Consider the following 57,671-nt stretch of genomic DNA (forward strand, 5'->3'; position numbering starts at 1 on the left):
AAAGCCGATATTGAGTTTAGTTCGCGTAGGAGAGTTTGCGCCGTCGGCAACGACCAGTAAACGACCACATACTTGCTCGCCATTATCAAGCGTTAGAACAACTTGCTCAGGGCATTGTGTTATTTCAGTCACCTGATTTGGGCAAAATAGCGTGACGTTAAGACCTGCGAGTTGCTCATGTAAAAAGCTGCCATAAGGATTGACTTCAACCACATAGCCTAAGGCTTGCTCAGCATAATCTTCAGGCCGGATCCACGCTTTACCAAAGTGGCCTCTATCAGAAACATTGACCTGTGTGATTGGCTCAACGTATTGCCACTGGGGATTAAATAGATTTAGCTTGCCCAAAAATGCAACCGACTGTGCAGCAAGTGCAATACTGCGGTCATCAAAACTCGGGTGCTGATTACCTTTCGGTACGAAGGCTTCAATAACCGCAATGTTTGCCTGCGGAGAGGCTTTTTTCATGGCAATAGCGGCGCTGGCTCCTGCCATACCACCGCCAACCACGACGACATCAAACTGTTGCACGCAATGTGTCCACTAGTTATTCATTAATGCTTCTATTTCTGTGATGGTTTTTGGCACCAACGCGGTTAAATTTTCATAACCGGTGTCTGTAACCAACAAATCATCTTCGATACGAATGCCAATTCCTTTATATTCATCAGGAACTTGCGCATCTTCGTCAAAATACAAACCAGGCTCAATGGTGAGCACCATACCAGGTTCAAATGGACGATCCGCTTCGTCTAACTTATATTCACCAACATCGTGAACATCAAGACCAAGCCAATGACCCAAACCGTGCATATAAAATGCTTTACATGCCTGAGCATCTAACAGCTCGTTTACGTCACCCGCAAGAATACCCAAATCTACAAGTCCCTCAGTCAATACTTTCATCGCGACTTGATTTGCTTTAACTAACGTGCCACCGGGTTTAACCTCGTTAAAGGCGGCATATTGTGCTGCCAATACTAGGTCATATACTTTGCGCTGGGCATCCGAAAACGTACCATTCACAGGAAAAGTACGAGTTATATCTGCCGCATAGCCTTCCAGTTCACAACCTGAGTCGATAAGTACTAAGTCACCGTCTTTTAGTGCATCGCTATTGTCTGTGTAGTGTAAAATCGTCGCATTGATACCGCTACCTACGATGGTGCCATAAGCTGGGTGACGCGCACCGTTCATTGCATAGTGATGGTGAATTTCAGCTTCAAGCTGGTATTCCGTCGCACTAGGCTTTGCAAACTGCATCGCACGTATGTGCGCTTCTGCGCTAATTCTGCCCGCTTCGCGCATCACGGCGATTTCCGCATCTGACTTAAACAAGCGCATTTCATGCACAAGTGGACGGACATCTTTGATTATCTCAGGTGCGCGATAGCCCTTTTTCGGCGCGCCACGTAGTGTGCTGAGTAACTGCCATACTTTGTCGTCAAATGCGCTGTACGTGCCTTGACCGTAGAACAACACCTTGCGGCCATTCACAAGATTGAGTAGTTCATCGTCTAAGTCGCTAAGTGCAAAGGTATGGTCAAGTTCAAGTTGCGACTTAGCTTGCTCATAGCCCATACGACGACCATGCCAAATCTCAGCAACCTTATCTTTATTACGACAGAACAACGTAGACTGACCGTTGCCCTCGCGGTCTTTTGTTAATACTAAAACCGCATCAGGCTCTTTGAAGCCAGTGAGATAAAAAAAGTCACTGTCTTGACGAAACGGAAACTCAGTATCGCGGCTACGGGTTAATTCAACAGCCGCAGGAATAATTGCGACGGCATTATTATCAAGTGCTGCAATAAGGCGCGCACGGCGTGCTACAAACTCGCTGTTTTTAATCATAATTAATGTATCGTTTTTGATGTGCCAACAGACTGCGATTCTTTACCCATTTCGGCAAAGCACAACAGTGTAGAAACTCGAACATACTCAATCACTTCGAGTAATGCTTCTTGATCTTCGTTAGAGTCTTCAAAGCCGGTATCCAGTTTTGTGATCTCGCTAAAGTCGTTGATCACCTCTTTCACGTCTGAAGATAACTTGCCATAGTCTTTTTGCTTTAGACCAAAGCCTAGTAAAAAGCCCGATACCCAAGCTATCAAGGCATTCGCTTGGTCATGCAATGATTCGTCTTCCGGCGGTAAATATAGTTCAAACTGGAACTCACCGTCGTTGAAGTGTTCAGCGACTTGCTTATAAAGGTCGATGCAAAATTCCCGTATTGGCGCTGAGAATTTTTGACCATCATTAAATACATCGCTTAGTAACCCTAAATACTCAGAGTCTTCGATATTCAGGCCACAGGCCAATAGCCCAGATATAGTGCCGTGAACTTCGGCAGGGGCAATAAATAATTCGTGTTTTTCTAATAGCAATTGAGCTTGCTGGTAGTCTTTGAATTCGCTCATGATACTTTCCCAAGCAATTGATACTCCAATGCTACCACCGCAGCCAGCGCAACTCCAACGAATTGTATGATCAACCTCAAAGCTGAACTAGAATCCACCACTTTTTACAACCTCAATATAAAGGGAAAGTTTGCACTTCCCTTTACTTGATGCTGCAAGCGCGTGGCTTTTTATCTCAGTATTACTTGCCGTTGGCTTCTACCTTAATTAACTCAGCGAGTAACTCTGGGTCTTGTGACATAGCAACAGGTAACTGCTGACTCAACGCCATGAAATTTTGATTGTGTGTTGATGTGATAGAGAGTGAAAGGGTGTTCATTCCCAAAGCAAAGTCATTGATCGCCTGTTGTACCTCTTGAGGCAAAAACATCATCTGTAGTTGCTGCGCAGCAGCAGCTCTAAAGTCTGCAAGGGTCATCCCCTGCTGAGCCAACTCCGACTCAATAAATTCCGAGAGTTTACCCTGATTATTGATGGTAAGCGCAAGAGACTTAAATTGCAGTGACTGCATCGCGGCCATTAATTGCGACTGTAATTGCAACTCCTGCTCAAGGCTTAATGTTTGACTATCCAGCTTCGATGCCGCCAACGAGACTTCCATCAATTTTTTACTGTTGCCTAGAGAGATAGTGAAGTCTCCTTGTACTAATTCATCAGCTAAGGCCATCAGCGCAAACTCACTGTCGCCAGATGCTTCATCAAAGGAGAAGCTGGTTTTCACATGATATGTTGCCGCGAGCAGCTCAGGTGAAGTACCTTGTGAAAATACATCAGCTTTACTGTTGAGTTTTATCCCAACAAATTCGAGCTCAGTGAGCGGGCTTATCTTATTTTGCTCGTAACCGGCAATATTTAGCTTATCAATAGTGAACATTGGAACATTTTGCGCTAATGATGAGATCTGTAATTGTGTGATCTCTACATCTCGTGTCAACAAATCAACGGAGCTGCTGGCAAAATCAACATCAAGACCCGTGTCGGCTTCAAAACCAGCTATCTTTTGAGTGATCGCTTGTTCTATCTGGTCATTGACATAATAATTTACACCAACATACCCTGCGCCTGCTAAGGCTGCGGTCACCAATACTACTGTGGTTTTATTCATTTTTTACTCCGTTTAAAAAAGCGCCTCAAGTGCTTCGCTTAGGCTCGAGACAGCAACGATTTCCATCCCTTCAATTTTTTCTTTTGGTTGATTTGCTTTTGGCACAATGGCTCGTGTAAAGCCATGTTTTGAAGCTTCACGCAAACGCTCTTGCCCGCTAGGTACAGGGCGGATCTCTCCACCAAGGCCTACCTCACCAAATACCACAAGCTGCCTATCTAGTGATTGGTTTTTAAAGCTCGACACAAGCGCTGCAATCAAGGCCAGATCAGCGCTGGTTTCGGTGACTTTGACCCCACCCACCACATTGACAAAAACATCTTGATCCGACACTTGTAATCCGCCATGACGATGCAACACCGCAAGTAACATGGCTAAACGGTTTTGCTCCAAACCAACCGTGACGCGGCGAGGGTTCGCCAGTTGCGAATAGTCAACCAAAGCCTGGACTTCTACCAATAGCGGTCTTGTACCTTCCCAAATCACCATCACCAAAGAACCTGGCGTTTGTGCCTCACCGCGATTAAGGAAAATAGCAGACGGGTTACTTACTTCTTTCAAGCCTTGACTGGTCATCGCGAAGACACCTAGCTCATTGACCGCGCCAAAGCGATTTTTATTGCCTCGCAACGTTCTAAAGCGGCTGTCAGCGCTGCCCTCTAATAAGATTGAACAGTCAATACAGTGCTCTAGTACTTTCGGCCCTGCTAATGTTCCGTCTTTAGTTACATGGCCAACCATGATAATGGCAACCTGATTTTGCTTTGCAAAGCGTGTTAAATACGCGGCGCTCTCTCGAACTTGAGAGACAGAACCCGGCGCTGATTGAATATCATTCATGTGCATAACTTGAATGGAGTCTATTACCATGATGCTGGGTTTTTCTCTGAGCGCAAGCTGGCAGATGGTTTCTACATTGGTTTCTGCTAACGTTTTTAGTTTATTGGTAGGCAAGCCCAATCGGGTTGCTCGCATGGCAACTTGTTGCAGGGACTCCTCGCCCGTCACATATAACGTATTCATGCTCTCGGCTAAGCGACACATCGTTTGCAGCAACACAGTACTTTTACCAGCACCTGGACTACCGCCGATTAATATTGCGCTTCCTGGAACAACTCCGCCGCCCAAAACACGGTCAAATTCGGTAAAGCCAGTTGAAAATCTGGGTAACTGCTCCAGGTTTACTTCATCTAAGGTTTGTACTTTCGCTTCAACAAAGCCTGCATAACCTGAGGTCACGCCACCTTGTGGCGCAGCTTTAGCCGATGGAACCCGAAATTCTGTTACCGTATTCCACGCCTTACACTCAGAACATTGCCCTTGCCAACGCGCGAACTCTGCTCCACAATCACTACATACAAATGCTGTTTTCTTTTTTGCCATAAATTACAGGTATATATCTTGCTTAAACATAATAATCGATAAAGAATAAACTAATAATACGCCAAAGTTGACATAATATTGGCGTTGACCCTAAGGTCACATTAAAACGAGCGCGTGTAAAACTATTTATGCCTGAAGATAGATTACAAAAATATCAGAGCTTAATTGATGATTTAAAGCTGGATCTTGGTGACCCTGCTTTTGATCGCATTTTTAAGCAACGCACTGCGGAGCTATCCAAGCCAGACCAATTTCTACTGAAAATGGAAATGTCTAGGTTGTCTCAGCCCGTAGCTAGATTTATTGACCTCAGAGGACAAGTTGCAGGTCAAGTTAAGCCTTATGAATACGAGGGCAAACAGCATTTTATGGATGATGTTGCTATCGATGTTTTTGAGCAGGAAGTGGCTAGACATGGCGGCTATACCCTAGCTGTTTATGAAGCCGTGATGAGCACCGAAAACAACTACAAGGTGATGCAGAAGCAAGCAAAAGAGCGTGAAGAAGAAGTAGAAAAAGACGCTGAAAACCATAACTATACTAAGCTTATTCGGTTTGCTTCTTATGAAAGCCGCTCTGAAGAGCGAATGAATTACTCCATCAAAATTACGGTTGAGTTAGCACAAAATCAACCTAAGATTTCAGCCACAACTTCAGATATTTCATTAAGTGGTGCAAAAATAAAATTACCGACCAATCAGCAAGTTGACCCTGGTCAAATTATCTCAATACGTTTGGTTGGCCTTGAACAAGATTTTGAACTTGGTTTAAAAGAAGGGATCCAGTATGAAGTGGTCGCTGTTGAGCCTGGCACCATAGAATATAACCAAGTACGTTTAAAAAGAACGTTTATCGAAAAAAACCAAGGATTCGATGACTTTTTAAACAGCTTTATTCATGGTAACAAACGTCGCTACAAAATTAATTTAGATAACACTTTAGATGCCGTAGTCTGTAAAGGTTATGAGCAGTATTATTTGCCACGAGTGTGCTCTTTGTTTGTTTTTCTAAGTGAAAAGCAACAAAAACTGTTTCCAAGTATGGTACTCACTAATGAGAATAATGCGGGTCTTAATTATTACTTTGAAGATGAAAAGAAACAATCAGCACTATACAGCGTATTCAACCAAAAGCGAGTGCAACGCCTACTTGAATTAACTGGTGCGGTGAAAGAGGCGGTATGCCATGTATTCACTCACTCAAGCCAAGGTAAAATGTATTTTTATTCTGCGTTTGATTTTGAGTTAGCCGAATTGCCGCAGCTTAACGATCTGTTTTTTGCCTTTGGTAGCCAAAAAGACAGTTTTAAAAGCTTTAAAGTGCAATTAATGCCAAGTCATCATGAAGATGCCTTTATTCCTTTATCCTTGCCTGCGAGCGCGGGGAAAAACGTTGAAAAGCTTAACAAACGCCCGTCACCACGAGTGCAAGGGTTTATCCAAAATGTAAAATACTTAATGCAATTGACCGACGTCACAACCCCATCAATCAGCGAACGTTTTTTACACCTCAATTATGAAAAATCGCTAGTCAATCAGCTCAAAAAGTTTGGCCACGGCAAGTCATCAACGCCACCTTCGCTCGAAGTCGTTGCATTGGAGTATGTTAATCTCAGGGCGCATCGCCGCTATCTCTATAAAACGGCAGCGATTGTCACGGTTGATGGTCATGGCGTATTCAATTGTGTTACCCGTGACTTTTCGGTTATGGGATTGCAAGTGGAGTGTGAAGAAGCGATCCCCGTTAAAAAAGGAGACTCTATTCACCTTGACTTAGTGGATCTACAGAAGCTAACTAAGCAGCACAATTTAACCAAGTTGCGCTATGAAGTTATGATGGTCAATAAAACTAGTACTATTATCAACTTAAAGGTGCAAAAAATTGGTCAGCTTGACCATAATGCAATGAGTTTCTTTAAAGTATTAATAGACAACAACAAAGACAAATTAGTTGCCTGTGACGAGGCGCCAAAAGTCCCGGGGTTATCCACAGCACTACGTAATATGGTGACAAAATCAGTCTGTCAGTTTCCACTGTATTTGCACAAAGAAGCATCGCACAATACCGTTGGTGCTATCGGCCAAGGCCTGTACCCGACATCCTTGCACCACCTGCTCCACTCTTTTAGCGATAGCAGTGATAACACCATAGATGCAAAAGCTATTTTTCCTGAGCGCTTTGTCGAAGAAAAGCTAAGTGATGTGTTAAAAGGGCAAACTAGGCAGGATAAGCCGCTAAAATTTTTGGTTTTTATCAAGTTTGACTCCGAGCAAAAAACACAGCATGAGGCGATAAGTTCACAAGTCATTGCACAAGAGGAATCACTTGATAGCTTATATCTATTCGCTAAAAAAGCATTGCGCAACGACCTATTATTCGTATATCAGCTCTACGTATCAAAAACTGGTCGCCCAGATATGGATTACTTGGCCAATGAATTGCGCTACGTCAGTCATTACGCTATTCATAAAGCCAAGGACTTAGAAGAAGCGCTGTGGTCAATTACAGGTGTCTGTGATTTGGTTGATGTAAGTGAATATGTGATCAATAACATGGGATTTGATGCACCACTTATTCACGCTATGGAAGAAAAGAAAAAACGCTGGCTAGAAGCCAACTTTAAGCATTAGCCGTATGACGTTGTGGCAACGAGCGCATACGGCCGCTTGTGTTCGTGTAATATAACACTGAGGTTATACCAATTTGACTTAATACTTGCTCAATTTGAAGGAGTAAATCTGACGCTAACAGCGTTAAAAATTTCTCATTTAGAACAACTAAATATCAAAATTTTTGCCTAGTTATCGACAAGGTTTTCTCGCCTCAAAATAGACCACTTAATCAATTTGTTCAGCTGCTAACGCTGTGGTTGTAACTATCTTTCGATTTGTGGTTTTGAAATCTAATACATGCTTTAGCCAAGTTGAGGTACCCTTGGTGAAATTACCGATGATCAAAAAACCAAAACTGGCGATCCGTGCAGGTATCCAGTTAAGCCAATAAAACAGCCTACATAGTTGCTCAGATACATGCTGCATAGGCGGAGCCTCTTGCTCGTGTTGCCAGTGTACAACCTGCCTAACTGCCGCATACAACACCGCCCCCGGAGCACCAAGTGCCACGAACCAAAATATCACGCCACAATAGTGTTGAAAGTTAATCCAAGAAAGGGTCTGTCCAAAAGTCTCGCCGCCAGGCTCATCTTCCAGTTTATCTTGCCCCATCTGCCACGCATACAGTGACGCCGCTTCGTTATCACCTCGAGTTAAGGCATTTAAGTATCCTTTGTACAGCTTGCGATATTTGGCACAACCAAAACAAATCAGCAAAATACAAATATTGACTGCAAACTGCCAAACCGCAAAGTCGCTAAAGTTATAAATTAGCGCAACCGCTAAAGCAGGCAGCACAAGCCAAATCATAATACCCAAATGTGTTCCTAATATACCGCCTGAACGTGTCCATGATTTGGTTTTGCTGTGATAGTTTTGCAGATAAAAGTCAGCTTGCCAGTGCTGCGCACGGGCGCCGAGTCGTTCAATTATAAGCGCAATAATGATAGAAATTAGAATCATGCTTACTTAACTCTCTTGGTTATTTAACAAGGAAAAATAGTGTTGCCAATCAAAAGCAGCGCCGGGATCTGTTTTACGCCCGGGTGCAATATCGTTATGTCCCACAATACGATCATTTGTGATCTTTGGATAGTAATGCTGAAGCCAACGCGTTGTTTTTACTAAACTCATGTATTGCGCTTGAGTGTAGGCGATGGTGTCTGTCCCCTCTAATTCAATCCCGATAGCAAAATCATTGCACCCTGCTTTTCCCTGCCACTGGGACACACCAGCGTGCCATGCTCGCTCACTAAATGAGACATATTGGGTGATGCTGCCATCGCGTTTGATCACACAGTGCGCCGACACTTCAAGCCCTTTGAGATCAGCAAATGTTGGATGAGCATGACAATCAAGTTTGCCCATAAAAAGTGCATCGATATAAGGCGTGCCAAAACACCCCGCAGGTAACGAGATATTGTGAATGACCAACAAATCAACCTCACACCCAATGGGGCGTTCATTATAGTGAGGTGATGCCGTTCGTTCTGCAAAAGGTAGCCAATTCAAAGTTTTAATTCCATGCTTTGGGTTAGCGTCGATTATAAAGACAAAATAAGACAAAAGGTAGGCGCAAATTTTAGCCACGTTATTACATTCTTTTTATCTGCCGGTATATCTTTATGCTGTGCGATGAAATTGCCTCCATCAATTGTACTCCTTTGCAAAGGCGCGTAAAATTCGACTATTGCAGCAAACAACAAAAAGACAACTCTATGATTGACCAAAACCTGATCCGCCAGTTGGTAACGATGGCACTAGATGAAGATCTCAACTACCAAACTCCAAATGATGGCGATATTACCGCAGCCCTAATCCCGCAATCGCAACACGCTCATGCTTATGTGATCACCAGAGAAGACTGTGTGTTTGTAGGTAAAGCAATCATTGAAGAAGTCTTCAAGCAAGTCGACCCAAGTGTCGCTGTTGAAGTGCTAGTCAACGACGGTGACTTCGTTGTTGCCAACACTCGCTTATTCACAGCCACAGGTTCCGCTCGAGCTATTTTAACGGCTGAGCGCACCGCGCTGAATTTTGTCCAAACTTTGTCGGGTACTGCAACCACCACTGCAAACTATGTTGCGGTGTTAGCTGGCACGCAAACCAAGCTATTAGATACACGTAAAACCATTCCAGGATTAAGAGCATTGCAAAAATATGCAGTTAAGTGCGGTGGTGGTGAAAATCATCGCATTGGTCTATTTGATGCGTATCTTATCAAAGAAAACCATATCGCAGCGTGCGGCAGTATCGCCACCGCTGTTGCAACTGCCCGTAACAACCACCCGGATAAGCCGGTAGAAGTTGAAGTAGAAAATCTAAACGAACTACAACAAGCCTTAGATGCTGGCAGCGATATTATTATGTTGGATAATTTCAGCGTGGATGAAATTTGCCAAGCGGTAGAGGTTACTCAAGGCAAAGCAAAACTGGAAGTGTCTGGTAACATGACAATAGAGACGCTCACAACCTACGCACAAGCCGGTGTCGATTTTATCTCCAGTGGCGCATTGACCAAACATGTGCAAAGTATTGATCTGTCAATGCGATTTGAATAATCATTGTTATCTTTATGGGCGTTTTTAACGCCCTACATTGTCTGTTTATCTGTAATCCTGCGTAATAGAGAAACTTGTCTATTTCATTGACAAATATACTGAAAACCCGTTAAATACGACAAAAGAATTAGATTGTAACAAGTTCTTAAAGTTCAGTAACGGTTAGTTCCATCTCTTTTTTGAACCTATATTAGGAAAGTTTGCGCTACCGCAAAAGAATCAATAATTTATTATTAAAATTTGATTGCTGCGCTCAACGTTTACTATTAAAGTATTTGTTAATTGTGAACGCGAGAACTAATTAAGTGCTACACTCATAAAAGATTAGGGACGGCTCACAGGCATACCAGATAAATCTCAAGAAGATATATTGAGTTAGGTGAAATCAATAGCAAATGCTAAACACCACCTTCTGGTATGTAAGATAAAGCACCAGCCAGTTTGTTGATAGAATAGATTGGTGATTATTGCAAAGGTTTTAATAAACGCTTAACGTAAACATCGTAACGTTAAGTCACTTAAAATTTAGGAGACACATCATGACTCAAAAACAACAGGGTGGTTTTACCCTAATCGAACTAATGATTGTAGTTGCAATCATCGGTATTCTAGCTGCTGTTGCTTTACCGCAATATCAAGATTACACGGCAAGAGCTAAAGCCTCAGAAATGCTACTTGCAGCGAGTACAGGCAAAACATGTGTAAGTGAGCGCGCTCAATATGGAAAAAATCCGGACACGTGTGATGCCAGTGCTACCGCGACTAAATACGCTAACGCATTCACAGTTGATGACGCTGGTGTAATAACAGTGACTGGAGCTTCCGACCTAGCAGGGTTAACGATGACATTAACGCCTCAAAATGGAACTGCTGCAGCAACTGCGGCCAATTTCGTTGGAGATTCCACTGCTACTCCAGCAGTTGCTGCTGGCTTCGTTCTAACTGAATGGAAGTGTGAAGGTTCAGCTTCTGGGACTGCCAAAGCAGCTTGGCTTCCAGGCACTTGCAGCTAGTAGTCTGTATTTGAGAAAGGGGTGGCAAAATGACCACCCCGCTATTATATGAAACAATCCAACGACAATAAGAATATAGATACCTTCGTTTGGTCTGGTGTGAGTAATAGAGGCAAAGTTTTGAGCGGCGAGATGTCTGGTCAGAGTATTGCTCTTGTTAAGGCACAGCTACGTAAACAAGGTATAACTCCCTCCAAAGTAAAGCGCAAACCCAAGCCTCTGTTCGGCTTTTCTGGTGCACAAAAAATAAAATCGGTTGATATTGCCACAACCACTAGACAAATTGCGACTATGCTCACAGCCGGTGTTTCTTTGGTGCAAACTCTGGAAATGCTTGCGCGTGGTATTAAGAATAAAAGTCTATCTAAATTAATTGGTCACATTGCTGATGAAGTAAAAGCTGGGCAACCTTTAGCTAAAACACTCCGCGCTTATCCGAGGTACTTTGACGAACTTTATTGTGACTTGGTTCATTCTGGTGAGCAATCCGGTGCTCTTGATAGAATTTTTGACCGGATTGCAGTATATAAAGAAAAAACTGAAGCGCTAAAATCGAAGATTAAAAAGGCGCTTTTTTACCCGATTGCAGTCGTTGCCGTTGCACTTATTGTAACGGGCATTTTACTTATTTTTGTTGTACCTCAATTCCAAGACATCTTTGCTGGTTTTGGGGCAGAGCTGCCAGCCTTTACGTTAATGGTAATTGCAATTTCTGAATTTATGCAGGAATACTGGTGGATGTTTGTGCTTGGTGTTAGCTTATTTGGCTACACCTATAAAGAAATGCTTATTCGCAGTAGTGCAGTTAAACATTTTAATGATCGCATGATCTTAAAACTGCCTATTGTAGGCGATATTTTAAAAAAAGCAGCCGTTGCACGTTATGCACGCACCCTTTCCACCACCTTCGCCGCAGGTGTACCGCTTGGTGATGCACTAGACTCCGCTGCTGGTGCGTCAGGAAATATTATTTATAAAAATGCCATTCGAGAAATAAAAGCTGAGGTCAATGCCGGTAACCAAATGCACTGGGCGATGCACAACACCAAAGTATTCCCTGATATGGTAGTGCAAATGGTGTCTATAGGTGAAGAGTCTGGATCATTAGACAGTATGCTTGCTAAAGTCGCTAATATCTACGAGCAGGAAGTGGACGATGCCGTCGACGGCCTTTCAAGTCTTCTAGAGCCACTTATTATGGTCGTATTAGGCGTACTTATTGGTGGCCTCATTATCGCGATGTACTTACCTATTTTCCAGCTGGGCTCTGTGGTTTAGACCGTTTGGCAGTGTTGCGTTATTCTCAACTTGATGTGGTACACTGCCGCACATCTAGACATCAAGTACAGTCTAGTAAATAGGTACCGAGCGCGACTCGGAAGTTTCACTTAAATAAAAATAAGCGCACGACTTATGCACGACATTATTCACTTGATGCAAACACAATTATGGTACTGGTTACTGACAGTAGCTGTTGTTAGTCTTTGTATCGGTAGCTTTTTAAATGTGGTTATACTCCGTTTACCCAAAATGATGCAAAACAATTGGCAATCTGAGTGTCGAGTTTTACTTGCTGATGAGCTTAAAACGCCGCCAAGCACAGATACCGAAACATTTAATTTAGTCAAGCCAAACTCTCATTGTCCAAGCTGCAAAGCACCTGTCAAAGCATGGCAAAATATACCTCTGCTAAGCTGGATACTATTAAAAGGCAAGTGCCACCATTGCAGTGCGTCTATCTCTGTGCGCTATCCGCTTGTTGAATTAGTAACCGCAATACTAGCAACTTGGGTTGCTTGGCACTTTGGTGCAAGCCTTGAAGCTGTCCTTTATATCGTTATTACATGGGTGCTGGTCGCGCTCACGGTTATTGACATCGATGAAATGTTATTACCAGATCAACTTACTTTGCCAACATTATGGTTGGTGCTTATTGCCAGCAGTTTAGGTGTGGGAGTGTCTCCTGGCACAGCAATTATTGGCGCAGCCGTTGGCTACTTGAGCTTGTGGAGTGTGTACTGGCTATTTAAATTGCTGACCGGAAAGGAAGGCATGGGCTATGGCGATTTTAAATTGCTCGCTATTTTTGGTGCCTTGATGGGATGGGAAGCCATCTTAACCATCGTTTTATTGTCTAGCCTAGTTGGTGCCATTATTGGCAGTATACAACTGAGTGTTCAGGGTCGTGACAAAGCCACGCCGATTCCATTTGGCCCTTACTTGGCCATCGCTGGCTGGATCACCTTGATGTATGGCGAGCAGCTCCAGCATTGGTACGTTAACTTAATCATGTGATGAAAAACAATGCTAAAAACAAATAACTGGATTTTAGGGGTAACAGGTGGCATTGGTGCGGGCAAAACTGCGATCACCCAGCATTTACAACAAAAAAAGATTACTGTCGTTGATGCTGACATCGTTGCCCGTGAAGTCGTGGCTATAGGCTCGCAAGGACTACAGGCCATTGTTAATGAGTTTGGTAACAATATTCTCCTTGCAGATGGTGGGTTAGACAGAGCCAAATTACGAGCGATTATTTTTGCAGATGATCATAAAAAACAGTGGCTCGATGCGCTATTACACCCGCTGATACGTAACACACTGCTCACGCAGCTAAACGAAGCACAAAGCGACTATGTTATCTTGTCCGCACCGTTGTTATTTGAAAATGGCCTAGAACGTTATTGCGATGCCACTTTACTCGTTGATGCGTCAGTTGAAACACAAATACAAAGAACGACAAAACGCGATAATGTAGACCCTACTCAGGTAGAGCGTATTATTGCAGCGCAGATGCCACGGCAAGAAAAGCAGAAAAAAGCAGACTACATATTAAACAACGACCGTCCGCTCGAAGAAAGTTTGCAAGCGTTAGACACACTACACCAGACATTTTTAACTGAAGCAAAAATACAGCAGAAGCGGCACACATAAGGAACTGCGTCTTGGGTAAGTAGTCAAAATGACATAATTTAATCTACACTCAGCGTAATGATAAATATTGAATAAGCATTGAATGTGAAGGCAAAGAGGTACTATGGAACATCATTCCCCACTACTGCGTAAGTTTATTACTCTCGGGCGAGTCACTGCCGAGCAAATAAAATCTCGTCAGTCAGAAGCTAACACCACTGCTGAATTGATATGCCTCAGCTCAGGAATGAGTTCAAAAGAGCTCGCTGAAGAATGTTTGGAGTTGTTTAAAGTTCCTTACTTTAATCTAGATCATTTTAATGTCAGTGAAGTTCCACAAGCACTAGTCAAAGAAAAATTGATCCGCAAACACCATATTTTGCCGCTGGTACAAAAAGGTCGAAAACTGTATGTTGCAGCATCAGATCCCACTGATTTTGGTGCATTTGAAAACTTTGAATTTAGCACTGGGCTGCAATGTGAAGTGTTAGTCGCAGACTATAAAAAGCTCGAGACTAAAATCGATCAATTGTTTGATGCCACCGGCGGACTGTCGATTTCAGAGGCTGAATTTAAAGAGTTTGCTGATCTTGACGTTGAAGAAGAGCCAAAACCCCAAAATACCAGTGAAGACAAAGATGATGCGCCAATCATTGTTTACATCAATAAGATATTGATGGATGCGATAAAAAAAGGAGCATCGGATCTACATTTTGAGCCATACGAAAAGAAATACCGAGTGCGCTTTCGTATTGATGGATTGCTACATGAGATGGCGAGCCCCCCTAATACATTGGCAACACGCCTAGCTGCGCGTATCAAGGTCATGGCTCACTTAGACATTGCAGAGAAGCGAAAGCCTCAAGACGGTCGTATTAAACTCAAAATATCTGAGCGTAAAAGTATCGACTTTCGTGTTAGTACACTCCCGACCATGTGGGGTGAAAAAATCGTAATGCGTATTTTAGATTCTTCCAGTGCTATGTTGGGGATTGACGTACTAGGTTACGAACCTGAACAAAAAAAGCTGTATCTGGATGCGCTTGAGCAACCACAGGGGATGATTTTGGTTACTGGCCCAACGGGCTCAGGTAAGACAGTATCATTATACACCGGTTTGAATATTCTTAACCAACCAGAGCGAAATATCAGTACCGCGGAAGATCCTGTGGAGATAAACCTTGAAGGTATAAACCAAGTTCAGATCAACCCTAAAGCAGATATGACTTTTGCCAATGCCCTTAGAGCGTTTCTGCGCCAAGATCCTGATATTGTGATGGTTGGTGAGATCCGTGACCTTGAAACCGCAGAGATCTCCATCAAAGCAGCACAAACCGGTCATTTGGTATTAAGTACACTGCATACAAACTCAGCTCCAGAGACCCTTACCCGCCTTTTGAACATGGGTGTGCCAGCTTATAACGTAGCCAGTTCAGTCAGCCTGATCATTGCTCAGCGTCTTGCAAGACGTCTTTGTCCTAAATGTAAGACGCCAGAAACCTTACCTGACGAAGCACTACTGGGACAAGGCTTTAGCGCTGATCAAATTAAGGAACTCACCCTTTTTGCACCAAAAGGGTGTGACAGCTGCACCGACGGCTATAAAGGTCGAGTGGGTATTTATGAGGTCGTAAAGATCACCCCTGAGATTTCCCATTTAATCATGGAAGGTGGAAATTCACTGGAAATTGCTGAACAAGCGGAAAAATCAGGGTTTGATAACTTGCGCAAATCTGGTTTAAAAAAAGCAGCAGCTGGCGTGACATCACTGACGGAAATCAACCGAGTGACAAGCTATTAAACGCATACGGGAGCAGCCATGCATCGCATTCTTGTAACAAGAAAAAGATCACGATGTAAAATCGCTACTACCAATCAGCGAATCACTTGGGTGGGAGCCGTTTTACACGGCGATATTGTATAAGTGCTCGCGATGTAAAATCGCTCCTACCACAAATAAGCTACTCTGTGTGGGAGCCGTTTTACACGGCGATGGTATAAAAATCTCGCGATGTAAAATCGCTCCTACCACAAATCAGCGAACCACTCGTGTGGGAGCCGTTTTACACGGCGATGGTGTAAAAGTACTCGCGATGTAAAATCGCTCCTACCAATCAGCTAATCACTTGGATGGGAGCCGTTTTACACGGCGATTTTGTAAAAGTACTCGCGATATAAAATCGCTCCTACCACAAATCAGCGAACCACTTGGGTGGGAGCCGTTTTACACGGCGATTTTGTAAAAGTGCTCGCGATGTAAAATCGCTCCTAACACAAATAAGCTAATCACTTGGGTGGGAGCCGTTTTACACGGCGATTTTGTAAAAGTGCTCGAGATGTAAAATCGCACCTACCACAAATAAGCACCTAGCAATCAGCTATACAAGTTTTGTGGTACTTTCAATACATTAATGTGTACCGTTACTTCCTCGCGATCGTGATATAAATGCTTTGCTTGAATTTCGTAGTCAACATTGTATTTTTGCAGCTCTTCATGAATTAAAGTGAGACATTCATACACACTGTCAAAACGCTTTTTCATTGGTAGCTTTAAGTTAAATATAAGCTCACGAGCAAACGCATTAACTATCCAATCTACCATCAAGTCTGCGACTCGGGTGGGCTTCTCAACCATATCGCAAACCAACCAATCAATATTGCGCTTTTCTGGGCGGTACTTAAACCCATCTTCACGGAAGTGTTTCACTTGTCCTGTTTCCATCAAGTTTTCATTCATGGGTCCATTATCAATCGCAGCAACAAACATACCGCGGCGCACAAGCTGATACGTCCAACCACCCGGACACGCCCCCAAGTCAACTGCTCGCATGCCTGATCTCACACGTGTTTCTTGCTGAGCTTTTGGCACAAATACATGAAATGCCTCATCTAACTTAAGAGTAGAGCGGCTTGGCGCATCCGAAGGCATTCTAAGGCGCGGGATCCCCATAAAAAAAGGTGAATTGTTATCACTGAATGAATAACCCACATACGCTGTGTTATTCGCTAAAAACAGCACATGCAACACAGGTTTGGCAGACTTTACCTCACGAGTCAGTTTGTTTTGCTTTTCAAGCGCTTTTGATAAAGGCGTCGAAAACTTTTTACAGAATTTAGAAAGCTCTTTCCCCTCATTGGTATCCGGTGTTTCTACACGCAGCTCACCACACAAGGGGAAGTCCTGCACCGCCTCTTTTATCACACTGACTCTATCTTCAATCGGCATATCTGTTTGCAAAGTACCAACAAACCACTGTCTAGCAAATACCAGCTTTTTAAAGTCTATTTTCTTTGCTAATGTCTCAGCATCATTAGGCGAAAAACACTCAAACGTTACGTACGCAGTATTAGGTTTGGCTTTTACATAACCTGCAATACCATGCTTTGCAGCATAATGATTAATTTCAGCAGCGGCGTCATTTTCAAAACCACCACGACAATAGATAACGATACTCGACATCAGATTCTCAGTAAGACTTAATTAAAAGGAAGATTTAGTAGCTTGAATAATCAATAAGATCCAAGCTATCAAAAAACAGCTGCCGCCAATAGGCGTAATAGGGCCCAGCCACTTCATATTAGTTAACGCCAGTAAGTATAGACTGCCACTAAACAGCAATACGCCAGCGATAAAAAAGCCACCTACGAGCTGCACTTTTAGCCCCCATTTGATTAAAAATGCAGTCGCGATAATGGCAAGGCCATGGGTCATTTGGTACTGTGCAGCAGTATTAAAAATACCAATCGCATACTCGCTTAGACGGCCTTTTAGACCATGTGCAGCAAAAGCCCCAAGCGCCACAGACAGCAAGCAAAATACACTACCCACGATGAGATAAAGTTTAGCCATGACAGTGTTCCTTGATAAAGCTAGCAGCAATTGCTGCTGCATTGGCACGACTTTCAGCTTCACTAACACCGCTTACTTTACGCGGCTTTAATGAGTGATCACCATCTTTTAGCCACTTTACCGTTATTTGCTCTGGGAAGCACATCGCATCCACTTCAGTGCGGTTGCCAAAGGTATCCCGCTCACCTTGTAAAATTTGCATTGGGCAGTTTAGCTCAGGAAAGTGATCTACTCTCAGTTTTTCAGGTTTTCCCGGCGGATGGAACGGATAACCAARTGCCAAAACACCTTGAAGATTTACTGATGTCTCGCAAGCCAACATCGAAGCCATGCGCCCCCCCATCGATTTACCACCAATAAATAGCGGTAAATCAGGCTCGACCGCCGTTAAGACTTGCTCAAAGTAAGCGAGTAATTTTGGAGCACGTTCAGGCGGACGTTTTTTCCCTTCGCGTTTTGCTTGCTGCATATATTCAAAGTCAAACAAGCCCACTTGAACCCCCGCTGCAGCTAGTAACTTAGCCATTTCTTGCATAAAGTCACTGTCACTGCCAGCGCCAGCACCGTGGGCAAAAATAAATTGTGCCACTGGGTTTTCTGCATAGTGCCATTCAATATTTACTGTGCTCATAAACTATTTAACTCTTGTTCGTGTTCTACCATACCGAGCATCCATTCTTTGAATGAGACAATTTTACCCAGTTCCGATTGCGACTCTCTAAATACTAAGTAATAGGCGTTTTTACTTTCAAGGTGATGACTAAATGGAATAACCAGTCGACCCGCATCAATATCCGGCCTTGCCAGTACGCTATTGCCCAGCGCCACACCTTGGCCGTGAATTGCCGCCTGTAATACCATAGAAGAGTGACTGAAAATAGGCCCGGTATTGACCGCAACGTTTCTGACTCCCGCGGTTTTCATCCATGCCTTCCAAGCTCGCCGAGTAGTGTCATGCAATAAAGTATGTTGCGCGAGGTCGCTTGGCTGATTTAACGGCTTTGGACCCGTTAATAAAAATGGGCTACATAACGGCACGAAATATTCAGTATGTAATTTATGGGTTTGCACACCATTCCAGTTACCACGGCCATAGTAAATCGCTACATCTACATCGTCGGTTAATGAATTGTCATCATGGTCCTGAGCTTTTATCCGTACATCGATTTCTGGGTGCAATTCATTAAAATTACTGAGCCTTGGCACCAACCATTGAATCGCAAAGCTCGGCGTCAGGCTCACCGTCAGCGAGCCTTTTGCACCTCGCGCCAGCAATTTTTCAGTGGCATCAATTAACTGTGAAAAAATATCTTTTATATCGAGGTAATAGCCCTGCCCTTCCTCGGTTAACAGCAGCGAGCGGTTTTTGCGTAAAAACAACTTTAGCCCAAGATGTTCTTCTAAGATTTTAATTTGATGACTAACCGCTGCCTGCGTGACATACAGCTCCTCTGCTGCTTTGGTAAAGCTCAGATGCCGTGCCGCCGCTTCAAAGGCCTTTAATGCGTTTAATGGTGGAACTCGTCGTGACATTTATTCATGCCTATAAAAAACCCGCAATACGCGGGCAATTAATATACCCAAGCAATCAAGTCACACAAGATTGCTTGGCTATAGATTATAAATCAGCAGCACTGGTGTCCAGTGGCGCAAAACTTTTAACAAGCTCATCTACTGCCTTCATTTGCTGTAAATAGCCTTCAAGCTTAGCAAGCGGCAGCGCACAAGGGCCGTCACATTTTGCTTCATTTGGATTTGGGTGCGCCTCAATAAAAAGTCCAGCTAATCCCAGCGCCATACCACTTCGAGCAAGTTCTGCTGCTTGAGCACGACGGCCATCAGCAGAATCGCTACGGCCACCAGGGCGTTGTAGCGCATGTGTCGCATCAAAAATCACTGGTGCCATACGCTTCATGTCATCCATTCCCAGCATATCAACAATGAGGTTATTGTAGCCAAAGCTACTTCCACGCTCGCACAAGATCACCTTGTCGTTACCAGCTTCATTAATTTTTTTAATAATGTGGCGCATTTCGTGTGGCGCTAAAAACTGAGGCTTCTTCACATTTATCACCGCGCCAGTTTCTGCCATCGCGACAACCAAGTCAGTTTGACGGGCTAAGAAGGCAGGTAATTGAATAACATCCGCAACTTCTGCTACCGGTTTTGCTTGAAATGGCTCATGTACATCAGTGATCACTGGTACATTAAAAGTCTTTTTGACTTCTTCAAAAATCTTTAAGCCTTCTTCCATGCCAGGGCCACGGTAAGAATTGATTGACGAGCGATTGGCTTTATCAAATGACGCTTTAAATACGTATGGGATCCCAAGCTTACTCGTCACTTCAACATAATGCTCTGCGATTTGCATYGCCAAGTCACGTGACTCAAGCACATTCATACCACCGAACAGTACAAACGGCTTATCGTTAGCAACCTCACGTCCCGCGACGTTAATAATATCTGTATTCATTTTTTATCCTTTAGCTACCAATCACACGAAGCAATTGTCCGCATAACCAAGCCATATATGTACCAAGCGCATAGCCAAGTACCGCTAATAACACCCCAACCGGCGCAAGCGCGGGATGAAATGCCGAAGCAACTACCGGGGCTGATGCTGCACCACCAATGTTTGCTTTACTGCCAACAGCAATATAAAACACTGGAGCTTTAATAATTTTAGCTACAATAAATAATAGCCCGACGTGCACCGCCATCCAAATAACACCAATAACAACATACTTGGGCGCTTCCACAATCTTGGTAATATCCATGTGTAAGCCTATCGTTGCAACGAGTATGTACAAAAAGCTTGAGCCTATTTTTGACGCGCCAACCGCTTCATACTGGCGAGCTTTGGTGAACGATAACGCCAACCCAATCGTTGTCACTAATACAATGATCCAAAAAAGCTTGCTGTGAAGTGAAAATTTCTTTAGTTCTGGATAGTTAGCGCTGAAAAATGGCACAAGTAAATCAGCAGCAAAGTGCGCTAACCCCGTAGCACCAAAGGCAAATCCAACAAGGATCATAAAGTCTTTTAACTCTGGACGTCTTGCATGCTCAGCCTCAAACGCCTGGACTTTGTCAATCAGTCGGTTGATTGAGGAGGTATCTGCACCCGTTTTAGCGTCAATTTCTTTATTTCGCGCCGCCATATAGAGCAAGCACGCCATCCACAGGTTTGCGACAACAATATCAACCGTTACCATGATGGTGAAGATTTCTCCGCCTGCACCATAAATCTCTTTCATAGCCACCATATTGGCACCACCGCCAATCCAGCTTCCTGCAAGCGCAGCCATACCGCGCCATACGGCTTCTGGACCAGTTACACCGAGTAGTTCTGGCATCAAGGTAGCAGTAAGTAAAAGCGCAATTGGACCACCAATCACCACACCCACCGTTCCCGTCAAGAACATGATAATTGCCTTTTTGCCTAACCCAGCGATAGACTTAAGATCAATGCTTAAAGTGAGCAATACTAAACAAGCAGGGAGCAAATAATACTTTGCAACGGTATATACATCATTGTTATTACCATCAACGATACCAAATGTGTTGAGCAATGACGGTAAAAAATAACACATTAATAGCGCGGGAATATACTTGTAAAACTTCGCCCAAAAGCCACTCTTTTGGCTAGAGGTGTAAAAAACGAAGCCTAGGATTACGGCCAACAGTCCCATAATGACCGCATTATTTGTAACAAGCGCAGTACTTTGCTCCATAACTCCTCGCTGTTATTATTTTTATGACACTATTTTTAATGCAGAATATTGTTATGATCGGCCAACTCTTTTATTTGGTGTTGGATCACTTCAATAGTCGGATCGTCAGGACATTCATCAATAAAAAATTGCAAATCATCCTTTGCCATTTTTGGGCAATTTAATTGATTCAACAAATAACCTCTATCACGGCGTTCATAAGGATCATCGCCTAATATATCCATTAGTTGTTCAACACAACTCAACGCATGACCAAACTTTTCTACTGCAATAAAGGCCCATTTTTGCTGAGATAGGTATAGCTTTACGGATTCTTCGTTGAAAATCAGCTCCATTGGTTCTTGATCTTGCTCTTGGTCTTTTTTACTTTCATTCTCCGGCATAATATACCAAGTTTGATGACCAGAGCTTGGTTCAACGACATATCCTTCTTCTTCACTCAGTGCAACATGAACAATAATTTCACCTTGACTTAAGGCCAAGCTCGCATTGAGTTTTGCGCGCTCAAGTAGGTGAACTAAAATAAGTCCTAGTGCAGTATTTGTTCCGCTGCGCATTGAAAGTGCATAACATACGCTGTTGAGTTTGTACTCAGGAACGTCTTGACTACTGCCACTAAATAACCATTGAGTATAAAAAGCATCTAAAACGCCATCTAAACACTTATGCTGGTTTTTTTGTTTTTGGCGGATCTCATCCACGGCAAATTCAAGTTCAGCTAACTGACATAACGTTTCATTGGTGTCAGCTTGTGCATCCCAACTTTGCTCAGCCTTGATACAACGGATCAAGGGTGGGTAGGAAAATGCATCTGAATTGTCATCGAGAGATAAGTCATTCTCATCTAACCAGATATCATTCTTCATAGAATTCAGTTTCTCTTGAATGCTTTTATTAAGAGCGACTAGTTTACCACTTTTTGTCATATTGCCAAAAGGCGTAAAAAAGTAATCCTAGTCGCGAACTAATTAAACCGAATCTCGGTTAATTACAGAGGTGCTATAGAAGCGCTATGATGTCGGTTAAAAAAGCAAGCTTTGCTTGCTAACAGCCAAGTGTGCGATTGCCAGCAATACAAGCGTTGCTGTACCAAGGGCTATTATTTTTATTTTCTTAGCGCCTGCTTTTGCAATCACAAAACCAAGTGCTATGTAACCAAACACTAATATAATTTTTTGTAACAACCAAGGCTGCTGCCCCGGGCTCAACCCTGCAGTCACAGCTAGAACAACAGCAGTGATCAGCAATAAAGTATCAACACTGTGACTGGTAATGAACACGCCTTTATTTGCTGCTAACTTGCCAGAACCCAAGCGTGAAAATGCACGGGTGTAAAACAGCACAATACTCAATACCACAAACAATAAATGCGTGTGTTTTAACGCCATATAATCCATAAAAATCTCTAGTCAGGGAATCGTTGTAAGATTGATTCTAACTCATTTATACAGCGATTGAATACATCTACGAGTGTAGGATCAAAGTGTTTACCTCTTTGTGCGGTAATTTCGCGCAGTGCGTCTTCTTTGCTCCATGCTTCTTTATAACAGCGCTTGTGACGTAGTGCGTCATATACATCTGCCAACGCTACAATCCTGCCGTAAAGGTGGATCTCATCACCTTTTTTCCCTTTAGGGTAGCCACTACCATCCCATTTTTCATGGTGATCTCTAGCTATCAACGCGCCAGCACTGACAATTTCTCGGCGTGAGTCTTTGAGTAATTCAAACCCTTTTTCTGTGTGGGTCTGCATTACCTTCCATTCTTCATCTGTAAGCTTACTCGGTTTGTTTAAAATGGCATCGGGGATCCCCACCTTGCCGACATCGTGTAGAGGTGATGCCATTTTGACAAGCTCTGCCTCTTTGTCGGACAAACCTATTTCCTTAGCTAAGGCATGACACAGATAAGCCACCCTTTTCACATGATTTCCTGTGTTTGTTGAGTGTAACTCCAACGCTTCGCTCAAGCGGATCACTAATTCTTGCTGGGTATCTTCTATTTCAGCTTGAAGCTGCACGTTTTCGTATGCTAACTGCATATTCTGCGCAAAAATATCAATCAGGTGTCTTTGCGTTTCAGTTAAAAACTCAGGGATCCCAGACACAAACAGCATCGAAGCGTGATTATAATCGCTAGAACAATACGCAAATAGATAATTATCTTTATAAACAATATCTTTTTCTTGAAGCGCTTTTAGGCAAGCATCCATTTGGTCACTGCTTAGCACTTCAGCGATAGGTTTACCCTCGCTGCTTTCAAACTCACCGCGCCCTGCAAACACCACTAACTGGTCATTGCTTTGTCCAGCTTCTTTACCTGCTGCAAGGGAAGTTGCATACATTGCCTGATCAACAGTGCCAAGGAGCGACGTCAACTGCTGGAGCACTCCTTCTATAAAGCTCTCGATTGAATGTGTCGCGAAAATATCTCGAGATGCTTTAATAATTTTTTCCAGCCCCTGTCTAGATTGGTCAATAGCCAGAATATCTCGATACGAACGCAAACTCGACATCACGACGGTAAAAAGCTTTTGCGCTGTCAGTTCAGTTTTTGACTTGTAGTCATTAATATCATAGTTGACAATCACTTGGCGCTCCGGCGCTTGGCCAGGCTGCCCCGTTCTTAGAATGATACGGATGTGGTTGTTCTTGGCCACTTCACGAATGTACTTAGCAACTTGTAAGCCGGCATCATCGCTTTCCATCACCACATCAAGCAGTACAACCGCTGCATCAGGGTGACTATCCACAACCTTTTTTGCTTCCTCGCCGGAATAGGCACTAATAAACTCGAGCCGTTTATTCTGAAACTCAAAGTCACTGAGCGCCAACTTAGTCACCGCATGCACCTCAGGTTCATCATCAACAATAATGACCTTCCAAGTACCAACCTTTTCGGGTTCTACTACATCAGCGGGTTCATCTGAAAACAAAAAATCATCCATATTGCGGATCCTATTGAAGCGCCTAATTCTGGTGTGGATTCGTGGCTTTTAAGGCAGCATTGCCAACGTCACTCTATCACACCCTGCCATATCTTTTATGGTAAGTATATTAATATACGCCATTTCTGCAAAAAACTGACGGATCTTACTCGCTTGCTCAAAGCCATGTTCGAGTAGTAGATAACCGCCAGCGTTTAAATGCCTTTTGGCGCAGGTAATAATATGAAAAATATCAGCATAGCCATGCATCTCAGCGACTAACGCACTGCGCGGCTCAAACCTAACGTCGCCTTGAGATAAGTGGTGATCTTCCTCATCTATATACGGTGGATTACTGACGATAAGATCAAACTGCTGCTCAGCCAAAGCGTCGAACCAGTCACTTTGTAAAATGGTCACGTTATCAAAGCCTAACTGAGTTTGATTTTCCTTAGCTAACGCGACTGCTGCCGCTGAAGCATCAACCGCGGTGACTTCCCATGAGGGGTATTCACTCGCTAAAGCTAACGCAATTGCTCCAGTGCCTGTGCCTAAGTCTAGCACTTTTGCATCATTTGGCATGGTCAGTGTGAGTACATGCTCTACTAATGTTTCTGTATCAGGTCTTGGAATAAGTGTGCTGTTGTTAACCTTAAGCGGTAAGCTCCAGAACTCTCTTTGGCCGGTAATGTGTGCAACTGGTTCACCGGTGATGCGACGTTTGATGTAAGTTTCGAACAATGATTGTTGCGGCTTTGAGAGCTCCGCTTCAGGCCATGTAAAGAGGTAAGTGCGGTTTTTTTCAATGACGTGAAGTAACAGCACTTCACTGTCTAGCTTTGCTGATTCGGAGTAGTCATGCAGTTGTTTGGTTGCCCAAGCAATAGCCTGGGCAATAGTGAGCACTGACATCAATCGCCATCACTCATTGCTGCAAGTAGGTCGGCCTGATATTCAATCACAAGCGGATCAATAACCGCACCAAGCTCTCCCGACATTACTTCGTTTAGGCGATAAAGTGTTAAATTTATGCGGTGGTCAGTAATACGCCCTTGAGGATAGTTATAGGTACGAATACGCTCAGAGCGGTCACCGCTACCTACTAAGTTACGGCGCTCAGACGCTTCTGCTGCGGCTCGCTTTTCGTCTTCAGCTTGTTGTAAACGAGCGCTCAGTACTGACAAGGCTTTAGCTTTGTTCTTATGTTGTGAACGCTCATCCTGACACTCCACCACTACACCTGTTGGTAAGTGCGTAATACGGATGGCAGAATCCGTTTTGTTGACGTGCTGACCACCGGCACCTGAAGCACGGAAAGTATCAATTTTTAAATCTGATGGATTAATTTCTATGGCTTCGGCTTCTGGAATTTCTGCCATCACCGCCACTGTACACGCAGAAGTATGTACGCGACCTTGCGACTCTGTTTCAGGTACTCGCTGCACTCGGTGCGCACCAGACTCAAACTTAAGTTTACCATAAACGCCGTCACCACTAATATTTGCGATCACTTCCTTATAACCACCATGCTCACCTTCGTTAGCACTGATGATTTCTACGCGCCATTTTTGTGTTTCCGCGTAGCGGCTATACATACGGAATAAATCACCTGCAAAAATGGCAGCTTCATCACCTCCAGTGCCCGCACGCACTTCTAAAAACACGTTATTATTGTCTTTTGGATCTTTAGGTAACATTAGTACCTGGAGGTCATCTTCAAGTGCTGCAATAGCTGCCTTGGCTTCTTTGTACTCTTCCTGCGCCATTTCTCGCATATCTGGATCTGAGTCTTTTAGCATTTCTTCTGCAGTTGCTACGTCTTCCTGAGCCTGTTGGTAGGCTGTAAACGCTTTAACTACATCTTCTAATTCTGAGAACTCTTTAGATAAGGCGCGAAAGCGGTTCTGATCGCTAATTACCTCAGGTGAGCTTAGCATGGCTTGCACTTCTTCATAGCGCTCTACTAAGGTTTCTAACTTACGATATACAGACTCTTTCATTAACTGTTATTCCTGCTCAATTCCTAATGTTTGCTTAAGTTGCGCTAACTTGTCGATATTACCTTCTTTCGCGGCCTCTTGAATGGCGCGTGTGGGTGCATGGGTTAGTCGATTACTCAGCTTATTTGCTAATTCGATAATAATTTTTTCTGCGTCTTTGCCCGATTGTAGCTGATTTAACGCTTYTTCTACGAGCTCATTTTTTATTTCTTGTGCACTTTGGCGATATTGCCGAATGACATCTACGGAGTGCAGCGAGCGCTGCCACTCAGAAAACTCTTGGGTACGAACATCAATAATTTGCTGCGCTTCAATAGCAGCCTGCTCACGGCTTGCCAAATTTTCATTCACAATGGCCTGAAGGTCATCAACAGAGTAAAGGTAAGCAGCATCTAGCTCTGATACCTGACTTTCAATATCGCGAGGTACTGCAATATCGATAAATAACATTGGCTTGTGTCGACGCTTTTTAAGCGCCTGCTCAACCATACCCTTCCCTATAATCGGCAAAGTACTGGCCGTGGAACTAATGACAATATCGGCATCAGGTAACGCCTCAGGAAGCTGTGCCAACGAAATCACACTCCCGCCTATTTCTGTTGCTAGGTTTTGCGCACGCTCAATGGTTCTATTCGCAACAGTAATAGATTTAGGGTTATGCTGCGAGAGATGTTTTGCTACCAGTTCAATGGTTTCACCAGCCCCTATCAGTAATACCTGTGTTCTGTCTAACTGGCCATAAATGTGCTTAGCTAAATTTACCGCGGCATAGGCGACTGAAACAGCACTGGCACCAATGTCTGTCTCTGTACGCACCTGCTTTGCCACTGAAAATGTTTTTTGAAATAGTCTCTCAAAGGTCGGATGAATAGCTTGATGTTGCTTTGCTGTACTAAACGCCTGTTTGATTTGCCCAAGGATCTGCGGTTCACCGAGCACCAAAGAGTCCAGCCCACAAGCCACACGCATTAAATGGTTTACGGCATCTTGGTTCATATGCACATAGACATTTTCCGTTAAGGCTCGTTGCTCTATGTTATGAAACTCAGATAGCCAATTGAGTAATGCTTGGGGATCAGCAGACTCAAGGCTACAATAGATTTCGGTTCGATTGCAGGTCGACACAATCACAGATTCTTTAAACTGCGAAGAATGTTGGAGTTGGTGCAATGCTTCTGTAAGCTGTTCTGGAGAAAACGCCACTTTTTCACGTAATTCTACAGACGCGGTTTTGTGATTGATACCAAGTGCGATGATGGTCATAGATGCCAGTATTGCTCGAGCCCTGCTTTAAAGTCGGTAATTTTACCAAAAATCAATCGAATATGGAAAGTAAGGAAAGGCCTTTGAGACAACTTCATTTGATTTTACTCATATTTTTATTAATTTTAACAGGCTGTGCGCAACAATTACCTCTGCAAAATGCGGCACAAGACTGGCGTTCTAAGCTAAAACAACAAAAAAATTGGCAAGCTCGAGGTAAACTTGCATTCATTGCTCCAGACAATCGTCAATCAGCCAACTTTAATTGGTATTTAAAGGAAAACAAACAAAATCTGATCTTAACTAGCTTTGTCGGCACCCGTATATTTGAACTTGCTGAGCTAGACACACACTCTGAACTGACCTTTGAAGACAATGTCCACAAAGGTATGGACAGTAGTGACTTAGTCAAACGCTTAAGTGGACTGTCGCTACCTGTAAACCAAGCTCCACAGTGGTTAACTGGACAAGTTCAAGCACCAGCCAACAAACTTGATGATCTTGGTAGAATAAAAAACACACAATGGCAAAGCCCATCAGGCCGAGTGTGGCAAATCACCTATCAACAATATAAAATGCAAGATGGCATGTGGTTACCGAGCCGTATGAAACTCTCATCGACCAACATTGAGGTCAAAGTATTAATCACTTCATGGCAGTTCAAATGAAGACTCTGACACTAAGCGCTCCGGCAAAATTAAATCTTTTTCTGCATATCAACGGTCGTCGAGAAGACGGCTACCATGAGCTAGAAACTTTATTTACTTTTTTAGATTTTGGCGATGAGTTAGCCTTTACACTCACCGACACCAATCAAAATATCATTATTACTGGCGATACTGCGGATATCCCACTTGAGCAAAACCTCATTTATAAAGCCGCTAAAACACTCGAGCCGTACAAAAAAGTTACAGCAGGAGTCGAAATCCACCTAAATAAAAAACTACCTATGGGTGGAGGGGTTGGAGGGGGCTCTTCGGATGCAGCAACCACATTGCTGGCACTAAATACACTTTGGCAATGTCAACTTACTATTTCAGAACTTGCAAAAATAGGCTTAGGTTTAGGTGCGGATGTACCTGTATTTGTCGAAGGTAAAACAGCCGTTGCACATGGTATTGGGGAGCAGCTTGAGCCAATGGATATTCCACAAAAATGGTATTTAGTGGTTGCCCCGCCGGTTCATGTCAGCACAGCATTAATCTTCACGCATCCAGATTTGCCTCGTGCTACTCCTAAGCTTAAAAACGGTTGGAAACTCTCGGATACAGGCAATGACTGTCAAACTCTTGTCAAAAAGCTTTACCCCGAGGTTGAAAAGACCCTCACGTGGTTGCTAAAATATGCACCAACCAAAATGACTGGTACTGGAGCTTGTTGTTTCGCGGAGTTTGAAAATCGTGAGGCAGCGCTGCGTGTGCTCGAAACTCTACCATCATCTTGGCAGGGCTTTATTGCCCAAAATACAAGTGAGTCAATTTGTCATCGACAATTACGCGCTTGGCAAAACTAGAAGTAAATTGTTTAAGTTAGCTTGTTTTGACTTTTTTATTTCATGGTCATTGCATGTTAGTCCAAAAAAATTCAGTGCCTGAGGAACCCTACCGTGCCCGACATGAAGCTCTTCGCTGGTAACGCAACACCTGAGCTAGCTCAAAAAGTTGCAAAACGTTTGTTTATAGAGTTAGGTGATGCCGTTGTTGGCCGTTTTAGCGACGGTGAAATTAGCGTTCAAATCAACGAAAACGTTCGTGGTTCAGATGTATTCATCATCCAATCAACATGTGCTCCTACAAATGATAATTTAATGGAGTTAATCGTCATGGTTGATGCGCTACGTCGTGCATCTGCTGGTCGTATCACAGCCGTTATTCCTTATTTCGGTTATGCACGCCAAGACCGCCGAGTGCGCTCTGCTCGTGTTCCAATTACTGCAAAAGTGGTAGCAGATTTCCTATCAAGTGTTGGTGTTGACCGTGTCCTTACTGTTGACCTACACGCAGAACAAATCCAAGGTTTCTTCGACGTACCTGTAGACAATGTATTCGGAAGCCCTGTGCTTATCGAAGACATGAAAGAGCGTAAGTTTGAAGATGTAGTCGTGGTTTCACCTGATATTGGCGGCGTTGTTCGTGCTCGTGCGATTGCAAAACTGTTAGACGACAAAGACCTTGCTATTATAGATAAGCGCCGTCCGCAAGCTAACGTTTCTCAAGTGATGCACATTATCGGTGATGTAGCTGGTCGTGACTGTATTATCGTCGATGATATGATTGATACTGGTGGTACACTGTGTAAAGCTGCTGCTGCGCTTAAGGAACATGGTGCAAAACGCGTATTTGCTTATGCGACTCACCCAGTGCTTTCAGGTAATGCTGCTGAGAATTTACGTAACTCAGTGATTGATGAAGTTATCGTAACTGACTCAATACCTCTTTCAGATGAATTAAAAGCACTCGATAACATCAAAGTACTAACACTTGCAGATATGATGGCTGAAACTATTCGTCGTATCAGCAACGAAGAGTCTATCTCTGCGATGTTTCAACACTAATCAGCAATAAAACTGATTAGCCAAAAAGCACCTCTGGTGCTTTTTTTGTTTTATAGGTTTCATTGCAGGTGCGTTAGTGGTATATTGGCGCGCCTTTTTTAGGCAGGGAGCTTGGTCGCGAGCTCTCTGACATATTAACTTAAATTATTTTGGAGACATCCATGTCTGTATACAAATTAGACGCTGAAGTACGTTCTGACCTAGGTACTGGTGCGAGCCGCCGCCTACGTCGCGCTGACAAAGTTCCTGCAATCCTATACGGTGCTGGTAAAGATGCAGTTTCACTAACTCTTGACCACAACAAAGTATTAAAAGCGCAAGAAGACGAAGGTTTCTACACTCACATCCTTACGCTAAACATCGGCGGTGAGTCTGTTGAAGCAATTCTTAAAGATATCCAACGTCACCCGTACAAGCCTAAGATCACTCACTTAGACTTCCAACGCGTTGATGCTTCACAGAAGCTACACACTAAGATCCCTGTTCACTTCATCAATGAAGAAAAAGCAGCGAAAGGCGGTAACACTATCGTTCACCAACTAACTGAAATCGAAATCACTTGCCTACCAGCAAGACTTCCTGAGTTCATTGAAGTTGACGTAGCGAATGTAGCTGCTGGTGAAACTCTACACCTATCTGATATCACACTTCCAGCAGGTGTTGTGTCAGTTGAGCTGGCTAAAGGTGCAGATCACGACCAAGCAGTAGTTTCAGTAAACGCTCCTAAAGCAGCTCCTGCTGAAGAGTCTGCTGAAGACGCAGCTGAGTAATTATTCAGGTGTTAGCACCTTGAATAATATTCAAATGCTTGTGGGCCTGGCAAATCCAGGCCCCGAATACGCAAACACCCGTCATAATGCTGGCGCATGGTTTATTGAAGAACTAGCCAGACGATACAACTGCCTCCTTAAACCAGACTCTAAGCACCATGGCCTTACTGGCAAAGTGCTCATCAACAATCAAGAGTTTAAATTACTGATCCCTACTACTTATATGAATTTGAGTGGTAAAGCAGTCTCGAGTCTTGCCAATTTTTATAAAATCCCCGTTGAGAGTATTCTCGTTGCTCATGATGAAATGGATATTGAACCCGGTATTGCCAAACTTAAAAAAGGTGGCGGCCATGGTGGTCATAATGGTCTAAAAGACATCATAGCAAAAATGGCAAACAACAAAGAGTTTATGCGACTACGTGTTGGAATTGGCCATCCAGGACACAGAGACAAGGTAACTGGTTGGGTCTTAGGCAAAGCCCCACAAGCGGATCAAGAAAAAATTGAGGCCGCTGTTGATGAAGCAGTCAGATGTATGGAAATACTCGCAAAAGACGGTGTGTTAAAGGCGCAAAATAGACTACATTCATTTAAACCGTAACAGTTCACTGCTGCGACTTAATTGAGTCATACCTAAGCTTCTCGGTTCGCGAATGTGGATTGAGATAATACGGTAGAAATTTAGGAATAAACACTATGGGTTTTAAATGTGGCATTGTTGGTTTACCGAACGTAGGTAAATCTACTTTATTTAATGCGTTGACTAAAGCGGGCATTGAGGCCGCAAACTTTCCTTTTTGTACTATCGAACCGAATACCGGTGTAGTACCTGTACCAGATTCTCGTCTTGATCAGCTAGCTGAAATCGTCAACCCTCAGCGTACTATCCCAACCTCTATGGAGTTTGTAGATATTGCAGGTTTGGTTAAAGGTGCATCCAAAGGTGAAGGTTTAGGTAACCAATTTTTAGCAAACATTCGTGAAACCGATGCTATCGGTCACGTTGTACGCTGTTTCGAAAACGAAAATATCGTACATGTAGCAGGTCAAATTGATCCAGCTGAAGATATTGACGTTATCAATACTGAGTTGGTGCTTGCGGATATGGATGCGGCTGACCGCGCTGTATTGCGTAACGCAAAGAAAGCCAAAGGTGGCGACAAAGACGCAAAGTTTGAGCTTGTGGTACTTGAAAAAGTAAAAGCACACTTGGATGAGGGCTTAACACTTCGTTCGTTAGAGTTAACTAAAGAAGAAGCGGCAGCAATCAGCTACTTAAACTTCTTGACTATCAAGCCAACCATGTACATTGCAAACGTTAATGAAGATGGTTTTGAAAATAACCCTTTCCTTGACAAAGTACGTGAAATAGCTGCTGCTGAAGACGCCGTTGTCATTCCTGTGTGTGCTGCGATTGAAGCTGAACTGTCTGAGCTTGACGAAGAAGACAAGAAAGAGTTTATGGACGACTTAGGTCTTGATGAGCCAGGGCTTAACCGCGTTATCCGTGGTGGTTATGAACTGTTGAAGCTGCAAACTTACTTTACAGCAGGTGTTAAAGAAGTGCGTGCATGGACTATCCCCGTTGGTGCAACAGCACCACAAGCCGCAGGTAAGATCCATACAGACTTTGAACGTGGCTTCATCCGTGCACAAACTATCGGTTTTGATGACTACATCGAATTCCGTGGTGAGTCTGGTGCAAAAGATGCAGGTAAAATGCGTCAAGAAGGTAAAGAATACATCGTTAAAGATGGCGATGTGATGAACTTCTTATTTAACGTGTAATCGTTTTAGCGATACGACATACCATAAAAAGGAGCTTAGGCTCCTTTTTTGTATCCCAAACCCGAAAAATTAATGTGAGATCAGACTATCTCGCTAAATAACCACTGCTTTGGGTAATTGATGTATTTCTCGCAGCCTGTTTTACACAATACCCTAGCTTAAAATTCAATCGGCATTGTTAAAGATTTGCAATTCCCCCTTAGGATTTGATATAAAAACAAGCCGTTTCGCTTAATTTATCTGCAAACAAACTGTGATAACTGATTTTTTGCAAAAAAGGTGTTGACGGCTTGGGGGCATATACGCATAATACGCCCCGCATCAGCGATGATGAGAAGTTAAAAAGATGGCTATGTAGCTCAGCTGGTTAGAGCACATCACTCATAATGATGGGGTCCCCTGTTCAAATCAGGGCATAGCCACCATATTTTAACTACTACCAAAACTCATCTAGCTAGCAAAAATATGTGCGAAAGTTTCGGGATTAACAGTTGTCTAGATATAGACGCTGGATTTAGGTTCCAATAACTAATGCAAAAATATGTGCGGAAGTGGCGGAATTGGTAGACGCGCTGGATTTAGGTTCCAGTATCTTCGGATGTGAGAGTTCAAGTCTCTCTTTCCGCACCATGTTCTTTTGAATCAGAACTAAAAAAGATTTTATTTCGTTGGAGTATCGCCAAGCGGTAAGGCAGAGAAGAGAGAGGTTTTGATCCCTCACTCATTCACCCCCAGATTCAAATCCTGGGTTCAACAATTTAAGTTAGATTTGAGTTTTCGTTGGAGTATCGCCAAGCGGTAAGGCAGCGGGTTTTGATCCCGCCATTCCCAGGTTCAAATCCTGGTACTCCAGCCAACAATGCGGAAGTGGCGGAATTGGTAGACGCGCTGGATTTAGGTTCCAGTACCTTCGGGTGTGAGAGTTCAAGTCTCTCTTTCCGCACCATGTTCTCGATTAGAACTAAAATAATCAAGTTTTCGTTGGAGTATCGCCAAGCGGTAAGGCAGAGAAGAGAGAGGTTTTGATCCCTCACTCATCCACCCCCAGATTCAAATCCTGGGTTCAACAATTTAAGTTAGATTTGAGTTTTCGTTGGAGTATCGCCAAGCGGTAAGGCAGCGGGTTTTGATCCCGCCATTCCCAGGTTCAAATCCTGGTACTCCAGCCAATGGCTATGTAGCTCAGCTGGTTAGAGCACATCACTCATAATGATGGGGTCCCCTGTTCAAATCAGGGCATAGCCACCATTCTTTAAATGCAGAAGTAGCGGAATTGGCAGTTGTCTAGATATAGACTCTTGATTTAGGTTCCAATAACCAATGCAAAAAGATTTGCGGAAGTGGCGGAATTGGTAGACGCGCTGGATTTAGGTTCCAGTATCTTCGGATGTGAGAGTTCAAGTCTCTCTTTCCGCACCACGTTCTTTTAAGTCAGAACTAAAAAAGATTTTTTCGTTGGAGTATCGCCTCGACACGAAGTGGAAGCGGTAAGGCAGAGAAGAGAGAGGTTTTGATCCCTCACTTATCCACCCCCAGATTCAAATCCTGGGTTCAACAATTTAAGTTAGATTTGAGTTTTCGTTGGAGTATCGCCAAGCGGTAAGGCAGCGGGTTTTGATCCCGCCATTCCCAGGTTCAAATCCTGGTACTCCAGCCAACATTCTGAAGTTGAGAAATTGGCAGATGTCTTGAAATAGACGCTGGATTTACGTTTCAAATACTCCAGATAATACAATGCGAAAGTTAAGGAATTGGCAGTTGTCTAGATATAGACGCTGGATTTAGGTTCTAATAACTAATGCAAAAAGATTTGCGGAAGTGGCGGAATTGGTAGACGCGCTGGATTTAGGTTCCAGTATCTTCGGATGTGAGAGTTCAAGTCTCTCTTTCCGCACCATGTTCTTTCAAGTAGAATTAAAAACACTTGAACTTACCTCTATTGCTGGGTATCGTCTCGACACGAAGTGGAAGCGGTAAGGTGGCCTAAATCAAATCTAGGCTAAATAAGATTTGAACTTACCTCTATTGCTGGAGTATCGCCAAGCGGTAAGGCAGCGGGTTTTGATCCCGCCATTCCCAGGTTCAAATCCTGGTACTCCAGCCATCTCTTTGAGATGCAGCTAAGAAAAATGTAATGTGCGGAAGTGGCGGAATTGGTAGACGCGCTGGATTTAGGTTCCAGTATCTTCGGATGTGAGAGTTCAAGTCTCTCTTTCCGCACCATTTATATCATCTTTTATACCCTTCATAATATATCCAATTAATACTGCATCGATAATATCGAATCATCTGCTATTGATAACCTAAGAACTATTGTTACTGCTGAACAATATGAAACTATCATCGCGATAAACTCGTTTTAACCTGAGGTTTCGATAAGGGATGTTCCAACTCATTGTTACTAAAGCACAACTTAGTTGTTTCCTTGTCTAGCCAGAGGGTTTTACAAAGATGTAGAATTTAAAGGCAAAGCGAAAGATTGTGCGACCGCTCTTATCCCTGTTTGCCCTTTTCTTAGGATGTTTACAAACAAATTAAAAGCCCACGCCCCCCATGGCGTGCTTAAGTACTTCTTTTTTTAGCGGCCCTGCTTTATTCGCTACATTCAACGCGAAGTTTCGTAGATGCTTTAGTGGTGTGACTTGATTTGAAAACCCAAAATAACACGCATCCATCATACTCATCATCAAGAGATTGTCTTTTCTACGCTTAGATTCGTAATGATTAAGTGCGTTGCTGTCACCTATATCTTCACTAGGCTCCAACGCTTGGGCAAGCGCTACAACGTCTTTGAAGCCAAGGTTTACGCCCTGCCCCGCTAATGGGTTAATAGTGTGTGCTGCATCACCTACTAACACTATTCGCTCGGCAACATAAGCATTGGCGTGCTGTCTGGCAAGTGGAAATACAGCGACATCTTCAATTTCAAAATCACCCGGTAATTCAAAAAATGCGGACTGTACTTCTTGTTTTAATGCTTGCTTGTCTAATTGCTTCAGCATCTTGAGTTTATTGCCATTGTCATACCAAATTAAATTGGCGTAGGGGTACTGCATGGGCAGAAATGCAATAGGCCCAGATGGCTTAAATTGCTGCCATGTTTTTTCTTGCTGTGGCGCATCTAATTTAATGAGCAACCCCATGCAGTGTTGATCATATTGCCACCCAGTAACACCAATGCCACTCAATTGACGTACGACCGAGCGACCACCATCTGCTGCGATCAATAAATCAGCAGTATAGTTTTGTTGTGAATAATGGATTGTAATTGAATCATTGTCTCGGGTTATGTGAGTAGGGAGTCCCTCTGGCGACACTACTTTAATATTAAATTCGTCAAACTGCTGCCAAAGTGCAGCCTGGATCAAGTTATTTTCAATTAAATGCCCTAAATGTGACGCATTTAATTCTTCACAATCAAAGAGTAATTGCCCAGGCTTATCCTCGTAGGCTTCTAACTGCTTGTAAACGGCTGCTCTGGTATTTCTTAGTAGCGGCATAGCGCCAAGTTCATCTAATAAATGCTCCGAAAAACGGTTGATTGCCGACACCCGAATATCGACCTTATCACTTGCCAACACTACGTCAGGTGATATCGGTGCATGTTCAATCAGGGTAACGTCAACACCTTGCTTAGCTAACTTCACCGCACAAGCAGCACCTACCATGCCGCCTCCCACTATCAGAGCCTTGTTTTTCATGCCATATTCCCGTTATTAGAGTCTTTGCGCATTGTAACGCATATAAAAACAGATGTTTGCTTAAAACGCACTGTATTGATCCACATTTTGAAAGTTAAAATCTATACTTGGCTTGACAAGATAGGTCATATAAAATACGCGTCCTTTAGGCATAATGATATCACTTCAGTATCGTCTGCCCGAGAAAGCGTAGTGCTAAACACCGAGTTGTAAACGAGGCAATATTTAAATGAGTAAAAAACTGCATATTAAAACCTGGGGTTGTCAAATGAATGAGTACGACTCCCAGAAAATGGCGGATCTTTTGGATTCAACAAATGGCTATCAGCTCACAGAAGAAGCTGAACAAGCTGATGTGATCCTACTCAATACTTGTTCGATTCGTGAGAAGGCGCAGGAAAAAGTATTTCACCAACTTGGTCGTTGGAAACTATTAAAAGACACAAATCCAGATCTCGTTATCGGCGTAGGTGGCTGTGTCGCATCGCAAGAAGGTGACACAATTCGACAACGTGCTCCATTTGTTGATATCGTGTTTGGTCCTCAAACCTTACACCGCTTGCCGGAAATGATTAAGCAGGTGCAGAGTAAAGAAGGCTCTGTTGTCGACATTTCGTTCCCTGAAATTGAAAAGTTTGACCGTTTACCTGAGCCAAAAGCTGAAGGTCCATCGGCATTTGTGTCGATTATGGAAGGGTGTTCTAAGTACTGTACGTTCTGCGTTGTACCCTATACCCGCGGTGAAGAAGTAAGCCGCCCGTTAGACGATGTTATTTTAGAAGTCGCTCAGCTTGCAGAGCAAGGCGTACGAGAGGTAAACCTATTAGGTCAAAACGTAAATGCGTATCGTGGTGAAATGCACGATGGTGAAATCTGCTATTTCTCTGACTTGCTACGCTATGTTGCTGCAATTGACGGTATCGATCGTATTCGTTATACCACTTCTCACCCAGTAGAATTTACGCCGGATATTATTGAAGCGTACGCTGATGTGCCTGAACTTGTTGACCATTTACACTTGCCAGTACAAAGCGGCTCTGACCGTATTTTGAACTTGATGAAGCGTGGTCATACCGCACTTGAATACAAGTCAACCATTCGTAAGCTACGTAAAATCCGTCCAAATTTGAGCATGTCCTCAGATTTCATTATTGGTTTCCCGGGTGAATCAAACGCAGACTTCGAAGCAACGATGAACCTTATCAATGATATTGGTTTTGATATGAGCTTTAGTTTCATCTACTCGGCACGCCCAGGTACACCTGCCGCGGATTTACCAGATGACGTTGCTGAGTCTGAAAAGAAAGAGCGCCTGTATATTCTACAAAATCGTATCAACCAAATGGCGCAAGATATTAGTCGCAAAATGCACGATACCGAGCAACGTATCTTGGTTGAAGGCCCATCGAAGAAGAACCCTATGGAGCTTCGTGGTAGAACCGAAAATAACCGCGTTGTAAACTTTGAAGGCCCGCATTCTGTGATCGGCCAATTCGTCGATGTACGTATTACTGAGGCGTTACCAAACTCGTTACGTGGTGAGCTTATCCGAACTGAAGCTGAAATGGATTTACGTCGTGACGTAAAACCTGCTGATATCTTAAATAAAGCGCCACAAGAACCTGAAATTAATGAATTAGGTGTTGGTACTTTTACCCCCTAGCATTTTTAAATTGCGCGCTAGCTCCGGCTAGCGTCATTTTTATAGGAAGACATTTTGAGTAATCAGATTAAGAATATAGAAATTTACTTAGAACCCGCAGATAACCACCGCCTTTCCTCTCTTTGTGGTCCGTTCGACGAAAATTTAAAACAAATAGAGCGTCGCCTTGGAGTTGAAATCGCCCACCGTGACAATTGGTTTAAAGTGACCGGGCAAGCAGTAACAGCAAAAGCTGCTGTGGATATTCTAAAATCTCTATATGTTGATACTCAGCCTGTGAAAGGAAAAATGACAGAAATCGAGCCAGATCAGGTTCATCTGGCAATCACAGAAGCGAATGTATTGGAACAAGACGCTCCAACCGTGTGGGATAAAGAAGTCTATATTAAGACTCGTCGCGGTGTAGTTAAGCCCCGTAATCCAAATCAAAGCCAGTACGTCGCCAATATCTTAACACACGATATAACCTTCGGTGTCGGCCCTGCCGGTACGGGTAAAACCTACCTTGCGGTTGCAGCAGCGGTTGATGCGTTAGAGCGACAAGAGATCCGTCGTATTCTACTTACTCGCCCTGCGGTTGAAGCAGGTGAAAAGTTAGGCTTCTTACCAGGTGATTTAACACAAAAAATCGACCCTTACCTTCGTCCACTCTATGACGCACTATTCGAGATGCTTGGCTTTGAAAAAGTGGAACGTTTAATTGAAAAAAACGTCATCGAAGTTGCACCTTTGGCATATATGCGTGGTCGAACACTTAATGACGCTTTTATTATCTTAGATGAGAGTCAAAACACCACCTCAGAGCAAATGAAAATGTTTCTAACTCGGATTGGATTCAATTCAAAGGCGGTAATAACTGGCGATATCACGCAGATAGATTTACCTCGCGGCGCGCGCTCAGGTCTTCGCCATGCAATTGAAGTACTCAATGACGTAGAGGAAATTTCATTTAATTTCTTCAAATCTCACGATGTAGTTAGACACCCAGTTGTAGCTCGTATCGTTGAAGCATATGAGAAGAAAGAAGAGCAAGAACGTTTTGCTAAAGCTGAAAAACAGCAAGCAAAACAACAATCTTCTGAGGAATAAACCATGGACTTAATGCTAGATTTGCAAGTGGCTTGTGAGTTTGACAACTTGCCATCCGAAGCACAATTCCAAGTATGGGCTGAACACGCATTAACGCAGTTTCGCAAAGAAGCAGAATTAACGATTCGCATCGCTGACGAGCAGGAAAGCCAAGAACTAAATAGCCAGTACAGGGGCAAAGATAAGCCAACTAATGTATTATCTTTTCCATTTGATGCACCACCTGGGATCGAGTTACCACTTATTGGTGATTTAATTATCTGTCCCCAAGTGGTATACCAAGAATCCGTAGAGCAAGAAAAAACCTTTCATGACCATTTCGCCCATATGGTTATCCATGGTTGCTTGCATTTACTTGGATTTGACCATATAAATGAAAAAGACGCGGTAGAAATGGAAACAATAGAGAAGCAGATTCTCGCTTCTTTGCATATCGCAGATCCATACAGAGACGATTGTTAAAATAACGGAGCAGACACAACTAATGAGCGACGATAACTCGCAAAGTAGTCAGGGTTCTTCTGGCAAGACCTGGCTGGGACGCATCACGCAGATGCTGCAAGGGGAACCCCAAAATAAAGAAGAACTGGCTGAGGTCATTGCTGATGCGCAAGAGCGCCAGCTGATTGACCCAGAAACCAAGGACATGATGGAAGGTGTACTCAGTGTATCAGAGCTGAAAGTGCGCGATATCATGATCCCGCGTTCACAAATGATTACACTAGATGTGGATGAGCCGCTCAGTGCTCAACTACCTATGATGGTAGAATCTTCACACTCACGTTTCCCGGTGATTTGTGAAGATAAAGATCACGTAGAAGGCATCTTACTTGCTAAAGACCTCTTACCTTTGATTTTGCGTGAACAGAGCGATTTGCCATGTATCCGTGATTATCTGCGTCCAGCCGTAGTCGTGCCTGAAAGTAAACGTGTTGATACGTTACTCAACGAATTTCGTCAAAAGCGCTACCATATGGCTATCGTGATTGATGAATACGGCGGTGTATCTGGGCTGGTTACCATTGAAGATATTCTTGAGACCATTGTTGGTGAAATAGAAGATGAACATGATGACGACGAAGAACAACAGGATATTCGTCAGCTATCCAAACATGTTTATACCGTACAAGCTCTTACACCTTTGGATGAATTTAACGAGTTCTTCAAAACCAGCTACGATACCCAAGAGGCAGATACCATTGGTGGTATCATTCTTCATGCGTTTGGCCACATGCCAAGCCGCGGTGAAACCATAGACATAGATCCCCTTCAGTTTAAGGTTACTAACTCCGATAACCGGAGGATCTTACAAATTCAAGTAAGTGTGCCTAAATCTGAACATGTTGAAGACTCTAGTATCTAACCTGAGTAACCTCGCAAAAGATAAGTTCGCATGGCTGTCACTATTTTCTGGCTGTGCACTTACTTTTGCTTACTCCCCTTTTGGTGTTTGGCCCGTTGTCTTTGCGAGCTTGCTTATCGCTGTTTGGCTTACCGATAAGCCTGATCCAAAACTTGCGGCTAAGTATGGCTTTCTATTTGGTTTTGGCTGGTTTGCCCTTGGTATCAGCTGGGTACATGTCTCTATTGCCGAATTTGGTGGTCTTCCTTTAGCGATCTCTGTACTGTTAATGGCGCTACTTTGTGCTTACTTGGCGCTCTACCCAACATTAGCATTTATTTTTGCCAGCTACTTTACTCACACACCATGGCAACGGGTGCTCGCCCTTATTGCTGGCTTTGCGATTACTGAATGGTTACGTGCTCACCTATTAACGGGCTTTCCGTGGCTTAGATTTGGCTACACCTTAACAGACTCACCACTGAATACTTTAGCTCCTTGGGTTGGTGAGTTTGGCCTGACATTATTAATTATTCTAGTGGTAACTAGCCTGTATTACTTACTTAAACAACGCGCTATATATCTAGCTATTGTAAGTTTTTTGGGTATTTCAGCGCTTTACAGTGTTCCTTTAATCCAGGGCACCTTAAAATATTCAGGAGACGAGGTCACCACTTTGCTTGTGCAAGGTAATATCAAACAAAGCCTACGTTGGGAGCCTGAGCAGTTTTGGCCAACCATGTCTAAATACCGAGATATGACTAGGCCAAATTGGCAAGGCGTTGACCTAGTTGTGTGGCCGGAAGCTGCGATTCCTGAATTTGAAGATATAGCTTATCCATTTTTAGAAAATCTAGACAAAGCCGCAACCTTCAACGGCACAGCTTTGATTACTGGTATTCCCGATTATCAATTTGATACTAGAACCGCGTACAATACGCTGATAACGCTTGGTAAAAAAGAAAAAGAAGATAGCGAAGGGCAATATCACTATCTGCACAAAAACCGCTATCAAAAGCATCAGCTGCTACCTATTGGTGAGTTTGTACCATTTGAAGACCTACTACGTCCTATCGCACCTCTGTTTAACTTAGCGATGTCGTCGTTTACTCGAGGTGAAGCGGTACAGCCTAATTTACTTGCAAATGGCTTACATGTACTACCCGCAATTTGCTACGAAATTGCGTTTAGCGAGTTGGTAAGGGGCAACTTTACCGCGGAGTCAGATATCCTATTTACTGTGAGTAATGACGCTTGGTTTGGTGACTCCCATGGTCCACATCAGCATATGCAGATCGCTCGCATGCGTGCCTTAGAATTGCAGCGGCCATTAGTCCGGGTAACGAACAATGGTATAACTGGTGTGTACGATCCACTTAGTAAAGTTCAGCATGTCATTCCACAATTCGAAGCGAATATACTGAAAACTGATGTGAAGCTAATTAATGGAGTGAGCTGGTATGCAGAGCATGGTAATCGCCCTATCTGGTTTATTGTCGCTTTTATTGTACTAATATTGACCACCGCAAAGGTCAAACCTATGGTGCTTAAACGGTTTGAACGCAACTTTTTATAGTTGCGGTGTTATACCTTTCGCGATATAAAATCGCTCCTACATGCAGTATATAAACTCTGGTAGGAGCCACTTTATGTGGTGAGATCTTATTAAATCGCGATGTAAAATCGCTCCTACATACAGTATGTAACTCAAGTCGGCGCCACTTTATGTGGTGAGATTTTATTAAATCGCGATATAAAACCGCTTACATGCAGTGTATAAACTCTGGTAGGAGCCACTTTATGTGGCGAGAATTTACTAAATCGCGATGTAAAATCGCTCCTACATGCAGTATGTAACTCAGGTCGGCGCCACTTTATGTGGTGAGACTTTACTAAATATCGCGATGTAAAATCGCTCCTACATTCAGTCTATAAACTCAGGTAGGAGCCACTTTATGTGGCGAGCTTTTGTGCCGTATCGCGATGTAAAATCGCTCCTACACTCAATATATAATCTCTGGTAGAAGCCGCTTTATGCGGCGAGCTTTTATCATATCGCGATGTAAAATCGCTCCTACATGCAGTCTATAAACTCTGGTAGGAGCACTTTATGCGGCGGGACTTTACTAAATCGCGATGTAAAATCGCTCCTACATTCAGTCTATAAACTTTGGTAGGAGCACTTTATTCGGCGAGCCTTTATTAAATCGCGATGTAAAATCGCTCCTACATTCAGTCTATAAACTCTGGTAGGAGCACTTTATTCGGCGGGACTTTACTAAATCGCGATATAAAACCGTTCTTATCTGTACTACCTAGCTCTAGGTAAAGATAGGCTAACATTACTCACAAGGTATAATAACACTCACTTTCAGCCCGCCTAATTCGCTGTGCGCTACTGTGATATTGCCACCGTGCAATTCAACCAACTTTTGGCAAATGGATAAACCCAGACCTGAACCACCAAGATCTCGACTACGAGACTTATCACACCGGAACAAGCGCTCAAACAAACGCCCTAAAGCTTCATCGTCCACTCCAGGACTTGAATCTTCAATGACACAGTAGAGTTGCTGATTTCGATAGCCAATATCCACGGAAACTTCACCTGGCTTGTCGGTATAATTTACGCTATTGCGAGCTAAGTTATTAAATACTTGAGCCAGCCTTGTTACATCAATGTCGATTTCCAGATCGTCTGGAAGTTCAATATTGGCGTTAAATTCAAGCCCTTCATCCGTCACAAAATCATCAATATCTTCTACAAAGCCAATAAACGCTTGTTTGGCATTGGCACGCTCTAATGCAAGATTAAGACTGCCAGTATCGGCCTGCGCAAGTTCGTAAATATCTTTGATTAAAGTGTTAAGCGTATCGAGGCGGCGGTTAAGCACTTTGTAGCTCTGCTTTGGGTTTYCCACCAAATTATGTTCCAATGATTCAATATGTAGTTTAAGTACAGTAAGCGGCGTTCTCAATTCGTGGGATATATCAGCAAGAAGTTGCTGTTTTAAATCCAAAGCTTTGTTAAGTAATTGTTTTTCCAGCTCCAGTGCACGACGTTTGTTTCTCGCTAGTAATAAAAACGCACTCAAGAAAATAATTAAAACACCGACTCCGGCTGCCGTAACAATTTGCTGGATGCGCTGCTCGGCAAGCTCAACCTCACGTTGTGTTTTTAGACTCTGTAACTCAAACTGGTTTTTCTGATACTCTGTATCCAATTGATAAGCAAGCGCTTTTTGGCTAGCTTCTTTTTCTAACTGAGAGATCTTGGATTCGGTATATTGCAACTGATAGTTAAGCGCGGATTCAAAGTCACCTTGTGCACTATAAGCGTCTTTTAAGACACGCAATGCGGTTTCTTTGAGGCCAAGATATGCTTCTTCTTCAGCAACGATCTGCTTCATGCTTTCAATAAAAAATTCAGCACGCTCTGGCAACACAATTTGTGCATACGTTGTCATCGTTTCTTGATAAAGAACTTTACTTTGGATAGGGTCGATAAGCTCAAGTGCCTGCTCAACAAATACTTTGGCTTCTGTTTTGTTGCCTTCTTTGAGTTTAAGCTCAGCAAGGTTGCTCTTGGCCCAACCTTGATTTCTGGTATGTTTATGAGACTCGAAAATTTCGTAAGCCTTTTCAAACGATGCTTGCGCTTCATCAAAGCGCTTAAGTTTGATTTGCTCACGACCGATACGGATCAAGGTATAAGCCGAGTAAACTACAGCTCCACTTTCAAGGTCGTAATTATAGGCTGTTTGATAGGCTTGAAGGGACTTCTCGTGATCCCCAATCACCTGATGGGCTCCACCTAGGTTATAGTAAACTTGGGCAAGTAGTGACGTATTTTGGTGTTGTTGGCTTTTCAACACCGCAATGGACTGCTGCAATAATTTAAGTGCTTTATCTGGTAAAGAAAGGTCGGAATAAACATCAGCTAATTGCGTGATAGACGAAACCTGTAAATCCGCAAACTCATATTTTTTTGCCACTTCAATCGATAACTCATAACTCTCTATGGCATCTTTATAACTACCATTATTTTTGTAAGCACCCGCACGGAACCGATAAGCATGGCATAACAACCGATGCATATTAAGTGCAGATAGCTGAGACACAGCTAAGTCTAAATAGCTAATCGCATCGCTGAACTTCCCCTCTTTGAGCATGAGGTCCCCATAGGTCAACGAGTACTTTGCCTCATATTGTGGCAAATGATACGTAAGCAATATTTGCTTGAAGCGCTCAGCCCAGCGGTGCGCATCCTCTAATTTAAAATCATTTTTTAATGCGACGGTTACTTTATGGTGTACCTCTGCTATTTCTTCAGGCGCAAGAGTCGATTCAAGCACCAAATCAACTTTTTGCAGAGCTTGCTCACGAGTTTCTTTTTGCTGAAGCTCTTTGATGAAAACTTCATATAAACGTTCATTTGCTTGACTAAATGGTGCTAACAACACACATATCCAAAGCAAAGTTATTTTAATATATGACACCATTTTGCCTTTTTAATTGTCGCTCAAGTCGGTTTAGTTTAAAGGGAGTAGCCATGACAGTACACATTAAAAAAGCGGGTTGCCCCGCTCTTTTGAATCAACACCAATAAGGTTCAGATAGCATTGAAGATTGCCGGCTTTGTTCCATGGCACTCACTAAAAAATCAGATTTTTGTTTTAGCCACACTTGTACTTCTTGTAATGCGTCAGAATTTTGGTTTTGGCAAAGTTGATGCAAATAAGCCAAGGTTTCAAGTTCATAGATGCCATACACCACATCAATCCATGGCGTTCTAAATGCTTTGCGTGCTTCTTTATCGTAAAGTTTGCCTAGGCAATTGCCACTAAGCAGCGTGTTTTCTAGTTTTGTTCTCACTTGTAAGTAATCATATTCTGATAGCGTTTTTTCTTGCGGCAACAGGCTTTTCAACGCTTGCCAATCTTTATCGAAAAGTTGATTAGCAATATCAGTAACTGGCAGCTGCGCTGCGCTCAGTGCCTTTTGATCCCAATTTTTACGCCAAGCTCTATCAACCAACCAGCGCGTCAACGAGAGGATCAACCGGTTATAACGGGTACAATGAAATAAGTCTTCAATGTCCGTCGGTGTTGGCTGTACATCCTGTAAATCGGTGATCACATGAGCTAACTCAGGAAATTGATTTAGCTTTTTATAATAAGCATGACGCTTTGAAGTATAAGTTTTAAGGTGGATGGCATTCTCAACCCAAGCTAACTCTGACAACAACCACTTCAACTCATTGCGAATACTCTCAGTTAAGCTTTTATCCACGATATCATCAAATAGCCAAAACGCATGACGAATAAGTGAGATGCCATCAATGACTCGCTTAAGTGTTTTTAAGCTCGGTTTATTGAAATAACACTGTTCATGCTTTTGTACAAATTGGATCCCGTAGCTTACCGTCGCGATGAGTGCTTGCTCTTGCGTCGCTTTAGATTTAAGAGGTACAAAACCTATAAATTTATTTGGTTTCAGCGGCTTGTCGTCCGCTATTCGATAACCTCTAGCTGCTTTAGAGTATAACCCTAAGCGCATACCTGCTTGTTTTATCAGGTGATCAGCCAAAAGAAATAAATCCTCTTTATTTCCCTCAATTAATTCTATCTCGAGCTCATTGATTGGCTCAATTTGGCCGTTCGCGGCGATCTCGCCTTTATCTAATACCGCTTCTATCTTAGTACCAGAGTCCGTCTCCAATAGCCATGTACGACGAATAAAGTTAGTACTGAAGATCGGGAATATATTCTGCGCAATGGATTCCAACTGCATGCCATGAGGCCAAATGTTAGCATCAAAAGCATGTAAGTCTGGACGCCCTGACTGAATAGGTAAGTTATATTCAGGCCGCTGATGTAACCCACCAACAACCTCTCCTGCAAGTTTAATTGTTTGTTCACACTCATCGTTACAACAACGAGTTCTTAAACCAATATCTAGCGCTCGTAATTCACGATTGGGCGTATCAAAGTAAGCATTCGTTAAATTTTTAGCGGGTTTGTTGGTGACCGTTTTTGCAAACTGTGTGAGAAGTGCAGGGATCAGCGGAACTTCATTATCTGAAACCAAGAATTTCAGTTCTATTTCAGTGTCCATTAGGGCAGTGTTTTACCTATTTGTCTACGGGAAGATCAAAATATACAAAGGAAGCCGAGTTTGCAATCTTTTTATCTGATGAAAATCCCGCTAAATATGTGCTAAATCAACAAATAGTTTGGATAAATTCGCTAAATGTCGGGATTTTTGATACGTAAGCTTAGCTCTCACGCTTTAGTAATTTCCAGTATGTAATCAATTATTTCGGCTTATTCAAAATAAACAAAGCCTTGCTATTAAGCTGTGAAATCCCTACTATTTTGTAAACTTTACCACCCTAAGAATAAAAGGCCCACGCATGTTCAACCTTAAGCAATTTATCATTGCGAGCCTGCTCTTAACAAGCTTTACCATTTTTGCTGAAGAGCCTGCCGACACTACCCCAGCAAACCCACCGCAGCCAAATGGCTATATAAGTGACAATCTTTATATTTTCATGCACACAGGTCCAAGTAAAAATTATCGGATTTTAGGCTCTGTGGATGCAGGCACACCAATCACTATACTCAGTGGCGCTGAAGATGGATTTGTCCAAATTAAAGATGACAAGGAAAGAGAAGGCTGGGTAGAGAGTAAGTTCATTACCACTGAGGCCGGACTAAAACAACAGCTTGAGAACCTGAATCAAACGCTGGTTGATACTCAAACAGCACTCAATGACGCTCAGCAACAGCTGCCCACCTTACAACAAAATAATACCAATTTACTTGCCGAAAACGTAGCGTTACAAGAGACCATTTCCGGACTTGAACAGCAACTTCAAGATGAACGCTTGTCACAGCAGCAAAAAGTCCAAAAAGAACAGCACCAGCTGCTGACTTACGGAGGTATCATCGGGATTAGTGGCATCATTATCGGTGTGATCCTGACACTATTTTTATCTCGTAGAAAGCGCTACGATGGCTGGTAACTGGTTATATACCTATTGAGGTTAGATAACTTCGTCACTGACGGTGCATCTAAGCTTTCTTGTCAAAATTAATGGGGTGAATTGCTCAATTCGCCCCACTCTAAATACAGTTCTAAAAATAACCTTTCTCTACTCCGAATATCAGCGTATTAAAAAGCCCAACCAAGTAACATGGATATATCGTGCAAATTATGCTCATATTGAACTACACCTGTGTTGTCATATTCTTTTGATTCTTTAATATTCAAAAGAGAGTATTCCAAACCAACATAGAGATTATCTGTTAGTCGATACTCAACACCTATCGAGGTATAAATATCATTACCGCTATCACCTGAACTATTGCTGCCTGTAGGAACCAACTGTGCAGGGATCACATCTTTGTATTGCCAATGTGCCATTCCAACTCTTATATTTGCATTAATATTGGTAGACACCTCAATCTCTCCCTTAATCCCCAACCGTAGAGATTCAGTATCAATAGGAAACCTGGCTCTATATGAGTAGTCATATGGGTTTTGATAGATTCCAGAGTGTGTGTTAGAAACGTGAACGGGGTATTCAGCTAATGACTCTCCATGAAAATACTGTGCGATTTCAAGTGCTAAACGATCTGTAAGCCCAACACCGAGCCTTAGCCCCCATGAATCAGAATTAGCGGATGACGCACGCTTATATCCTAAATCAGATTCTTGCTCGGCATAAAATTCATTATTGGCTTTACCAAAAAGTACTTCTGAGAATATGGCAATATCAGCCTTCGCGTACATAGGAAACGATAGTACAGCCAGTCCAAATAATTGTTTTTTCATTATCATATCGGTGTTTAAAGATTAAAAAGGAGGCAATATTTAGTTTGAAATATTGAAGTGAAAAGCGGGCGAAAGTATACACTGAATATAAAAAATTTAAACAAGGTGATGATTGAAATTTTGGCGATACTTTTTAATTTAAAAAGTTAAAGAATAAATAAAGGCCGGAAAAATTCGGCCTTTATTTATTCCATCTAAAACGTATTAGAGTGAACTCTTTGCATTAATTTCCCCCCAAATGCCAGACTCAGTAACTCCTTGCACTTTGACCTTATCGACTTCGAATACAGGCTCTTTCCCTTTTGCTCTTTGCTGATGATAATCAGCCGTCACCGCCAAGATAGTGGGAGTAAGACGCACGATGGCAGTAACGTTCACCACCGTCATTAAACCCAATGCGATGTCGGCAAGATCCCATACCTGTTTTAGCGTTGCCGAAGCGCCCCACAACATCATAGACAAGTAGCATGCGGTGTAAATTGAACGGCCAACTTTATTATCCAGATGGAATAAGTGTAAGTTACTTTCAGCATAGGCGTAATTTGCTACTACGGAAGTAAAAGCAAATAAAGTGATTGCTGCCGCGACAAAATACACGCCCCCTGCGGCAAAGTGGGATGTCATCGCAGATTGTGTAAGGCGTATACCTTCCATCTCACTGCCGATATCGATATCGGCTAAGAGAATTATCACAGCGGTACAGCTACATAGTACGATTGTATCAAAGAAGACCCCTAGCATTTGAATATAACCTTGAGTCACAGGGTGGTTGGGTATCGGCGTCGCACTGGCTGATGCGTGCGGCACACTTCCCGCTCCAGCCTCATTTGAATAAAGGCCGCGCTGAATACCATTTTTAATGGCTGCACCAAGAGCGCCAGCTCCCGCTTCTTGCAAACCAAAAGCACTGCGCAAAATATCTAACAGCATGCCCGGCACTTGCGAGTAATTTATCACTGTGATGACGATGGCAACGAGCACAAAGACTAATCCCATTACGGGCACCACTTTTTCGGCAAATCTAGCAATCGCTTTAAAGCCACCAAGGATGATTGCACCTGCAAGTACAGTGATCACAATACCCGAGTACCCAGTTGGGATATTAAATGCGTAATTAAGCGCGTCGGTAATGGTGTTCGTTTGCATTGCGCTGAAGGTAAAGCCGTAGCCCAAAAACAAACACAGTGCGAAGCATACGGCCAGTGCCCTACTACCTAGCCCCATTTGAATATAATAGGCAGGGCCTCCTCTAAATTCGCCTTGACTATCACGTACTTTATAGACTTGACCAAGCACACTCTCAGCAAAACCGGTTGCCATCCCCAAAATAGCTATCATCCACATCCAAAATATAGCGCCACTACCGCCAAGAGAAATAGCGACCGCCACACCTGCCAAGTTCCCAGTACCGACCCTTGCGGATAGCCCGGTACATAATGCTTGAAAAGAACTGATATTATCTTTATCGCCTTTGCTACTGCCTTTTAATAGGCTAAACATGTGGCGAAATTTAACCACTTGTATTCCTCGCAAAAGAATAGTGAACCAGAACCCTGCAAATAACAGGATATAAATAAGTATCTGGCCTTCTCCCCATAAGAGCCCATTGATACTCTTAACTGCACTTTCAAACATAGGCGGTTCCTATTTTATTATTATTTGCCATTTATCTAGTATTTTTTAACGGTTATTTAAATGGACTCCAGCAATCATACAACGCACCGAGCCACCTGCGGCTTCAATTGTCGGTATATCAATAGCTACTAGCTTAGCTGACTTTTCAATGACAGTAATTTGCTCTGGGAATAGCGCCCGATAAGCCGTAGTAGAAAGCGCAAGTATGCGACCGGTGCTCCCTTGCAACTCAATCGCGTTGCCACAAAAATGTTGGATTTGCTCATAAGATAGCTCAATTAGCGTGTGACCGCTTTGCGTTAAACAGGCAACAAGTTTTGTCCGCTGATGTTCAGGCACCATATCTAGACATATCATGGCGAAGTCGGTCGCAACACACATTAAGACATTAGTGTGATAAACCGATACTTGGTTTTTATCATAGGCATTAAATATCTCGGCTTGTAGCCCCAATTGCTGACAAACCTGATTAACTAAATCTGTGTTGGTGCGCTTAGACTCTACCGCATAGGCCACTTTTGTTTGATGGTCGATAACCATTGAGCCGGTGCCTTCAAGGAATATTTCTTCAGCGGTTAGATGACTATAGTCATTGATATTTGTCACCTGATACTGAGCACGTAAAAAATCGATAATGTCGCTGCGCACTTCAAGCCGTCGATTTGGTGCATACATAGGATAAATCGTCAATTGACCATCACTATGAGTCGAAAACCAATTGTTAGGAAATACTGAATCAGGAGTCTTCGTAGAGGTGTCCTCAAATAAGTGCACTTTCACGCCAGCTAATTCTAACGCGTGCACTGCATTACTGACCTCAACATAAGCTCTATTGTTAGGGTTGTTTTCGCTACAAGCTTGCTGAAATGCGTTATCTTGCATGGTTTGGGGGTTTGAAGTGAAATGGTGTGGGCGGATCATCACCACCGCTTGAGGTGCCTGGAATACTGTTGTCATACTGCACTCGTTATTTTGCTGTTGTCATATTCCTCACCAGTGTAACCAGCCTATAAACTATTTTAAATGCTAAAGTGTTCGAAATTTCAGCGCATTTCTCACCAACAAAACAGAATAAAAGCCGGTAATGGTAAGCYCCTACTGGCTTTTATTCTGTTTTTTGCACGCGCCAGACAATCACCTCATCACCTGACTCGCATCACAATTTATTTCATTGTCATTACATGCAATATCTTGCAAACAAACTTGCAACGGTTGCAGCGGTTGGTTTGCCATGCTGCCAGTCACCGCCTTCAACACCACTACCTGCAATATCCATATGTACATACGGAATTGGCAACTCGGCGTTACAGCCATGCTTGTCTAAACCACCAACAATTGCCAAAAATGCCATTGGGAATTGGTGACCTCGAGCTGTCACGGCCGATGGTGCGTTGTTGCTCGATAGTACATCGTCTGCCAGGGTGCGTGGTTGGACAAAATCATAATCTTCGCGTCGGCTGCGGGACACTTCTGCGCAATCAGCCCACAGGTCACCCATATCTGCAATCTTGCGAGATACTTGCGCTGCTCGTGCAGGACCATTCTCAACGTAAGCACTGTAAGGGCCCATTGCGCGTGCTGCGTGACCTGTTAGTGTTGCAACCGTAAAGATCTCAGGGTTTTTCTCACCCAGAGCTAAATCTTTTGCCTCGCTGAGCAAGTCGCCCATTGCCAAGCGTCCTTCCGCATCGGTATTACCAATACGAACGCGAACCCCTTCCCTGCTCTCAATGATTTCATCTGGTACGAAACAGTCAGAACCAATCGAGTTACGAACCACGGCAAGGTAAGCAATAACCTTAACGCCTTTTGGCTGATACTTAGCAACTGCTTCCATAAAACCAACCACTGACGCCGCACCACCTTTATCTCGGCTCATGCCCGCCATGAAGCCACCTACTTTAAGGTCGGCACCACCGGTATCGTAAACAAGACCTTTACCAACAAAAATAAGAGTACGCTCAACATCACCTTCAGGCTCGTATGCCATTTTTACAACACGAGGGTGATGGCGTTCAACGGCGTAAGACGCACGCGCCACAGTACTGAGTAGAGGATACTGCTCATCCATAATTTTACGGTCAGCGATAACCTCAATGCTTACCGCAGAACCTTGGAACAGCTCAACACAGTAGTCAGCAAAACGTGGCGGTGCCATGCGCTCAGGCTCGGTACCACACAGATCACGCGCAGCATATTGGCCAGCCGCGATTGCGCTCAGTTGATCGCAGCTTTGTGCTGATGCTTCAAAAACATAAATAGCCTCGATTGGTTCAATCGCTTCACCACGGTACTCACGTGCCTCTAGTGGCTGCCATAGGCCTTGGCATGCACCTAAAAAGCTTACAGCACGAGCATTTTCGTAACGAGCATCGGCAGGCACATTAACAACAGCAAGCACAGGCTTTACAGCACCTGCTGCTTTTGCTTCTAAAATGCCGGCTTTTGCTGCCTCAAAGAAACGGCGCACATCATCATAATCTCTATCAAGTGGCCCAGTAGGTGCAATCACTAAACGGTTGCCCGGAACTTTATCTGAAACAAGTAAGCTTGCCTTTTGAGCAATACGTGCATCAACGGCTAAAAATGGCGCTGCAACTTCGTCGAGCTGTGCACTGCCGAGATTTTGGATATCATGAGTAACAACAACGATAGCATCAGCATCGCTTTCAAATAAGGTGTTGCAAGGTAATGCAATTGGAAAAGACATAAAAACGGCCCTTTTCTATATTAGAATTAGGGCCGACTATAGGTGATTTATGAATAAGTTCCAAGGGAACTACGATATATCACGGGCTTCATCTGGTTTTGCTTTGGTTTTGCTTATCACCGACCAAGCTTCTAACATCACCAAAATACTGACCACCAGCACGATAACATCAAGCACAACCAACAGCCAGTTGCCTTTTTGATAGTATTCCCCTAGCTTGATCACACCAGCAAAGAACGCCATTACCAGTACGAACACCATTGGGATTAAAGTGTACTTGGCGGGACGCCCTAATTTGATAAGGTACACTGAGATAACCAGCAGAGTTAAGCTTGCCAAGATTTGGTTAGTCGAACCAAACAGCGGCCAAATCACCATACCACCACTACCCGATGCACCACCAGCGCCAAAGGCAAGTAACAAGCAACACCCTACAGCAAATAAAGTTGCGACAATACTGTTGTTCAAGAACTTGATGTTATAGATCTCGCCCCACTCTTGGATAATATAGCGCTGTAGCCTAACGCCAGAGTCCATCGTCGTGCCTGCAAAAAGAACAACCATAACCGCAAGTAGCGTCGATGCGATTTCAACTGGTAACCCCCAACCCGTACTGATAAGGTTTGAGCCACCATTAATGAAGGCTGATACGCTACCGGCACCAAGGTGACTATAAATTTCGTGCCACTCTTCTGGCGATACTGCGAGCATCACACCACTCACGGCGACCAAAGTGATCAGTGCTAATGAGCCTTCACCAACTGCTCCTAAGTAACCTACAAAACGGCCATCTTTTTCTTTGTCTAGTTGTTTAGAACTCGTTCCTGAGGAGACAATTCCGTGGAAGCCAGATACCGCACCACAGGCAATCGTTACGAATAGGAGCGGGATAATGCTAGGGGTATTTTCGACCGTATGGGTATTAAATGCCGGTGCAGTAATATCTGGCATCACCACAAACACTGCTCCGTATAATAAAACCAAGCCAACCAGCAACTGCATACCATTAATAAAATCACGTGGCTGTAATAACATCCACACAGGTAGTAATGATGCCACCGCTGCATACATAAATAAAATGATGATCCAGTTTGCTTTATCACCGAGGCCAAACATTTCGGTTGGTAAGGTGATAGGCATGCTGCTCCCCATATAAATGGTCGCGTAGAGCACAATAACCCCGATAATACACAGCGGTACTAGCGGCACTTTTCGTTTTAGCAATTGACCGATGATAAGCGCTACAACAATAGCCGACCAAGCTGGGAATACCGCATTAGGATTACCCACAAAAGAGTTTGCAATCACCACGCCGAATACTGCATTAACCATGAGCAGTACAAGGAAGACCACAATCATAAACAATGAACGAGTACGCTTACCGATGACGCTTTCTGACAGCGCCCCCATCGATTTACCTTTATGGCGAGCACTTGCCCATAGCGCGCCCATATCATGGACACCAGCAAAAAATATAGTGCCAAATACAACCCAAAGCACCGCTGGCACCCAGCCCCAATAAACAGCAATAGCAGGACCAACAATTGGTGCCGCACCTGCGACTGAAGTAAAGTGATGCCCCCATAGTACCACTTTATTCGTCGGTACATAGTCAACACCATCTTCCAATTCATGAGCTGGCGTGACAAAGTTGTCATCCATTTTAAAGATTTTTTCAGCAATAAATTTGGAATAGACAAACCATCCAAATAACATCCCTATAATGCCGAAAAGTACGATCATTATGGATTGCATAATGCTTACCTCTTGTTGTTGTTTTAATTACACGCACATTGCGTGATTAGTTTGTTCCACGACAACTTCGAAGCTAGCATAAAATAAATTATTTGCAGTTATCTTTTAGTCTAACCATCAAAAAGCCCAAGCTGTGCTTGATCACCCGGTTTTTCATTTAAACCAATATGCAACCCTATCAGACGAACTGGTTTAAATTTTTGCCGTGACATGGCTTCCACCAGCAGCTCTTCAAAAATGGCCAGATCAATATGTTGATATTGGCACTCTTTTGTAGTTTGGGTGAAATCGTAAAATTTCACTTTCACACCAAGCTTGTTAAATCCACGCGTTAGATAAGGCTGTGCTCGGCGTGTAAGCTCTGGCAAGAGCTTTTCTGTGATGACCTGCTTGAGCGTAACTAGGTCGAGCGTATCTTCTGCAAAAGTAGTCTCAACCCCCACAGACTTGCGCACTCGGTCAGTCTCAACCCGGCGCTCATCTATACCTTGGCAGCGTCGCCACAACACAGTACCAAACTTACCAAAGGACTGGCGTAATTGCGCTTCAGATAGCGCTTTAACATCACTACCATATTCAAGCCCCATCGCAAGAAGCTTCTGTTGCGTCACTTTGCCTACACCTGGGATCTTTTTAAGCGGTAACGCATCAATAAAAGTGCTCACTTGGTGAGGGGGAATAACACACTGACCATTGGGTTTGTTTTCATCGCTGGCAATTTTAGCCAAAAACTTAATCGGTGCTATCCCAGCAGAAGCGGTTAAACCAGTTTCTTTGACTATGTCTGCTCGAATTTGTTCAGCAATAAGGGTCGCACTACCACAACATAGCTCGCAGTCCGTCACATCAAGATAAGCTTCATCCAAAGACAATGGCTCAATAAGCTGCGTATAGCGAGAAAAGATAGCTCGAATTTGCTGTGAAATTGCTTTGTATACGTCCATTCTTCCAGGGACTATGACTAGCTGCGGGCAGAGTTTTTTCGCTTGATAATTCGACATAGCAGAGCGCACTCCATATTGCCGGGCAATATAGTTTGCCGTCGATAGCACCCCACGATGACTTCGTCCACCGATAGCCATAGGTACTTTTGCAAGCTCTGGATTATCACGCATTTCTACCGAGGCGTAGAACGCGTCCATATCAATATGAATAAATTTACGCACGCCAAAACACTGTCTAAATAAACAGTGTTTATTATGTGCTAATTTTGCAACTGTTGCAATCTTGAACATAGGTCACAATGATCTGGACTATACTTGTGTGGATGTCTGTTGCAAGTTGCACTGCAAAACAGAGATAATGCTAACAATATCAATACAGTTCAAAGCACTAGATCCGTTACTTTGGCTATATAATCATTCAGTAATTAATCAGGAGCCTGCATGAAGTACTCACGACTTGGTAGTAGCCCACTTGAAGTTTCACGCATTTGTCTTGGAAGCATGACTTGGGGCGTACAAAACAACCAGCATGATGCCGACGAGCAGATCAATTATGCACTAAGCCGTGGTATTAACTTCATTGATACCGCTGAAATGTATGCAGTTCCCCCTTCACCAGATACCTATGGTAAAACCGAGGCTATCATAGGTAACTGGCTAAAACGCCATCAAGAAAAGCGCGAGAAGCTCGTTGTTGCAACAAAAATTGCAGGTGCTGGCTTACCTTGGATCCGTGAAGGTAATGCCATTACAGGTAAGGCCGTGATCCAAGCCGTAGACGATTCTTTAGCGCGCCTAAATACCGACTACATAGACCTGTATCAGTTACACTGGCCAAATCGCACCTCCCCGCACTTTGGTAAGCAATGGCCTGGTATGTTGCCACTCACAGCTCTTAACAGTGATGAAGAACGTGATGGGATGTTAGATATTTTAGAGGGGCTAGCAACATGTATTCAAGCCGGAAAAATTAACCATTGGGGTCTTTCAGATGATACGCCATGGGGAATTCACACCTATCTTAACTTGGCCAAACAACACAATTTGCCAAAGCCTGTCTCTATTCAAAATGAATTTAGCTTGTTACACGCAAAGGATTGGCCATACCTCATTGAGAGCTGTGTGAACGAAGATATTGCCTATTTACCTTGGTCACCGCTTGCCAGCGGAATGCTAAGTGGTAAGTATTTAGGCGGCGCAAGACCCGAAGGCAGCCGCTGGACTTTGGTACAACGACAGGGCTTATTCAGAGACACGCAATTAGCTCAAGAAGCCGTTGCTAAATATGTAGACATTGCCAACGAATTCAATATGACCTCGGCTCAGCTGGCACTGGCATGGTGCAACCAAGTCGATGGCGTGACTTCAACCATAATTGGCGCTACGACCATGGCACAACTTAAAGAAAATATTCACGCGTTTGAAACTCCCTTGTGTGCAGAAGCCTTAGCAGAGATTGATACTGTATTCAAAGCGTATCCAGCACCATTTTAGACCATCCAATCGCGATACGCTGAGGCTTAGCGTATCGCCTTATCACACTATCCTTAATTATCTAGATTGAAGTTAAACCCCATGCAGAACCTTAATACTACTCCAGCCATTCCACTTCCGGGCACTTGTTTTACCAGAAAAACCGCTCGCGCTATCGTCCTTAGGGGTAGTGATATTTTACTGCTTTACACCAAGCGTTATGACGATTACACCCTACCAGGTGGTGGCGTCGACGAGGGTGAAAGCTTAGAAGCAGCATTGGAGCGCGAGCTAAAAGAAGAAACAGGTGCAGTATCCATCACAGGGGTGACGCCGTTTGGCCGCTATGAAGAGTACCGCCCTTGGTATAAACCCGATCATGACAATATACATATAATCTCTTATTGCTATGTTTGTGAGATTTGTGGCGAATTTGATACCCCTACCATGGAGGATTATGAACACGCCAATGGTATGAAACCGGTGTGGATCAATATAAACCAAGCCATCGCGCATAACGAAGCAAAACTCAATGATGCGAATAACAAAGGGATGTCCGTTTTACGTGAACTCACCTTGCTAAAACATATTTCCGCACAATTAGTCACAGATTAATTTGCCTATT

49 protein-coding genes and 11 tRNA genes (1 of these 60 only partly in view) are annotated in these 57,671 nt (G+C 43.4%); 32 read left to right on the forward strand and 28 right to left on the reverse strand.

Translation table 11 applies throughout. The annotated features are described in order from the left end of the window. The 5 genes from ubiH to radA all read right to left on the reverse strand — a co-directional run. Positions 1–531, reverse strand: the start of a protein-coding gene (gene ubiH, locus EAG18_RS00235; RefSeq protein WP_125250422.1) for a 2-octaprenyl-6-methoxyphenyl hydroxylase. The gene continues 642 nt to the left of window position 1, outside the view; only the first 531 of its 1,173 coding nucleotides appear in the window; its start codon is at positions 529–531; its stop codon lies off the left edge, out of view. Between the two features lie 12 nt (positions 532–543). Beyond that, entirely contained in the window at positions 544–1,854 is a 1,311-nt protein-coding gene (gene pepP / locus EAG18_RS00240) for a Xaa-Pro aminopeptidase (RefSeq protein WP_125250423.1), read from the reverse strand. 2 nt (positions 1,855–1,856) lie between these two features. Beyond that, positions 1,857–2,420: a UPF0149 family protein gene (locus EAG18_RS00245; RefSeq protein WP_125250424.1), complete on the reverse strand. Its 564-nt coding sequence runs from the start codon at positions 2,418–2,420 to the stop codon at positions 1,857–1,859. Between the two features lie 181 nt (positions 2,421–2,601). Beyond that, complete coding sequence (locus EAG18_RS00250) at positions 2,602–3,525, reverse strand: hypothetical protein (protein WP_125250425.1); 924 nt, start codon at positions 3,523–3,525, stop codon at positions 2,602–2,604. Between the two features lie 12 nt (positions 3,526–3,537). After that, complete coding sequence (gene radA / locus EAG18_RS00255) at positions 3,538–4,908, reverse strand: DNA repair protein RadA (RefSeq protein ID WP_125250426.1); 1,371 nt, start codon at positions 4,906–4,908, stop codon at positions 3,538–3,540. Positions 4,909–5,036: 128 nt separating this feature from the next. Here radA and EAG18_RS00260 point away from each other — a divergent pair, with 128 nt between their 5' ends. Next, complete coding sequence (locus tag EAG18_RS00260) at positions 5,037–7,538, forward strand: PilZ domain-containing protein (RefSeq protein WP_125250427.1); 2,502 nt, start codon at positions 5,037–5,039, stop codon at positions 7,536–7,538. Positions 7,539–7,745: 207 nt separating this feature from the next. Here the strand turns inward: EAG18_RS00260 and ampE are convergent, their stop codons facing one another. Continuing rightward, on the reverse strand, positions 7,746–8,483 hold the full coding sequence (gene ampE / locus EAG18_RS00265; RefSeq protein WP_125250428.1) for a regulatory signaling modulator protein AmpE: 738 nt from the start codon (positions 8,481–8,483) through the stop codon (positions 7,746–7,748). 6 nt (positions 8,484–8,489) lie between these two features. Next, positions 8,490–9,032 (reverse strand): 1,6-anhydro-N-acetylmuramyl-L-alanine amidase AmpD, encoded by a 543-nt coding sequence (gene ampD, locus EAG18_RS00270; protein WP_125250429.1) that lies wholly within the window; start codon positions 9,030–9,032, stop codon positions 8,490–8,492. Between the two features lie 206 nt (positions 9,033–9,238). Here ampD and nadC point away from each other — a divergent pair, with 206 nt between their 5' ends. The 6 genes from nadC (at position 9,239) to pilB (ending at position 15,808) form a co-directional block, all read left to right on the forward strand. Next, positions 9,239–10,081, forward strand: a complete 843-nt coding sequence (gene nadC / locus EAG18_RS00275; RefSeq protein ID WP_125250430.1) for a carboxylating nicotinate-nucleotide diphosphorylase — start codon at positions 9,239–9,241, stop codon at positions 10,079–10,081. 539 nt (positions 10,082–10,620) lie between these two features. Next, positions 10,621–11,094, forward strand: coding sequence for a prepilin-type N-terminal cleavage/methylation domain-containing protein (locus tag EAG18_RS00280; RefSeq protein WP_125250431.1), 474 nt, complete (start codon positions 10,621–10,623; stop codon positions 11,092–11,094). 48 nt (positions 11,095–11,142) lie between these two features. Beyond that, positions 11,143–12,372 (forward strand): type II secretion system F family protein, encoded by a 1,230-nt coding sequence (locus EAG18_RS00285; protein ID WP_125250432.1) that lies wholly within the window; start codon positions 11,143–11,145, stop codon positions 12,370–12,372. 135 nt (positions 12,373–12,507) lie between these two features. Continuing rightward, positions 12,508–13,389: an A24 family peptidase gene (locus EAG18_RS00290; RefSeq protein ID WP_125250433.1), complete on the forward strand. Its 882-nt coding sequence runs from the start codon at positions 12,508–12,510 to the stop codon at positions 13,387–13,389. Positions 13,390–13,398: 9 nt separating this feature from the next. Next, entirely contained in the window at positions 13,399–14,028 is a 630-nt protein-coding gene (coaE, locus tag EAG18_RS00295) for a dephospho-CoA kinase (protein WP_125250434.1), read from the forward strand. A gap of 103 nt (positions 14,029–14,131) precedes the next feature. Beyond that, positions 14,132–15,808 (forward strand): type IV-A pilus assembly ATPase PilB, encoded by a 1,677-nt coding sequence (gene pilB / locus EAG18_RS00300; protein ID WP_125250435.1) that lies wholly within the window; start codon positions 14,132–14,134, stop codon positions 15,806–15,808. Positions 15,809–16,381: 573 nt separating this feature from the next. On the opposite strand, the gene rlmM is transcribed toward pilB, so the two are convergent. The 12 genes from rlmM to hemA form a co-directional block, all read right to left on the reverse strand. Beyond that, positions 16,382–17,467, reverse strand: coding sequence for a 23S rRNA (cytidine(2498)-2'-O)-methyltransferase RlmM (gene rlmM, locus EAG18_RS00305; protein ID WP_125250436.1), 1,086 nt, complete (start codon positions 17,465–17,467; stop codon positions 16,382–16,384). 21 nt (positions 17,468–17,488) lie between these two features. Further along, positions 17,489–17,857, reverse strand: a complete 369-nt coding sequence (locus EAG18_RS00310; RefSeq protein ID WP_125250437.1) for a DUF423 domain-containing protein — start codon at positions 17,855–17,857, stop codon at positions 17,489–17,491. After that, a complete protein-coding gene (locus tag EAG18_RS00315; protein WP_125250438.1) occupies positions 17,850–18,488 on the reverse strand; it encodes an alpha/beta family hydrolase in 639 nt (212 codons plus the stop codon). The genes EAG18_RS00310 and EAG18_RS00315 overlap by 8 nt, the downstream gene beginning before the upstream one ends. Then, the gene (locus EAG18_RS00320) at positions 18,485–19,390 is read right to left on the reverse strand and encodes a transcriptional regulator GcvA (protein ID WP_010370478.1); all 906 of its coding nucleotides are present in this window, start codon (positions 19,388–19,390) and stop codon (positions 18,485–18,487) included. Before EAG18_RS00320 ends, EAG18_RS00315 begins: the two co-directional genes overlap by 4 nt. Before the next feature lie 85 nt (positions 19,391–19,475). Continuing rightward, positions 19,476–20,330 (reverse strand): 3-deoxy-8-phosphooctulonate synthase, encoded by an 855-nt coding sequence (kdsA, locus tag EAG18_RS00325; protein WP_125250439.1) that lies wholly within the window; start codon positions 20,328–20,330, stop codon positions 19,476–19,478. Between the two features lie 10 nt (positions 20,331–20,340). After that, positions 20,341–21,591 carry a DUF819 family protein gene (locus EAG18_RS00330; RefSeq protein ID WP_125250440.1) on the reverse strand — a complete coding sequence of 417 codons (1,251 nt, stop codon included), beginning with the start codon at positions 21,589–21,591 and terminating at the stop codon, positions 20,341–20,343. A gap of 35 nt (positions 21,592–21,626) precedes the next feature. Next, on the reverse strand, positions 21,627–22,457 hold the full coding sequence (locus EAG18_RS00335) for a tetratricopeptide repeat protein (protein WP_170178651.1): 831 nt from the start codon (positions 22,455–22,457) through the stop codon (positions 21,627–21,629). 156 nt (positions 22,458–22,613) lie between these two features. Beyond that, positions 22,614–22,988, reverse strand: a complete 375-nt coding sequence (locus tag EAG18_RS00340; RefSeq protein WP_125250442.1) for a SirB2 family protein — start codon at positions 22,986–22,988, stop codon at positions 22,614–22,616. A gap of 8 nt (positions 22,989–22,996) precedes the next feature. Further along, positions 22,997–24,538 (reverse strand): response regulator, encoded by a 1,542-nt coding sequence (locus tag EAG18_RS00345; protein WP_125250443.1) that lies wholly within the window; start codon positions 24,536–24,538, stop codon positions 22,997–22,999. A 48-nt stretch (positions 24,539–24,586) separates the two neighbouring features. Continuing rightward, positions 24,587–25,429 carry a peptide chain release factor N(5)-glutamine methyltransferase gene (gene prmC, locus EAG18_RS00350; RefSeq protein WP_125250444.1) on the reverse strand — a complete coding sequence of 281 codons (843 nt, stop codon included), beginning with the start codon at positions 25,427–25,429 and terminating at the stop codon, positions 24,587–24,589. After that, positions 25,429–26,517: a peptide chain release factor 1 gene (prfA, locus tag EAG18_RS00355; RefSeq protein ID WP_125250445.1), complete on the reverse strand. Its 1,089-nt coding sequence runs from the start codon at positions 26,515–26,517 to the stop codon at positions 25,429–25,431. The genes prmC and prfA overlap by 1 nt, the downstream gene beginning before the upstream one ends. 6 nt (positions 26,518–26,523) lie before the next feature. Next, the gene (gene hemA, locus EAG18_RS00360) at positions 26,524–27,780 is read right to left on the reverse strand and encodes a glutamyl-tRNA reductase (RefSeq protein WP_125250446.1); all 1,257 of its coding nucleotides are present in this window, start codon (positions 27,778–27,780) and stop codon (positions 26,524–26,526) included. Positions 27,781–27,863: 83 nt separating this feature from the next. Here hemA and lolB point away from each other — a divergent pair, with 83 nt between their 5' ends. From lolB to EAG18_RS00445, 17 genes are all read left to right on the forward strand, one after another. Then, positions 27,864–28,448, forward strand: coding sequence for a lipoprotein insertase outer membrane protein LolB (gene lolB / locus EAG18_RS00365; protein ID WP_185745533.1), 585 nt, complete (start codon positions 27,864–27,866; stop codon positions 28,446–28,448). Then, on the forward strand, positions 28,445–29,293 hold the full coding sequence (gene ispE, locus EAG18_RS00370; protein WP_125250448.1) for a 4-(cytidine 5'-diphospho)-2-C-methyl-D-erythritol kinase: 849 nt from the start codon (positions 28,445–28,447) through the stop codon (positions 29,291–29,293). The genes lolB and ispE overlap by 4 nt, the downstream gene beginning before the upstream one ends. 93 nt (positions 29,294–29,386) lie before the next feature. Then, the gene (locus EAG18_RS00375; RefSeq protein ID WP_010370444.1) at positions 29,387–30,334 is read left to right on the forward strand and encodes a ribose-phosphate pyrophosphokinase; all 948 of its coding nucleotides are present in this window, start codon (positions 29,387–29,389) and stop codon (positions 30,332–30,334) included. 161 nt (positions 30,335–30,495) lie between these two features. Continuing rightward, the gene (locus tag EAG18_RS00380) at positions 30,496–31,104 is read left to right on the forward strand and encodes a 50S ribosomal protein L25/general stress protein Ctc (RefSeq protein ID WP_125250449.1); all 609 of its coding nucleotides are present in this window, start codon (positions 30,496–30,498) and stop codon (positions 31,102–31,104) included. A gap of 19 nt (positions 31,105–31,123) precedes the next feature. Next, on the forward strand, positions 31,124–31,708 hold the full coding sequence (gene pth, locus EAG18_RS00385; protein ID WP_125250450.1) for an aminoacyl-tRNA hydrolase: 585 nt from the start codon (positions 31,124–31,126) through the stop codon (positions 31,706–31,708). A gap of 95 nt (positions 31,709–31,803) precedes the next feature. Then, positions 31,804–32,895 carry a redox-regulated ATPase YchF gene (gene ychF, locus EAG18_RS00390; protein ID WP_125250451.1) on the forward strand — a complete coding sequence of 364 codons (1,092 nt, stop codon included), beginning with the start codon at positions 31,804–31,806 and terminating at the stop codon, positions 32,893–32,895. A 348-nt stretch (positions 32,896–33,243) separates the two neighbouring features. Continuing rightward, positions 33,244–33,320, forward strand: a tRNA-Met gene (locus tag EAG18_RS00395). Positions 33,321–33,440: 120 nt separating this feature from the next. After that, positions 33,441–33,525 (forward strand) — tRNA-Leu (locus EAG18_RS00400). 151 nt (positions 33,526–33,676) lie between these two features. Beyond that, positions 33,677–33,751, forward strand: a tRNA-Gln gene (locus tag EAG18_RS00405). 5 nt (positions 33,752–33,756) lie between these two features. Continuing rightward, positions 33,757–33,841, forward strand: a tRNA-Leu gene (locus EAG18_RS00410). A gap of 148 nt (positions 33,842–33,989) precedes the next feature. After that, positions 33,990–34,064: transfer RNA gene (locus tag EAG18_RS00415), tRNA-Gln, on the forward strand. Between the two features lie 2 nt (positions 34,065–34,066). Next, positions 34,067–34,143: transfer RNA gene (locus EAG18_RS00420), tRNA-Met, on the forward strand. 86 nt (positions 34,144–34,229) lie between these two features. Further along, a tRNA-Leu gene (locus EAG18_RS00425) sits at positions 34,230–34,314 on the forward strand. A gap of 163 nt (positions 34,315–34,477) precedes the next feature. Further along, a tRNA-Gln gene (locus EAG18_RS00430) sits at positions 34,478–34,552 on the forward strand. A gap of 155 nt (positions 34,553–34,707) precedes the next feature. Beyond that, positions 34,708–34,792 (forward strand) — tRNA-Leu (locus EAG18_RS00435). Between the two features lie 132 nt (positions 34,793–34,924). Continuing rightward, a tRNA-Gln gene (locus EAG18_RS00440) sits at positions 34,925–34,999 on the forward strand. Between the two features lie 34 nt (positions 35,000–35,033). Continuing rightward, positions 35,034–35,118 (forward strand) — tRNA-Leu (locus EAG18_RS00445). A 311-nt stretch (positions 35,119–35,429) separates the two neighbouring features. Here EAG18_RS00445 and EAG18_RS00450 read toward each other — a convergent pair. Further along, complete coding sequence (locus EAG18_RS00450) at positions 35,430–36,596, reverse strand: FAD-dependent oxidoreductase (RefSeq protein WP_125250452.1); 1,167 nt, start codon at positions 36,594–36,596, stop codon at positions 35,430–35,432. 229 nt (positions 36,597–36,825) lie between these two features. Between EAG18_RS00450 and miaB the strand changes: the two genes are divergently transcribed. Genes miaB through lnt form a run of 5 tightly spaced genes read left to right on the forward strand, consistent with a single transcriptional unit; the run spans position 36,826 to position 42,266 of the window. Beyond that, positions 36,826–38,259 (forward strand): tRNA (N6-isopentenyl adenosine(37)-C2)-methylthiotransferase MiaB, encoded by a 1,434-nt coding sequence (gene miaB / locus EAG18_RS00455; protein ID WP_125250453.1) that lies wholly within the window; start codon positions 36,826–36,828, stop codon positions 38,257–38,259. Between the two features lie 54 nt (positions 38,260–38,313). After that, positions 38,314–39,348, forward strand: coding sequence for a PhoH family protein (locus EAG18_RS00460; protein ID WP_125250454.1), 1,035 nt, complete (start codon positions 38,314–38,316; stop codon positions 39,346–39,348). Positions 39,349–39,351: 3 nt separating this feature from the next. Next, positions 39,352–39,810 (forward strand): rRNA maturation RNase YbeY, encoded by a 459-nt coding sequence (ybeY, locus tag EAG18_RS00465; protein WP_125250455.1) that lies wholly within the window; start codon positions 39,352–39,354, stop codon positions 39,808–39,810. Positions 39,811–39,832: 22 nt separating this feature from the next. After that, entirely contained in the window at positions 39,833–40,711 is an 879-nt protein-coding gene (gene corC, locus EAG18_RS00470) for a CNNM family magnesium/cobalt transport protein CorC (RefSeq protein ID WP_125250456.1), read from the forward strand. Beyond that, on the forward strand, positions 40,689–42,266 hold the full coding sequence (gene lnt / locus EAG18_RS00475; protein ID WP_125250457.1) for an apolipoprotein N-acyltransferase: 1,578 nt from the start codon (positions 40,689–40,691) through the stop codon (positions 42,264–42,266). Before corC ends, lnt begins: the two co-directional genes overlap by 23 nt. 766 nt (positions 42,267–43,032) lie before the next feature. Here the strand turns inward: lnt and EAG18_RS00480 are convergent. Beyond that, positions 43,033–45,153 (reverse strand): ATP-binding protein, encoded by a 2,121-nt coding sequence (locus EAG18_RS00480; RefSeq protein WP_275557197.1) that lies wholly within the window; start codon positions 45,151–45,153, stop codon positions 43,033–43,035. A 133-nt stretch (positions 45,154–45,286) separates the two neighbouring features. Then, positions 45,287–46,807, reverse strand: coding sequence for a CYTH and CHAD domain-containing protein (locus EAG18_RS00485; RefSeq protein ID WP_125250459.1), 1,521 nt, complete (start codon positions 46,805–46,807; stop codon positions 45,287–45,289). A gap of 298 nt (positions 46,808–47,105) precedes the next feature. Here EAG18_RS00485 and EAG18_RS00490 point away from each other — a divergent pair, with 298 nt between their 5' ends. Continuing rightward, positions 47,106–47,717 (forward strand): TIGR04211 family SH3 domain-containing protein, encoded by a 612-nt coding sequence (locus EAG18_RS00490; RefSeq protein WP_275557198.1) that lies wholly within the window; start codon positions 47,106–47,108, stop codon positions 47,715–47,717. A gap of 149 nt (positions 47,718–47,866) precedes the next feature. Here the strand turns inward: EAG18_RS00490 and EAG18_RS00495 are convergent, their stop codons facing one another. The 6 genes from EAG18_RS00495 to dinB all read right to left on the reverse strand — a co-directional run bounded on the left by EAG18_RS00495 (position 47,867) and on the right by dinB (position 55,864). Further along, positions 47,867–48,529: an outer membrane beta-barrel protein gene (locus EAG18_RS00495; RefSeq protein WP_125250460.1), complete on the reverse strand. Its 663-nt coding sequence runs from the start codon at positions 48,527–48,529 to the stop codon at positions 47,867–47,869. 204 nt (positions 48,530–48,733) lie between these two features. Continuing rightward, on the reverse strand, positions 48,734–50,164 hold the full coding sequence (locus tag EAG18_RS00500) for an alanine/glycine:cation symporter family protein (RefSeq protein WP_125250461.1): 1,431 nt from the start codon (positions 50,162–50,164) through the stop codon (positions 48,734–48,736). 45 nt (positions 50,165–50,209) lie between these two features. After that, positions 50,210–51,121 (reverse strand): arginine deiminase-related protein, encoded by a 912-nt coding sequence (locus EAG18_RS00505; RefSeq protein ID WP_125250462.1) that lies wholly within the window; start codon positions 51,119–51,121, stop codon positions 50,210–50,212. 220 nt (positions 51,122–51,341) lie between these two features. Further along, positions 51,342–52,874, reverse strand: a complete 1,533-nt coding sequence (locus EAG18_RS00510; RefSeq protein ID WP_125250463.1) for a leucyl aminopeptidase family protein — start codon at positions 52,872–52,874, stop codon at positions 51,342–51,344. Between the two features lie 69 nt (positions 52,875–52,943). Continuing rightward, entirely contained in the window at positions 52,944–54,629 is a 1,686-nt protein-coding gene (locus tag EAG18_RS00515; protein WP_125250464.1) for a carbon starvation protein A, read from the reverse strand. 110 nt (positions 54,630–54,739) lie between these two features. Further along, on the reverse strand, positions 54,740–55,864 hold the full coding sequence (gene dinB, locus EAG18_RS00520; protein ID WP_125250465.1) for a DNA polymerase IV: 1,125 nt from the start codon (positions 55,862–55,864) through the stop codon (positions 54,740–54,742). A 150-nt stretch (positions 55,865–56,014) separates the two neighbouring features. Between dinB and EAG18_RS00525 the strand changes: the two genes are divergently transcribed. Together EAG18_RS00525 and EAG18_RS00530 are read left to right on the forward strand one after the other, a co-directional pair. After that, complete coding sequence (locus EAG18_RS00525; RefSeq protein WP_125250466.1) at positions 56,015–57,067, forward strand: aldo/keto reductase; 1,053 nt, start codon at positions 56,015–56,017, stop codon at positions 57,065–57,067. An 81-nt stretch (positions 57,068–57,148) separates the two neighbouring features. Then, complete coding sequence (locus EAG18_RS00530; RefSeq protein WP_125250467.1) at positions 57,149–57,661, forward strand: NUDIX domain-containing protein; 513 nt, start codon at positions 57,149–57,151, stop codon at positions 57,659–57,661. The last annotated feature ends 10 nt before the right edge of the window (positions 57,662–57,671 follow it).

It is taken from the genome of Pseudoalteromonas sp. J010 (assembly GCF_003934235.1).
GTDB lineage: Bacteria > Pseudomonadota > Gammaproteobacteria > Enterobacterales > Alteromonadaceae > Pseudoalteromonas > Pseudoalteromonas peptidolytica.

Bases quoted from the DNA above. Each gene is read 5' to 3' on its own strand.
- pepP (WP_125250423.1), bottom strand. From the start codon at position 1,854: ATGATTAAAAACAGCGAGTTTGTAGCACGCCGTGCGCGCCTTATTGCA.
- EAG18_RS00245 (WP_125250424.1), bottom strand. From the start codon at position 2,420: ATGAGCGAATTCAAAGACTACCAGCAAGCTCAATTGCTATTAGAAAAA.
- EAG18_RS00250 (WP_125250425.1), bottom strand. From the start codon at position 3,525: ATGAATAAAACCACAGTAGTATTGGTGACCGCAGCCTTAGCAGGCGCA.
- radA (WP_125250426.1), bottom strand. From the start codon at position 4,908: ATGGCAAAAAAGAAAACAGCATTTGTATGTAGTGATTGTGGAGCAGAG.
- EAG18_RS00260 (WP_125250427.1), top strand. From the start codon at position 5,037: ATGCCTGAAGATAGATTACAAAAATATCAGAGCTTAATTGATGATTTA.
- ampE (WP_125250428.1), bottom strand. From the start codon at position 8,483: ATGATTCTAATTTCTATCATTATTGCGCTTATAATTGAACGACTCGGC.
- nadC (WP_125250430.1), top strand. From the start codon at position 9,239: ATGATTGACCAAAACCTGATCCGCCAGTTGGTAACGATGGCACTAGAT.
- EAG18_RS00280 (WP_125250431.1), top strand. From the start codon at position 10,621: ATGACTCAAAAACAACAGGGTGGTTTTACCCTAATCGAACTAATGATT.
- EAG18_RS00285 (WP_125250432.1), top strand. From the start codon at position 11,143: ATGAAACAATCCAACGACAATAAGAATATAGATACCTTCGTTTGGTCT.
- EAG18_RS00290 (WP_125250433.1), top strand. From the start codon at position 12,508: ATGCACGACATTATTCACTTGATGCAAACACAATTATGGTACTGGTTA.
- coaE (WP_125250434.1), top strand. From the start codon at position 13,399: ATGCTAAAAACAAATAACTGGATTTTAGGGGTAACAGGTGGCATTGGT.
- pilB (WP_125250435.1), top strand. From the start codon at position 14,132: ATGGAACATCATTCCCCACTACTGCGTAAGTTTATTACTCTCGGGCGA.
- rlmM (WP_125250436.1), bottom strand. From the start codon at position 17,467: ATGTCGAGTATCGTTATCTATTGTCGTGGTGGTTTTGAAAATGACGCC.
- EAG18_RS00310 (WP_125250437.1), bottom strand. From the start codon at position 17,857: ATGGCTAAACTTTATCTCATCGTGGGTAGTGTATTTTGCTTGCTGTCT.
- EAG18_RS00320 (WP_010370478.1), bottom strand. From the start codon at position 19,390: ATGTCACGACGAGTTCCACCATTAAACGCATTAAAGGCCTTTGAAGCG.
- EAG18_RS00330 (WP_125250440.1), bottom strand. From the start codon at position 21,591: ATGGAGCAAAGTACTGCGCTTGTTACAAATAATGCGGTCATTATGGGA.
- EAG18_RS00335 (WP_170178651.1), bottom strand. From the start codon at position 22,457: ATGAAGAATGATATCTGGTTAGATGAGAATGACTTATCTCTCGATGAC.
- EAG18_RS00340 (WP_125250442.1), bottom strand. From the start codon at position 22,988: ATGGATTATATGGCGTTAAAACACACGCATTTATTGTTTGTGGTATTG.
- EAG18_RS00345 (WP_125250443.1), bottom strand. From the start codon at position 24,538: ATGGATGATTTTTTGTTTTCAGATGAACCCGCTGATGTAGTAGAACCC.
- prmC (WP_125250444.1), bottom strand. From the start codon at position 25,429: ATGTCAGTGCTCACTATTGCCCAGGCTATTGCTTGGGCAACCAAACAA.
- prfA (WP_125250445.1), bottom strand. From the start codon at position 26,517: ATGAAAGAGTCTGTATATCGTAAGTTAGAAACCTTAGTAGAGCGCTAT.
- ispE (WP_125250448.1), top strand. From the start codon at position 28,445: ATGAAGACTCTGACACTAAGCGCTCCGGCAAAATTAAATCTTTTTCTG.
- EAG18_RS00380 (WP_125250449.1), top strand. From the start codon at position 30,496: ATGTCTGTATACAAATTAGACGCTGAAGTACGTTCTGACCTAGGTACT.
- ychF (WP_125250451.1), top strand. From the start codon at position 31,804: ATGGGTTTTAAATGTGGCATTGTTGGTTTACCGAACGTAGGTAAATCT.
- EAG18_RS00450 (WP_125250452.1), bottom strand. From the start codon at position 36,596: ATGAAAAACAAGGCTCTGATAGTGGGAGGCGGCATGGTAGGTGCTGCT.
- miaB (WP_125250453.1), top strand. From the start codon at position 36,826: ATGAGTAAAAAACTGCATATTAAAACCTGGGGTTGTCAAATGAATGAG.
- ybeY (WP_125250455.1), top strand. From the start codon at position 39,352: ATGGACTTAATGCTAGATTTGCAAGTGGCTTGTGAGTTTGACAACTTG.
- corC (WP_125250456.1), top strand. From the start codon at position 39,833: ATGAGCGACGATAACTCGCAAAGTAGTCAGGGTTCTTCTGGCAAGACC.
- lnt (WP_125250457.1), top strand. From the start codon at position 40,689: ATGTTGAAGACTCTAGTATCTAACCTGAGTAACCTCGCAAAAGATAAG.
- EAG18_RS00485 (WP_125250459.1), bottom strand. From the start codon at position 46,807: ATGGACACTGAAATAGAACTGAAATTCTTGGTTTCAGATAATGAAGTT.
- EAG18_RS00490 (WP_275557198.1), top strand. From the start codon at position 47,106: ATGTTCAACCTTAAGCAATTTATCATTGCGAGCCTGCTCTTAACAAGC.
- EAG18_RS00495 (WP_125250460.1), bottom strand. From the start codon at position 48,529: ATGAAAAAACAATTATTTGGACTGGCTGTACTATCGTTTCCTATGTAC.
- EAG18_RS00500 (WP_125250461.1), bottom strand. From the start codon at position 50,164: ATGTTTGAAAGTGCAGTTAAGAGTATCAATGGGCTCTTATGGGGAGAA.
- EAG18_RS00505 (WP_125250462.1), bottom strand. From the start codon at position 51,121: ATGACAACAGTATTCCAGGCACCTCAAGCGGTGGTGATGATCCGCCCA.
- EAG18_RS00510 (WP_125250463.1), bottom strand. From the start codon at position 52,874: ATGTCTTTTCCAATTGCATTACCTTGCAACACCTTATTTGAAAGCGAT.
- EAG18_RS00515 (WP_125250464.1), bottom strand. From the start codon at position 54,629: ATGCAATCCATAATGATCGTACTTTTCGGCATTATAGGGATGTTATTT.
- dinB (WP_125250465.1), bottom strand. From the start codon at position 55,864: ATGTTCAAGATTGCAACAGTTGCAAAATTAGCACATAATAAACACTGT.
- EAG18_RS00525 (WP_125250466.1), top strand. From the start codon at position 56,015: ATGAAGTACTCACGACTTGGTAGTAGCCCACTTGAAGTTTCACGCATT.
- EAG18_RS00530 (WP_125250467.1), top strand. From the start codon at position 57,149: ATGCAGAACCTTAATACTACTCCAGCCATTCCACTTCCGGGCACTTGT.